Raw genomic sequence first — 57,671 nt, 5'->3', positions numbered from 1 at the left:
CCGCCCTGCGCGCACAGGGGTCCGGCACGATGATCGTCTTCTCCTCGGTCGCAGGGATCCGCGTGCGCCGGGCCAACTTCGTCTACGGCTCCACCAAGGCCGGGCTCGACGGCTTCGCCAGCGGTATGGCGGATTCGCTGCACGGCACCGGCGTCCGGCTGCTCCTCGCCCGACCCGGTTTCGTGATCGGCGCGATGACCAAGGAACTGATGGAGTCCGGGGTGAAACCCGCACCGTTCTCGAAGACTCCGGACCAGGTCGCCGATGCCGTCGCCCGCGCGTATCGCAAGGGGCGTGGTGAGGTGTGGATCCCGTCGGTGTTGCGCCCGATGTTCTTCGGCATGCGTCTGCTCCCTCGCGCGGTGTGGCGGAGACTGCCCCGATGAGTTCCACACCGTCGAATTCGGGTGTTCCGCCGCGCTTCGTGGTCGTCGGGATCGGCGCCGATGGTTGGCGCGGTCTCGGCGACGCCGCACGCGACGAACTGCGTGGTGCCCACGTGATCTACGGGGCGAGAAGGCAACTCGCACTCCTCGACGACGCCGGGCACGAGCTCACCGGCACGCGTGAGGTGTGGCGCTCGCCGATGTCGTCGCATCTCGCCGAAGTCCTCGAGAACGCCACCGGCCGTGTCCACATCCTCGCCAGCGGCGATCCGATGTTCCACGGCGTCGGCGCCAGCATCGTCGCGCGGGTCGGGCCCGATCAAGTGCGGGTCGTCCCCACGGTGTCCAGCGCGAGTCTGGCGTGCGCGCGTCTCGGCTGGGACCTTGCGACGACCAGGATCGTCAGTGCCGTCACCGCCGACCCCGAGGTGGTCCTCACCGAGGTCACCGGCGGCGGACGTCTCCTCGTTCTCAGTCGGAACGAGATGACACCCGCTTCCGTGGCAGAACTGCTCTCGCAGAACGGATTCGGCGATTCGGCGATGACTGTCCTCGAACAGCTCGGTGGACCGGACGAGCGCATCCGTTCCTCGACCGCGGAATCCTGGGCACCTTCACCCGTGGACCCGCTCAACATCGTGGCCGTCGACTGCGTCGGACCACGTCGCAGCCGGATGCCCGGCCGCGACGACGACACCTACGACCACGACGGCCAGATCACCAAGTCCACGATCCGCGCGATCACTGTCGCCGCTCTCGAACCGGCCGGGGCGCAGCTCCTCTGGGACATCGGCTCCGGATCCGGAAGTGTGGCCATCGAATGGTTGCGCGCCGACGACCGGGGACGGGCGGTCGCCTTCGAGCAGAACGCGGACCGGGCGGAGCGGCTCACCGCCAACGCTCGCCGGCACGGCGTCGGTCATCGCCTGACGCTGCGCGGCGCCGCGCCCGAAGCCCTTTCCGACGCACCGCCTCCCGACGCGGTGTTCATCGGCGGCGGCCTCGACGAGAAGGTCCTCACCTCCGCGTGGAACGCACTGCGACCGTCCGGACGGATCGTCGTCAACGCCGTCACCGTGGAGAACCAGGAGATCCTGGTCCGCTGGCATGCGGAACGCGGCGGCACCCTTCGGCGCCTGTCCGTGGAAACAGTCGCACCCCTGGGGACGATGAGCACCTGGCGGCCCGCGCTGCCGATCGTCCAGTGGGCCGCAACCAGAGACGACACAGCAGACAAGGCGGGATCGACGACATGACCGTCTATTTCATCGGCGCCGGGCCCGGCGCTCCCGACCTGATCACGCTGCGTGGCGCTCGGCTGCTGGGGGAGTGCCGCACCTGCCTGTATGCCGGGTCACTGGTACCCGGCGACATGCTCGAGTTGTGCCCCGACGACGCCGTCCTCGTCGACACGGCGCGAATGCCGTTGCCCGACATCGTCGATCACATCGTCGCCGCCCACGAACGCGGACACGACGTCGCCCGTCTCCACTCCGGTGACCTCTCGATCTACTCGGCATTGGCAGAGCAGCAACGCGAACTGCGTGCACGGGGCATTCCGTACGAGATCGTGCCCGGGGTACCCGCGTTCGCCGCCGCGGCCGCTGCTCTCGACACCGAACTCACCGTCCCCGGAGTGGGGCAGAGCCTGCTCATCACCCGGGTGTCGACGCTGTCGACCGACATGCCCCACGGCGAGGACCTGGCGAACCTCGCCGCAACCGGTGTGACACTCGCCCTCCATCTCGCCGCACACCGCGCCGGACAGATCGTCGAGGCGCTCGCACCGCACTACGGATCGGAATGTCCCACGGCGACCGTCGCTTTCGCGAGCCGACCGAACCAGCAGGTGGTGCGCTGTGCACTGAGCCGTCTACCGGAGACCCTGGACGCCGCCGACATCCGCAAGACCGCGATCATCTTCGTCGGTCGCGTGCTCGACGCCATGACGCATCCCGAGGTCACCGACAGTTACCTGTACTCCCACGCGCGAATGACGAAACTCCGCGAGACACCGCACCCATGACCGATGAACAGATCCTCATCCTCGGCGGCACCGGGGAGGCACGAGCACTGGCGGCGTCCCTGACCGAGACCGGGAGGTCGGTCATCAGTTCACTCGCGGGCCGCGTGGACAATCCGCGCCTCCCGGTGGGCCCGGTCCGCATCGGCGGCTTCGGAGGAGTCGACGGCCTGCGGGAGTGGCTGCTCAGCAACCGGATTCAGGCCGTCATCGACGCCACGCATCCGTTTGCGGCGACCATCACCCGGAACGCGGCGCAGGCCGCGTCGGAAGCGGGGGTGCCGCTGCTCCGGCTGCGTCGTGAACCCTGGGTCCCGTCCGACGCCGACCGCTGGATCCGCGTACCGGATCTCGCCACCGCTGCCGACGAGGTACGGCACCGCGGCAACCGGGTGTTGCTGACCACGGGTCGCCAGGACGTCGGCGAGTTCGCCGGCATCGACGACGTCTGGTTCCTGATCCGGGTCGTTGATCCGCCGACCGCGGAACTCCCTGCGCACCACGAAATTCTGCGGTCACGCGGGCCCTACGACTACGACTCCGAGCTTGCACTCCTGCGCGAGAATCGGATCGACCTGCTGGTCACCAAGAACAGCGGGGGATCGCTGACGAAGGCGAAACTCGACGCCGCCGCGACGATGGGGATCGACGTGATCGTCGTCGACCGTCCGATCGAGCCCGACGTCCCGGCGGTGTCAGAGGTTGCTGCCGCCCAGGCTTGGCTCGAGCGGCTGCTCGGCTGAGACCTGTTCCGGTTCCTCGGTGGGAGTGTGCCGGCGCGGGGTGAACACCAGCGGACCCCCGGCGCGGGACACCGCTCGGGTCGCCGACGAACCGATGATGAGCAACGTGCGCATGTCGACCACTTCGGGGTCGAGGCCGGCCACGGTCGTCGTGGTCAGTGACTGCTCCGGACCGCCCACATCGCGACCGAGGACGACGACCCGGTCGGATGAGACCGTCTGCAGCAGCGTGTGTTTGAGGGCCCCGACCTGCCACGACCGGCTGGCCGAACCCGGATTGTAGATCGCGATGACCAGGTCGGCGGCCAAGGCGGCACGGATGCGGCGCTCGATCACCGACCACGGCTTGAGCCGGTCGGACAGCGAGATCACCGCGAAGTCGTGACCGAGCGGCGCACCGACGGCCGCCGCGACGGCGGTCGCCGCCGTGATCCCCGGAACCACGCGCACCCGAACGTCATGCCACTGCGGTTCGGCGGCCACCTCGGTCACCGCGGCCGCCATCGCGAATACGCCCGGATCGCCCGACGACACGACCGCCACGCGCGCTCCGCGTCGGGCGAGATCGAGAGCGAACTCGGCACGCTCGGACTCGACCCGGTTGTCGCTCGCATGGACGCGCTGGCCCGGTCTCGGGGTCACCCGCTTGAGGTAGGTTGTGTACCCGACGAGGTCGGTCGCGGTGGCGAGTTCCGCGCGGACTTCGGGTGTCGTCCAGCTGTCGTGACCCGGTCCGAGACCGACGACCACCAGTTCGCCCGGTACCGGTTCCGGCTCGAAGCGCGGGTTGTTCCGTCGGCCGGGAACCACGAGGATCGAGAAGTACGGCACCTCAGCCGGATTCACCTCCGCCGCCGGCAGCACACGCTCGACGGTGGTCGACGCCCGTTCGACGTAGAAGGCCTCGTCGAGGCGGCCGGCCTCGCGCAACGCCTCCCGCACCCGTTCGAAGGTGCGGCCCAGTTTCATCACCACGATGGCGTCGGCCGAACGGAAGCGGAACAGCAGCTCTTCCGTCGATGCCGTACCCGGGACGACCGTCAAGGTCTCGTCGCCCTCCACCAGCGGAACACCGGTGGCCGCCGACGCCGCGCTCACCGACGTCACACCCGGCACGATCTCCGCATCGAAGTGCGGGGACAGCCGCTTGTGCATGTGCATGTAGGAGCTGTAGAAGAGCGGATCCCCCTCGGCGAGAAGGACGACGTCCCGGCCCGCGCGCAGGTGGACGGCGAGCCGTTCCGCGCTCTCGGCGTAGAAGTCGTCGAGTGCACCCTGATACCCGCCGGGATGGTCGGTGGTCTCGGTGGTGACCGGGTACATGAGACGCTCTTCGGTCTGGTCTTCGCGCAGATAGGGTTCGGCGACCGACCGCGCGATGCTGTTGCCGTGGCGCGCACAGTGATACGCGACCACGTCGGCGGTGCTGATCACCCGCGCGGCCTTGACCGTCATCAGTTCGCTGTCGCCGGGCCCGAGGCCGATTCCCCAGAGCTTGCCGGGCCGCTGATCATCGTTGACTGCAGGCACATTCACTCCTGAGGGGTGGCGAGCGCGTTGACGGCGGCGGCGGTGATCGCCGACCCACCACGACGACCGGTGACGGTGATGAACTCGAGATCGGTGCGGGCAGCGAGGGCCTCGCACGACTCCGCGGCGCCGACGAAACCGACGGGCGCGCCGACGATTGCGGCCGGGCGGGGTGCACCCTCGTCGATCATGTCGAGCAGGGCGAACAACGCGGTCGGGGCATTGCCGATCGCGACGACCGCGCCATCGAGGCGTGGCAACCAGAACTGCAGGGCAGCAGCGGTTCTCGTGGTGCCCATCTCCTCGGCCAGAGCGGGGAGACCCGGTTCGGAGAGATGGCACAGCACCTCGTTGTCGGCGGGCAGACGCTTGCGGGTGATGCCGGACGCCACCATCGACGCGTCGCAGAGGATCGGTGCTCCGGCCTCGAGTGCCCCGCGGGCCGCGCGTACGACGCCGGGCGTCGCGATGACGTCGCGTGTGAGATCGGTCTGTCCGCAGGCGTGGATCATCCGGACGACCACGGTCGACACGTCGGAGCCGAAGGCGGACAAGTCCGACTCGGCCCGAATCGTCGCAAAGGACTGGCGGTAGATCGCGGCGCCGTCGCGCAGGTACTCGGTCATGATGCGCACGAGCCTAGCGGCGACGGCGGTCGTACCCGCCGTCGGGCGTGGCCTGCACCGACAGGTGTGTGCCGGCGGGGGAGCCGCAGCGACGCTCACACCCCACCCAGTGTTCGCGATCGCCTACCGGGAGGCCGGCCTCGACATGGGCGAGCAGGTCCTTGCGCACCGGGGCGTTGGCCGATCCGCAGCCCGGGGCGCCCACACAACAGCTGAGCCGTGCCCACGGCGAGTTCGCGTCGAAGATCAGGCCCATCGGTGCGAGCACCCGCACCACGGTCTCGGCAACGCCTTCACCGAGGTCACAGATCAGGATCTCCCGGTCCGGGGTGAAGACCACCGGCGACTCCACCGCGCCGATGAACTCGGCGAGGCGCGCGGGCAGGCGGCCGAGTTCGACGACCGAGCCGAGCAGCACCGATCCGTCGTCCTGGTCGAACCAGCCCACGATCGGCTCCACCGGGGCCGCTACGTCGTCTTCGTCGGATTCGACGGTGGGGGCCAGGTTCTCGGCGACGAGCCGCTCCAGGCGGTGGCGGTCCTCGGCGCCGAGATCGCGGACGCGCCAGGCGCCGGGCGCCACCGCGTTCAGACCGGCGGCCACCGAGATGAGTGCCTCGACGATCCCGGGCACCCCTCCGACCGATCCGACCGCGACGCCGCCGACCAGGATGTCGGCGACCACAGGTTCGGCCGAGCGCGCCACGGCACACGCGTCGGCGCCTCGGCGCCGGATGTCGCCGCGACCGTCGTCGACCCCGAACAGGAAGCGTCCCGAGATCGAGGTGGCCGCGGGATCGGCGCGCAGCGCGTCGTCGAGTGCCGCTGTCAGCGGACCTGCGTCGATGACACCGCCGATGCGGCCGGTCAGCGGGCTGACCTCGATGTTCCGGACCTTGTCGTGCGACGAGCTGGGCGCGAGGCCGGCGCTCACCACGGCGTCGGCCACGGCCTCGACGTCGGTGATCCCGCGCAGTTGCAGGTTCCCGCGCGCGGTGAGCTCGAGGAAGCCGTCGGCGTGAGCAGCCGCAGCCTGGGCGAGGGTGGTGAGCTGATCAGCGCGGATCCGGCCTCCGGGAAGCCGGATCCGGGCCAGTGCGCCGTCCTTCGCCTCGTGCGTGCTGAACACGCCGGGGCAACGATCCGCGGATTCCCGGATCGCCGTGCCGGGAGCGGGTTCGGCCGCTTCAGTCATCCCACCAGCCTACGACCGGACCAGGTGACGACTCCGCCGACCGGTCGCCGTAGGCTGAGACCCAACCGCGAGCGGGCTGAAGCCGGTGAGATTCCGGCGCGGTCGCGCCACTGTGAAGGGTCCCGGTAGACGCCGGTGCCCCAGCCAGACCAGTCCCTCGCACACACCCGACACTCCGGGCGCGACAACCCGGCGAGGAGACACGATGATCCTGCTGTTCTCGACCTCGGACACCGATCTGCTGACCGCGGCGGCCGCCGGCGAGGCGAACCCGGAAGTGGGGTTCCGCGGCGCGAATCCCGCACGACTGCTCATCGACGAGATCCCGGCACTGGCCGCCGACGCCGACCTGATCGTCGTCCGCATCCTCGGTGGAACGCGTGCCTGGGAAGAGGGACTCGCCGCGGTCGAGGCGACCGGCAAACCGCTGGTGGTGTGTTCCGGCGAGCAGCAACCGGACCCGGACCTGATGGCCCATTCGACGGTGCCGGCCGGTGTGGCCGCCCAGGCCCACGACTACCTCGCCGCCGGCGGCGTCGCGAACATCGTCAACCTGCATCATTTCCTCTCCGACACCGTGCTGTTCACCGGATACGGCTTCGAGCCGCCGCAGCAGACCCCGGCGTGGGGAATCCTGGAGCGCGCGCAGCGGGAGAATTCCGATGCACCGACCATCGCGGTGCTCTACTACCGCGCCCAGCACCTCGCCGGGAACACCCGCTACATCGACGCGCTCTGCAGCGCCATCGAGGAGCGAGGCGCCCGGGCGCTGCCGATCTTCTGTGCGTCCCTGCGTACCGCTCCCGACGACCTGATCGAGCTGCTCGGCACGGTCGACGCTCTCGTGGTCACGGTCCTGGCGGCCGGCGGCGCGACCCCGGCGACCGCATCGGCCGGCGGCGACGACGAGGCGTGGAACATCGAACGGCTTGCCGCACTCGACATCCCGATCCTGCAGGGCCTGTGCCTCACGGGTTCCCGGGCGGACTGGGAGGCGAGCGACGACGGTCTCTCACCGCTCGATGTCGCAACGCAGGTGGCGGTGCCGGAGTTCGACGGCCGGATCATCACCGTCCCGTTCTCCTTCAAGGAATTCGACGACGACGGCCTTCCCTGGTATCGGCCGGATCCCGAGCGCTGCGCCCGCGTGGCGGGCATCGCGGTGTCGCATGCACAGCTGCGCCGAACTCCGGCCGCCGACAAGCGCATCGCCGTCATGCTGTCGGCGTATCCCACGAAGCACGCCCGCATCGGCAACGCCGTCGGCCTCGACACCCCTCGGAGTCTGCTGCGTCTGCTCTCGGCCCTGCGCGCGGCCGGTTACGACATCGGACCGGAATCCGGTCCCGGTGCGATACCCGGTTTGGCAGAAGACGATTCGGATGCGCTGATCCACGAGATCATCGCGACGGGCGGTCAGGACCCGGATTGGCTGACCGAGGAAACCCTCGCCGCCAACCCGATCCGCCTGCCCGCCGCGGAGTACCGCGACTGGTTCGAGACGCTGCCGGAAGAACTGCGCAACGGCGTCGTCGAACACTGGGGCGAGGCACCCGGCGAGCTGTTCGTCGACCGGTCGAACAATCCCGACGGCGACATCGTCATCGCTGCACTGACTTTCGGCAACATCGCGATCATGGTGCAGCCGCCGCGCGGGTTCGGCGAGAACCCGGTGGCGATCTACCACGACCCCGACCTGCCGCCGTCGCATCACTATCTGGCGTCCTACCGGTGGATCGCCGCCCGACACGCAACGGGGCAGGCCGGTTTCGGTGCGGACGCGATCGTGCACGTCGGAAAGCACGGCAACCTCGAATGGCTGCCGGGCAAGAACCTCGGCATGTCCGCCAACTGCGGAACCGACGCCGCCCTGGGCGATCTCCCGCTCATCTACCCGTTCCTCGTCAACGACCCGGGGGAGGGGACCCAGGCCAAGCGCCGGGCCCACGCGGTGCTCGTCGATCACCTGATCCCGCCGATGGCGCGCGCCGAGTCCTACGGCGACATCGCCCGCCTCGAGCAGCTGCTCGACGAACACGCGAACATCTCCGCCCTCGACCCGGCGAAGCTTCCGGCGATCCGCCAGCAGATCTGGACGCTGCTCACCGCGGCGAAGATGGACCACGACCTCGGACTGACCGAACGCCCGGACGAAGAGGTCTTCGACGACATGCTCCTGCACGTCGACGGCTGGCTGTGCGAGATCAAGGACGTCCAGATCCGCGACGGCCTCCACGTCCTCGGCGAGGCCCCCCGCGACGACGCCGAGGTCGACCTCGTCCTCGCGATGCTGCGCGCCCGTCAGCTGTGGGGCGGAACGTCGGCGTTGCCCGGACTCCGTGAGGCACTGGGCCTTGTCGAGGACGGCACCGCCGAACGCGGGACCGTCGACACCGTCGAGGCGCAGGCCCGTGAACTCGTCGCCGCATGTGCCAAGGACGACTGGTCGGAGGCTGCCGTCGCCGAGGCCACCGCCGGATTGCCCGACGCGGTCGCCGACGTCCTGCGTTTCGCCGCCGGCGAAGTCGTCCCGCGTCTGCGGCAGACCACGGGGGAGGTGCCTCGCGTGCTGCACGCCCTCGACGGCGGCTTCATCCCCGCCGGCCCCAGTGGCTCTCCGCTGCGCGGACTGATCAACGTGCTGCCGACCGGCCGCAACTTCTACTCCGTCGACCCGAAGGCCGTGCCTTCGCGGCTGGCGTGGGAGACCGGACGCGCGATGGCCGACTCACTGCTGGAACGCTATGTCGCCGACCACGGCCACCACCCGGCGTCGGTCGGCCTGTCGGTGTGGGGGACCAGCGCGATGCGCACGTCCGGTGACGACGTCGCCGAGGTCCTCGCACTGCTCGGCGTCATGCCGGTGTGGGACGAGATGTCACGCCGCGTCGTCGATCTCGAACTCATCGACCTCGCCGAACTGGGCCGTCCGCGTATCGACGTCACGGTCCGGATCTCCGGGTTCTTCCGCGACGCCTTCCCCCACGTGGTGGCGATGCTCGACGACGCGGTCGCCCTCGCCGCCTCAGCCGACGAGCCCGACGACCAGAACTTCGTCGCCGCCCACGTCCGCTCCTCGATGGCCGATCACGGCGACCGTCGCCGCGCCGTCACCCGGGTCTTCGGTTCCAAGCCCGGAACCTACGGCGCAGGGATCCTGCAGCTCATCGACTCCCGCGACTGGCGCAGCGACGAGGACTTGGCTCGGGTCTACACCGAGTGGGGCGGCTACGCCTACGGGCGCGGACTCGACGGCGTGCCCGCGGTCGACGACATGCGCGCGGCCTACAAGCGGATCGCGGTGGCCGCGAAGAACACCGACACCCGCGAACACGACATCGCCGACTCCGACGACTACTTCCAGTACCACGGCGGCATGGTCGCGACCGTCCGCGCGCTCACCGGAACGGCACCCGAGGCGTACATCGGTGACAGCACCCGGCCCGACTCCGTTCGCACCCGGACGCTCTCGGAGGAGACCGCCCGCGTGTTCCGCGCAAGAGTCGTCAACCCGCGCTGGATCTCGGCGATGCAGCGCCACGGCTACAAGGGCGCCTTCGAGATGGCCGCGACCGTCGACTACCTCTTCGGTTACGACGCCACCACCGACGTCGTCGCCGACTGGATGTACGAGAAGCTCACCGAGTCCTACGTCCTCGACGAGACCAACCAGGAGTTCATGCAGCAGTCCAACCCGTGGGCACTGCACGGCATCGCCGAACGACTGTTGGAAGCCGTCGAACGTGACATGTGGCACGAACCGCCCGCCGACCTCCTCGATCAGCTGCGCAACGTCTACCTGCAGACCGAGGGCGACATCGAGGCCCGCGGCGAAGACTGAACCCCGGGAGAAAAATCGCCACCTCGTTCGTTGGTCCTGCAGACCCTGACGTCGAGGGTGCCCACAAGGCACCGAAAGACAGGTGAGACGACCATGGCACTCCGCTACTTCGCCGTGTACGCGCTGCTGGAGATCGCCGCCTTCGTGGCGATGGCGGTATGGCTCGGGTTCGGCTGGGCCGTGCTGATCAGCATCGCGGCCGGCGTCCTGGGGTTCCTGACGCTGCGCTGGCAGGGCCGCAAGGTGTTCGGCGAGTTGCGCCGCGCCGCCAACAACGAGGTCGACGCACGGGCGCCGCTGGCCGACACCGCGCTGGTCGCCGCCTCGACGATCCTGCTGGTCATCCCGGGTGTCGTCTCGACTCTCGCCGGCATCCTGCTGCTGTTCCCGCCGACCCGCAAGGTGTTGCGCCCGGTCGTGGTGGCCGTGGGCGCGAAGCGGATGGCGACCGCGATGGACCGCGCGGGCCTGTACGCAACCGGCGTCTACGGCAGCCGAATCCGCGGTGGCGGCGTCCCCGGTGGTGGGACCGTCGTCGACGGCGTGGTTGTGGAGTCCGACACCCCCGGAACCGGCTTCGGCCCAGGAACCACACCGATGACCACCCCGCAGCTGCCGCCCACGCGCTGACCTGGGCACGCCCCGCCCGACCCCTCCCGGCCACATTCACTCACGGCAAGGCAGACTGAACGATCGTGGCAACCCAACTGCTTCTCGGCGGTGCCGTGTACTCGGCGGCCGCCCCCGACGCGACCGCGATGGCCATCACCGATGGGGTGGTGGTGTGGGTCGGTACCGATGACATCGGCCGGGCTCTCCACCCGGATGCGGAGATCGTCGACCTGAACGGGCTCTTCGTCAGCCCGGGTTTCGTCGACTCGCACGTGCACCTCACGTCGACCGGTCTCTCGCTCGACGGTCTCACCCTCAACGAGGCGACGAGCCGGACGCACTGCCTGCGTCTCGTCGGGAAGGCGGTGGCCGACGACGCCGCCGCCGGCCACGACGAGGGCGACCTGCTCTGGGGTCTCGGCTGGGACGACTCGACCTGGGAGGGCCCCGAACCCGAGGACGGCCGGTTCCCGACGACCAGCGAACTCGACGCCGTGGTCGGTGGCCGCCCGGTGTACCTGGCCCGCGTCGACGAACACTCCGCGGTCGCCTCGACGGCACTCCGTCGTCTCGTCCCGGAACTCGCGGGCGCCGTCGGCTACCACCCGGAGGAGCCGCTTGTCGCCGAGGCGCATCATCTCGTCCGCGGTGCGGCCCGCCTCCTCGTCACCGCCGCACATCGTGAACGGGCGCAGCGTCGTGCGCTCGACGTGGCCGCCGCGCACGGTGTCGTCGCAGTCCACGAGAACGGCGGCCCCGACATCAGCGGTATGGACGACTTCCTGGCCATCGCCGACCTCGACCACCCCGTCGAGATCCGCCGCTACTGGGGACAGACCGTCACCGACGCCGACCACGCGGCCGAGCTCATGACCATCACCCGCGCCCACGCCCTCGGCGGCGACCTCTTCATCGACGGCGCGATCGGGTCGCACACCGCGTGGCTCAACGAGCCGTACACCGACGCCCCGGACACCCGCGGCATCAGCTACCTCGACATGGAGACGGTCCGCGATCATCTCCGCGGCTGCACACTGGCCGGTATCCAGTCCGGTTTCCACGTCATCGGTGATGCCGCCACCGGTGCCGTCGTCGCCGCGCTCACCGAACTCGCCGACGAGCTGGGCACCCCGGCGATCGCCCGCTGCGCACACCGGCTCGAGCACGCCGAGATGGTCACCGCCCGCGACGCGGAGGTCCTGGCGCGCTGCGGCGTCATCGCCAGCATGCAACCGCACTTCGACGCCGAATGGGGCGGCGAAGGCGACCTCTACGACGCCCGACTCGGCAAGGCCCGCGCCGCAACGCTCAACGACTTCGCGATGCTCGCGAAAACCGGTGTGGCACTCTCGTTCTCGTCTGACGCTCCGGTCACGCCGATCGATCCCTGGTCGACGATCCGGGCCGCCGTGCACCATCATCAGCCGACCAACGCGATCTCCGCACGCGGCGCCTTCGCAGCGGCAACCCGCGGCGGCTGGCGCGCCGGCGGCATCAACGACGGTCTCACCGGCACCCTGACACCCGGCGCACCAGCGAGCTACGCCGTCTGGGAGGTCGACGACCTCGTCGTCGCCGGCTCCCACGACAAGGTGCAGCGCTGGTCCACCGACCCGCGTTCCCGTGTGCCCGCCCTGCCGGACGTCTCCCCGGGAGCCGAACTGCCGCGGTGCGTCCGGACCGTGCACCGCGGACAGGTCCTGTACGACCGGGCCGTCGGGTGAACGCCACCGACACGATGACGTCCGCCGAGGAGACCGAGGCGCGTTCGCGTCGCTTCACCCTGACCTGGGACTGGAGTCTCCGCACCCTGGCCGCGATCGTCGCCGGTCTGGCGATGTGGGCGGCCTTCCCGCCCCGCAACTGGTGGTTCCTCGCGGTCTTCGGGCTCGGCGTGCTGTTCACCGCCCTGTACGTGCGGCGCCCGCGGGTGCGCACGGGTGCATGGGTCGGCTTCGTCTTCGGGCTCGCCTTCTTCATCCCGCTGCTGCCGTGGATCGGCGTCTATGTCGGGCCGCTGCCGTGGCTCGCATTGTCGGTGCTGCTGTCCGGGTACCTCGCCCTGTTCGGCGCGATTGCCACCCTGACCATGCGACTCCCGGTCCCGCCGGTCTGGTTCATGGTCTCCTGGGTGCTCGTCGAGGCCCTGCGATCGGCGTTCCCGTTCGGCGGGTTCCCTTGGGGGAGAGCCGCTTTCAGTCAAGTCGACGGCCCACTGCTACCACTGGCCTCCGTGCTGGGCGCCCCCGGGCTGTCCGCCGGCGTGGCGTTGTTCGGCGCGTCGGTCGCCTGGATGCTGATCATCCTGGTCTCCGCCTATCGCCGATCCGCCCGATCGGCGGCGGCGCTCAACGGTGACCAGCCCTCGGGTTTCGTGCGGGTCGCGACCCTCGCCGTCGCCATCGCGCTGCTCGCACCCGTGGCGGCGATCGCCCTCACACCGGCCACCATCGACCGCACCATCTCGTCGGAGTCGGTGCACATCGGGGCGGTCCAGGGCAACGTGCCCCGACTCGGCCTGGACTTCAACGCACAGCGTCGTGCCGTGCTCGACAACCATGTGCGCACCACCATCGGCTACGCCCAGGCGATCGACGCCGGCCTCGCCGCCCCGCCCGATTTCGTGCTGTGGCCGGAGAACGCCTCGGACATCTCGCCGCTGGACAACGCCGACGCCGCCGCGGAGATCACCGCCGCCTCCGAGGCGGTCGGCGCCCCGATCCTCGTCGGCACCCTGATCCGCAACTCCGACGGCCGCCCCACGAACTCGGTGCTCGTCTGGGACGGCGCGAAGGGACCTGTCGACCGCTACGACAAACACATCGTGCAGCCGTTCGGCGAATACCTGCCCTGGCGCCCGTTCTTCCGTCTCTTCTCGTCGTATGCGGACATGGCCGGCAACTTCAAGCCGGGCACCGGTCCCACCGTCGTGGACGTGCCCGGCCGCTCGGGTGAGGTCACGGTGGGAGTCGCGACCTGCTGGGAGGTCGCCTTCGACCGTGCGGCGCGCCAGTCGATCCGCGACGGGGCGCAGATGCTTTTCGTCCCCACCAACAACGCGACCTTCGGCCGCACCGAGATGACATACCAGCAGCTGGCGATGTCGCAGGTGCGCGCCGTCGAACACGGACGTGCTGTGGTCGTCGCCGCGACCAGCGGTGTGAGCGCGATCATCGACGCCGACGGCTCGATCACCGAACAATCCGGCGTCTTCTCCTCGGACGTGCTGACCAGCACCCTCCCGCTGCACAACGGAACGACCCTCGCGACCCGCCTCGGGATGTGGCCCGAGGCCCTCGCGATCGTCGTGGCGGTGGGTGGTCTTTTGTTTGCGCTGGCCTCGCGTACTAGGTTCACACTCAAGCCACGCAGGGACGCCGCACGGGCGTCCGGTGACATTTAAGGAGCTCGATGGCATCGGGGATTGACGCCTCGGCAGGACAGCGGCAGTCAGGCGACGCGCCGCAGCCGGTGGTCGGCGCCGACGGAGCGGGCGCACTGGTCGTCGTGCCGACGTTCAACGAGCGCGACAACCTGCCGGTGATCGTCGAACGCCTCCAGGCCGCCCTGCCCGGCGTGCACCTGCTGGTGGTCGACGACTCCAGTCCGGACGGCACCGGCGAGGTCGCCGAGAAGCTGGCCCGCCAGGACGCCGAGGCACACGCCGAGAAGGGCGAGGAGTCGGGTCGCATCCACGTGCTGCACCGCGAGGAGAAGGACGGCCTCGGCAAGGCCTACCTTGCCGGTTTCGCGTGGGGCCTGAGCCGCGACTACCCGGTCATCGTCGAGATGGACGCCGACGGCAGTCACGCCCCCGAACAGCTGCACCGCCTGTTCGACGCCATCAACGACGGCGCCGACCTCGTGATCGGATCCCGGTACGTTCCCGGCGGCAAGCTGGTGAACTGGCCCAAGCACCGTGAGTTCCTCTCGCGCGGCGCCAACACCTACGCCCGCGTCGCTCTCGGCGCCAAGGTGCACGACATCACCGCCGGCTTCCGCGCCTACCGGCGCAGCGTGCTGGAGAAGATCCAGCTCGACACGGTCGAGTCGGCCGGTTACTGCTTCCAGATCGACCTGGCCTGGCGGACCGTGCGGGCCGGGTTCGATGTCCGCGAGGTGCCGATCACGTTCACCGAACGTGAGCTGGGCGTGTCCAAGATGAGTGGTGGCGTCATGTCGGAGGCCTTCACGATGGTCGCGCGCTGGGGCATCCAGAGCCGCCTCGAGCGCCTGGGCCTCGTCAAGAACTCCTAGCTCGGCATACACATACAGACCGGCCCGGCAGGTGTTCCTGCCGCGGTCTGTATGTCAAGCGGTCGGGCTCAGTGCGAGATGCCCTTGCGACGTTGTTTCAGGAGGTCGAGGCGCTCGTTGAGAAGCACCTCGAGCTCTTCCTCGCTGCGACGCTCGAGCAGCATGTCCCAGTGGGTGCGCGGCGGCTTCGTCTTCTTCTCCTCGGGCTCTGCGCCCTCGAGGATCGTGCCTTCCATACCGTTCTTGCACGGCCACTTCGACGGCACCTCGGCGTCGTCGGCGAAAGGCACGTCGAAGATCTCACCGTTGTCGGTGCGGTACTGGACGATGCGACGTGGCGCGAGGTCGTGGTCGCGATCGGTCTCGTAGCTCACCGCGCCGAGGCGGCTACCCCGAAGTACTCGATCTGCCATGAAGGGTTCCTCTCAAAGCTTCGTCAGATTCTCAGTTTGCCGGATCTATCAGCTGTGTTCACGCGGCGTTCACCATCGAACGCAGCCAACTGAGTCGTCAACAGGAACATTCTACGCGCATTCCTCCCGGTGGCTCGCCACCGCCGACGACCCGTGTTGCCGGTGGCGGCTGCCGGACGTGCCGTGCCGGTCTCCGGGCGTCCGATCGGGGTACCGTCTCCGATGTGGAACAGGTCTCCCATCACCGGCGCCGCCCGTACAACTGTGCCTGGTGCGGCTCGATGATGGTCGACTCCGAACTCGGCCGGCGCCGCAAGTACTGCAAGCGTTCGTGCAGGCAGCGCGCCTATGAGCAGAGAACGCTCCTCGAGGGCACGTCCATTCCCGCCGACGCCGTGATCCTGTCCGCGGCCGAGGCCGCGGACTTCGGGGACCGGATGTTCGCCCTCCGCTGCGCCGCGGAGGACCTCGGCACCGCGGTCGCCGAACGCGCCGACCACGATGTCCTGGCAGAGCTGACCGACACCCTGCTCGAACTCGCGAAGGAAGCCGAGAAGCTGCGGTGATCACGCGCATCTTCGGCCTGTCCGCCGTCGTCTCGGTGGCGGCGCTGATCGTCGCCTATCTCTACCTCGGCTGGACCGGGCTCGCGCTGTGCGCCATCCTCGGCGTGCTCGAGGTGTCGCTGTCGTTCGACAACGCCGTCATCAACGCGACCATCCTCGAGCGGATGTCGGAGTTCTGGCAGCGCATGTTCCTGACCGTGGGCGTGCTCATCGCGGTCTTCGGGATGCGTCTGCTGTTCCCGCTGTTGATCGTCTGGATCACCGGCGGCCTGAATCCGGCCGAGGCGCTGCGGTTGGCCACCAACCCACCGCCGGAGGGGCAGACCCACTTCGCCGACGGCCAACCCAGCTACGAGACGATCCTCACCGAGGCGCATCCGCAGATCGCCGCGTTCGGTGGCATGTTCCTGTTGCTGCTGTTCCTGAACTTCGTGCTGACCGAGCGGGAGCGCACCTGGCTGACGTGGCTCGAGCGCCCACTGGCCAAGATCGGCAAGCTCGACCAGCTACCGGTCGTGCTCGCGTCGACCGGCCTCGTGCTCTGCGCGGAGTACCTCGCGTCCGACGACATCAGGGCCACCGTCCTGATCGCCGGGATCCTCGGCATGGTCACCTACATCACCGTCGACGGACTCAGTTCGCTGTTCATGTCCGACGGTCCGGAACACGACGAGCCGGGTCCGACCCGAGCGACCAGGGCGACCGGCAAGGCCGCGTTCTTCCTCTTCCTCTACCTCGAGGTGCTCGACGCGTCCTTCTCCTTCGACGGCGTGATCGGCGCGTTCGCGATCACCTCTGACCCGATCATCATCGCGCTCGGCCTCGGTTTCATCGGCGCGATGTTCGTCCGGTCCATCACGATCTACCTCGTGCGTACAGGCACGCTGGGGGAGTACCGGTATCTCGAGCACGGAGCGCACTGGGCGATCGGCGCGCTCGCCGTCATCCTCCTTCTGGGCGTGGAATTCCATATCGACGAGATCGTCACCGGCCTCGTCGGAGTGGCGTTCATCGGTGCCTCGCTCGCGAGCAGCATCCGGGCGAATCGACGCGACTCACGACGCCCGAAAACCCCGTCTTCGGTGAACGCCTGATGCCCCGATCGGAAGCGTTCGACGGGAATTCATGACCTTCCGGTGAACGTTCTGAGACACATTCGAATCACCCTGGGTCACTTGCTCCCGACTGTCGGTCGACAGGTGTACAAAGGACTCCGTCGGTGACGTGCGTCACGCACGATCCCGGGATTGCGCGACCGGGGCGAGGTGCCCCGGCACTACTTCGCAAACAGCACGCAGTTGGAGGTGGAATGAACGACAGGCAGCAGCAGATGATCCAGTTCGAGAAGTACTGGTACCCGCTGGGCGGTGGGTCGTCGAAGCAGATCATCGAGGAATTCGGGCTGTCTGATCGAGATTTTTTCACCGAGCTCAACCGGATCGTCGACGCCGATCCGCCGGAGGCCCTGAGCGCCGCCGAGCTACGCCGTATGCGTGAGGTCATCCGCCGTCGTCTGTGGATGGCCCGCTAGTCACGCGCCGGGCGCGGTTCTGCCGACGATCCGCGGTGAGGGGATAATCGATCCGTGCCCTTCTCCGACGACGATCTCGAATCGTTTTACCGCGAGATCGAGGCGCGGACGGCTTTCCACGAGCTGATGCACCGGCGCCCCGCGGCGCGAGCGGAGCGTCGGATCGAGACAGCCGAGTGTCCGACACCGGACAAGCTTCCCTTCTCGTCGCCGGCCGATGCGCTCGACGGCATCGACCGCATCAAGCGGCGAGCGCTGGGCACCCTGTCACTCCGCTACTACGAGTGCATGTGCGGTGCCTGGCACATCACCAGCTCGGCGCGGCTGACGTACCGACCCACCCCGCCGGCACCCCGTAGGCGGAAGGGTAAGAAGAAGCGGTGATCCCGCCGAACCCGTTCCCGACCGCGATCGTCGAACTCGCCTGCGCCGACCCCGCACTCGCCGCCCGTACTCACGCGAGCCTTCTCGGTCTCTCCGGTACGCCCGATGCCGATTCGCCGGCAGTGGTTCTCGGGAACACCGAGCTCCGGTTGCGTCAGGCACCCGCCGGGGATGCTGATGCCGAAGCCGATCACCGGGTGTATTTCACGGCCGACGACCTCCCGGCGATGCACCGGCTGCTGGTCCGACGCGGCTTCCCCGTGGTCGAGTCGACGCTCGGGGTGTTCGGCGAGACGGCCCCGCTCGGTGTCGCCGCCCGTGAGGCCGTGGGGGAGTCGACACATGCCGGGGACGTGACGGGGATGGACCACCTCGTTTTCACCTGCGACAACCGCGATCGGGCGGTCGCGCTGTTCGGCGGCGTGTTCGGCCTGGACTTCCGGCTCGACCAGCCGATCGGCGACAACGCCCGGCAGCTGTTCTTCCGCGCCGGCGACCTCATCGTCGAGGTTGTCACCGCCGTGACCTCGACCGAGCCGCCGACCCCCGCTGCGACCTCGCTGTGGGGTGTCGCCTGGCGGTCCACCGACGTCGAGGCGACCCACGCGCGCCTGTCGTCTTCAGGCATGGCTCTCAGTGAGATCCGCAAGGGCCGTAAGCGGAGTACGCGTATCTTTACGATCCGCGAACGAGTTCTCGGTACCCGCACTGTCGTCATCGGACCGGACGCCTGATGACGCTTCGTTCATACCTGGCGAGGGTGGTCGTTCAAACTGCGACCGACATCATTCAACCCACAGTTTCCAACCTGGAGGAGGTGTAGGCCACGCGGGATCCGGCTGCCAGTCGGGGCCCGGAGTCCAGCCCGTGGGGGGAGATGGCCAGGTTGGTGGAGGGTTGAACTTCAAAGCTCTTAACGGGGGAGTGCACTCCGTACGGACCTCTGGTGTACTTCCGGAGTGCGCAAGTAGCCGGGACGGTGCATCGGCGGGAGCGTGATCCTGGCCTGTGCCGAAGGACGAGTAGCCAGGAATGTCGACCGTTGTGAACTCAAACTTTTTCGGAACGGGCAGCTGCTGGAGTTCACGCAGAGACTGAAGTTGCCGCACTGTCGAGGGCTCCTTCGGGGTCGTCGAGGCCAATTGATACGCAGCTATCCGTTGGACCAAAATCGTCGCCAGGGAAGCAGCTTTCTCCCGTTTGTCGAAGATCATCTCGAATACTTTGAGGCCCTCGTGGTCTTCGTAGAACACGCGCAGTATCTCGTAGGTGAGCCAGTTTTGCTTCGTGGTGAACTCGAGCATGCAGACCCATGGAAACCGAATGTGGCCAGCCGTAGCGGTGCGTGGCGGTCCGCCTTCTGTCTGAAGGTCCGGGCACGCGTAGGCCAGACGAGCTTCGGTGACGAAGACGGCGATGTTGTCGTCGGACATCCAGCCGGTGCGCTCTTCGGACGGCTTACCACCGTGGTTGTAGATCTTGTAGTCGGTCACATCGGTGGCGAGAAGTGGGCCGATGACTTCGCCGTCAAGATGGTCGAACCGGATCGCCAGGTTCGTGTCGACTGCGGGCCAAGACCAGTCCTCGGGATCGTTCGGTGCGTGTGTGCCGACGGTTCCGTGCTCTGTCTTCGGTGGATCGGCCACCTCTGGCGGCTCCGTGCAATCAGACGGGGGGACGTCTACCGGAACGTTCAGTCCTGAAGACGGCACATACAGGGGGCGAACTCCTCTCCGGCCCCAGCAACAAAACTGTCGCAAGGGATGTCGCAGTCGGTGAACTGGCCCGGGTCCGCGATCTCGGCGGGCCCGGAGGCGAGAAAATCGGTCAATCCTGTACGACCGGGTTCGTCTTTGGGTTCGCGGTCACTCAGCCGGTATCGGGCGATGTTCTGGGCCAGAGAGAAGGCGATGGCGGACGCGTCTTCGCCCTTGTCGAAGATGAACTCGGCGTAGCGGCCCGGACCGTCCGGATCGGTGTAGTAGATCCGGATCGCTTCGTCAGAGGCCCTACCGGTCTTTCGCTTGAACTGGACGCACCAGGCCCACGGATGGCGTAGCTGTCCGACTAGTGCTGTGCCCCGCGAGCGACTTGCTGCTCTCCGTCTGCTCACTGCATTGGCCACAGCGGCGGTGGTGACGCCGACGATGATCCCCGCAGCGTCCAAACCGCCACCGGACCATCCGCCACCCTTGTCGTACTTCCGACACACGAAAACGAACCGAGACTCGGTTGTGTAGCAGTAGATCTGGGTGTCCTTGAGTTCGCATTCCTTTACGTACTTGTTCTTGCGCGGGTCACGGATCATCTCCGAGACGGCGGTGGCGAGGTGAGGCCCTGCGACTTGCCCATCGATCTCTTCCCACCGCAGCGTCAAGTCGTCGTCCAATGCAGGGTATGACCATGTATCAGGCAGACCAGGTTCTTCGACGACGAACAAGTCGTAGCCCATTTTCTGTGCTCCCTCGGGGTTGCAGTACTCGCTGTTCGAGGCTGCGGTGACGGCCGACCACCACTGCCTCCCCCCGACATTCCTTGTTGATCGCGGACGGTAAAATGCCGCACGATCGGTAATCCGACGTCGTCGTTGTCAGAATCGCGTGATTCGGTAGATCAACGCTCCCTCCCGGTCGTAGACGCTAGCCGAGTCGGCATCGATGAATTCGACGGAGTAAGTCGCCTTGTTGGAGGCCTGTCGGACGATCAATCGGTACCGGCCGGCGGAGTCGGGGGCGGTCGACAGAGCGCAGTACATCGGCCCGCCTATGTCGAAAGGTTCCCCGTTGACGTAGTACGCGTTATCGCAGCGCCCATCGCTACCGAAGGAAATGGTCTGACCATCGGAAGCCGTCCAAGTGCCTGTCAGGGTTCGGGGATCGGTGGGAGTCGTGGGGGTGGCAGCCTGTTCCGTCTCGGTCGGGATCGCATCCGCCGTTTCGATCGGTTCGACTGCTGGAGTGGTGGCCGGTATCCCGGCGTCCTCGGAATCGCCTGATGAGCAGGCCGTCGGAACTACGACGAGGATTGCTGCGATGCCGACCGCGATAATGCCTGGGGTGAGTGGTCTCGGCATGCTCCGGTCCCTCCGTGTGGCGAGAGAAGACGATTGCGAAGTCTACGGGGAACCGCGCGGGCTGACGTCGGATCTTGCCTGGTGATGCAATTTTAATACCCGGACTGCACGAGGCGCCTCGACGTCGCGACCTGCTCGCACCCGATGAGAGGGAAGAATCAAGTTCTGAGGGTTGATCCTCCTCGGTCTCCGACTCGTCGACTGCGAGGGCGGCGAGTCGGTCGGCTCGTACCGGAACACGAGTGTTCCGGACAACACTCCTGTCCGGGTGGGATTCCAGACGCGGCTGGGTTAATCTGACTACGAATGTTGTCGAAAGACACGCTGTCGAAAACGACGTTGGGGGCACCATGACCGCGGTACACGACGAACCGACGACCGCCGCACTCGAGGACACCGATCGGCTGATCAACCACCGTGACGACGAGATCGAGCTGATCCCGCCGGATTCGCTGACCGCGCAGCTCACCGGGCTCTACACGTTCCTGCCGATCAACGGCGCGGCGTTCGTGATGCAGGTGATGCACCCGGTGATCGGTGACGTTGTCGACAAGTTCTCGGTGTTCCGCACGGACCCGGTCGGGCGGGCGATCCGGTCCGCCGACTCGGTGCTGCGCTGGACCTACGGCGGTCAGGAAGCCATCGCCGAGGGGCACCGACTGCGGAAGCTGCACCAGCCGCTGCAGATGCGCAACGCCGAGGGCAAGCACATCAGTGCGCTCAACCCGGAGGCCTACGCGTGGGTCATCGCAACCGCGCTCCCGACGATGACCACGGCTGCGCCGCTCGTCCTCGGTCGTGAGTTCACCCTCGAGGAGCGCAAGGAACTGCTCCGCGACAACCGACGCATCGCGAAGATCGTCCAGGTCCCGATGAAGGGTTACCCGGAGACCCTCGAGGAGTTCGAGGAGTACTTCGACGACTTCGTCGAGAACAAGCTGGTCCGTCACCCGGTGGCGATCGAACTCATCGAGCAGATGCGTGCCGCCCCGCCGGTGCCGAAGACCGTTCCCAAGGCGCTGCGCCCGGCCGTGAAGAAGGTTGCCGCCACCGCATCGGTCCTATTCCAGGACTTCAACTACCTCACGACCGTCGGCGTCATGGATCCGCGCGTGCGTGAGATCCTCGGGCTGACCTGGACCACCGAGGAGCAGCGCCACCTCGAGAAGATCCACCGTCGCCTGCGGTTCGCCTACCGCACCCTGCCCGAGCGTGCGACCTACTTCCCGCTGGCCTACCACGCCCGTCGCCACCACGACGCGATCCAGGCCATGAAGAAGCGTGAGAAGCAGAGCGCCGCTTACCAATACGCCGCCAAGTAGCTCCGCTCACCGGTCGCTCACGATCTCCGTTCCCGCTCACGCGGACATCGTGAGCCGGTACGGAGATGATGAGCGATCCGGCTCACAGATCAAGGACCCCGACGACGTACTCGCCGATCGCCAGGCACGAGGTGATGCCCGGCGACTCGATGCCAAACAGGTTGACCAGCCCGGCGTGCCCGTGTGTGGCCGGCCCGTGGATGGTGAAGTCCGCGGTCGCCTCGCCGGGGCCGCTGGTCTTGGGTCGGATGCCTGCGTACGCGGGAGTCAGTGCGCCCGAGGGCAATCCGGGCCAGTATCGGCGGATCGATCCCTCGAAATCGGCCACGCGTGTCTCGTCGACCGAGTAGTCGAGCTCGCCGTCGAGGTCCCCGTCCACCCACTCCACGTCCGGGCCGAAGCGCGCCGCACCGGCGAGGTCCATGGTGAAGTGCACACCCAGTCCGCCGTCGACCGGCACGGGATAGACCAGGTGCTCGAAAGGCGCTCGTGCACCGGACAATCCGAAGTAGTTGCCCTTCGCCAGGTGGCGCGGCGGGATCGGACCGTCGAACCCGTCCAGGGAGTGGGCAAGGTCCCACGCACCCAGCCCGGCACAGTTCACGAGCATCTTCGCCGACGCCGAGCCGGCCTCCGCAGTGTCGACGGTGACTCCGCCGCTGTCGACGTGCCCGCCGATCACCCTGCTGCGCAACGCCACTGCGCCGCCTGCGGACTCGAGGTCCCGTCGCAGAGCCCGGACCGTGCCGTCGACGTCGACGATCCCGGTCGACGGCGACAGCAGCGCGGCCACACCGTGCACATCTGGTTCCAGTTCGTGCAGTTCGGCACCGTCGATCCGTCGCAGATCGGCGACACCGTTCGTCAGTCCGTGCCGGAGCAGTACGTCGAGCCGGTCGGTCTGGGCGTCGTCGGTGGCCACGATCAGCTTGCCCGGGCGACGCCAGGAGACGCCGTGCTCGTCGCAGTACCGGGTGAGGAGTTCACGACCCCGCACGCACAACCGCGCCTTCAGACTGCCCTCGGGATAGTAGATCCCTGCGTGGATGACCTCCGAACTCCGCGAGGTCGTCTGCGTACCGACCGAGTCGGCCGCCTCGACGACGATCACCTCGCGCCCGGTCGAAGCCAGCGCATGAGCCACGGCCAGACCCACGATGCCGCCGCCCACCACCAGGCAATCGGTCCGTTCCACCGGGTTCTCCCTTTTCCTCGCCCATCCGATCATCCCGGTACAGATCGAGGTCTCGGGCACACTGGGCTGATGCGGCACTCTGATGTTCTCGCGATCGTGCAGGCCGGTGGGCGTGGTTCCCGGATGGAGGTGTTGACCGATCGACGGGCCAAACCGGCCCTGCCGTTCGCGGGGAACTATCAACTCATCGACTTCCCGCTGTCGAACCTGCACCACAGTCACGTCGACGACGTCTGGCTGTGCGTCCAGTACGAGGCGGAGACGCTGACCCAACTGGTCGCCGGCGGGCGCCCCTGGGACCTCGACCGCACGAGCGGCGGACTGCGGATCGTCATTCCCGAGCAGACCGACGCCCCGGAGACCGAGGACGGCTTCGCCACCGGCAACGCCGACCTTCTCTACCGGATCCGCGACCGCATTGCCGAACACGGACCGGCCGAGGTGATCGTCATGAGCGCCGACCACGTCTACGATTTCGACTTCCGCGACGCCCTCGACACCCACCGCAGCCGCGGCGCCGAATGCACCATCGTCACCACGACCTGTTCGCTGGAGGAGGCGTCCCAGCACGCCACGGTCACCTCCCGCCGCGACGGCACCGTCCGCGAGTTCCGCTACAAGCCCGACCGTGCGACGACCCGCACGATCGCCACCGAGATCTTCATCTACGACCCGCAGGTGCTCATCGAAGGACTCGAAGGCCTGGTGCGCGAGACGACGGTGGGTTCGGCCGAGGACGACACCGGGCTCGGCGACTTCGGCGAACACCTCGTGCCGTGGTTCGTCGACCGCGGAAAGACGGTTGCGCACGCGATGTCGGGGTACTGGATCGACGCCGGCCGGCCGGAGACCTACCTGCAGGCACATCGGGATCTGATCGACGGCAGGATCGACGTCTTCCGCGCCGAGCGACCGGTCCTGACGAACCAGCCGCAGCGCGCCGCGGCCCGGATAGAAACCGGGGCGGTCGTCGAGGACAGCCTCGTCAGCAGCGGCGCCCACGTGTGCGGAACCGTGCGACGCAGCGTCCTCGGACCGGGCGTGGTGGTGGAGAAGGGGGCCACCGTCGTCGACTCGGTTGTCTTCGCGGACTCCGTGATCGGCACCGGGGCGTCCGTGTCGTGGTCGATCCTCGACGAACGGGTCCGGGTGGGGCCGCGGGCGACGATCGGTGGCCATCCCCGAACCCGGCCGGTGCCGACCGAGAAGATCACGCTCGTGGGGATGGACACTCAGATCCTCCGGGGAGCGAAGGTCGCTCTCGGCGACCGCGTCGAATGTCACCGCCGGATCCGCTGACTGATAGCGTCGCGCGGGTGATCGAGACCGCGCGTACCTGGCGAGACCACGACCCGGATCCGGCGACCCGCGCCGAACTCGCCGGCCTCATCGAGGCAGCCGAATCCGGAGACGCCGCGGCCGCCGCCGATCTCGACTCCCGATTCCGCGGCCCGCTGACCTTCGGTACCGCAGGGCTGCGAGGCGAGGTCGGGGCGGGGGAGACCCGCATGAACGTCGCGGTGGTCACCCGCGCCACGTACGGCCTCGGCCGCCACCTCATCGAGACCGTCGGGCCCGATGCGCGCGCCGTCATCGGTTGCGATGCCCGGTACGGTTCCGATGCTTTCCTTGACGCCGCCGCCGAAGTCCTTGCCGCACAGGGCGTCACCGTGATGACGCTCCCTCGTCGGCTACCGACGCCGGTGACCGCGTACGCCACCCGCGCGCTCGACTGCGATGCCGGGGTGATGATCACCGCGTCGCACAATCCGCCTGCCGACAATGGCTACAAGGTGTACCTCGGTGGCCGCGCCACCGACTCTGCCGGTCGTGGCGTCCAGATCGTCCCGCCCGCCGACGAGCAGATCGCCGCCTTCATCGACTCCGCGCCGCCGGCTGACGAGATCACCCGCGACGCCGCCTCGGTCGTCGCCCTCGACGGTACGACTCTCGAGGCGTACATCGCCCGGGCCGCCGCACTCCGGCCCGGCACCGGCCCCAGCCCGGTGCGCGTCGTCCTGACCCCGATGCACGGCGTCGGCGGTTCGACGGCACTCGCCGTGTTGAGCGCTGCAGGCGTCACCGACGTCCACGTCGTCGGCGACCAGTTCTCTCCCGACCCCGATTTCCCGACCGTCCCCTTCCCGAACCCGGAAGAACCCGGAGCCCTCGACCGTGCTCTCGATCTCGCCCGCCACGTCGACGCACATGTGGTGATCGCCCTGGACCCAGACGCCGACCGCTGCTCGGTCGCCACCCCCACCGACGACGACTGGCGCCAGCTCACCGGCGACGAGATCGGTTGGCTGCTGGGCGAACAGGCCGCCCGCGACGCCGGTCGCAACGGGAACACGCTCGCCTGCTCGATCGTGTCGAGCCGGCTGCTGGGGAAGATCGCCGGCCATCACGGACTTCGGTTCGCGGCGACCCTCACCGGCTTCAAATGGATCGCCCGGACACCGGATCTGCGATTCGGCTACGAGGAGGCCATCGGGTACTGCACCGACCCGGAGGCCGTGCGCGACAAGGACGGGATCTCTGCAATGGTCCGGGTCATCGGTCTCGTCGAAGAACTCGCCGCCGACGGCCGCACACTCGTCGACCTCCTCGATGACCTCGCCCGACGCCACGGCCTCCACGCGACTGCCCCGCTGACGATTCGCGTCGACGACGTCGCCGAGATCGGACAGATGATGGACCGGTTACGCACCACGACGATCGACGCACTCGCCGGCTCCCAGGTCGTCGAGGTCCTCGACCTCGCCACGGGTTCCGGCGACCTTCCGCCCACCGATGCACTCGTCCTCCGCACGGCCACCGACGACCGGGTCATCGTGCGGCCGTCGGGGACCGAACCGAAGCTGAAGTGCTACCTCGAGGTCGTCCTCGATTGTGCGGACACCGAGGTCCCGCACCTCCGCGCCGCCGAACGGCTCCAGGAGCTCAGCGCCGACATCGCCGCAGTTCTGCGCGGCTGAGTGGGCCCCGCGCGCCGGTTGACGATCTACGATCGACGGGTGCCCCGATCCGATTCCGACCAGCGGTTGCGTGACCTGACCCTGCTCCGCCAGGTCCGTGACCGGATCGACCGTGAGTACGCGCAGCCGCTCGACGTCGAGGCGCTGGCGCGGGGCGTCAACATGTCGGCCGGGCATCTGAGCCGCAAGTTCCGTCAGACCTATGGTGAGTCGCCGTACTCCTACCTGATGACCCGCCGCATCGAGCGGGCGATGACGCTGCTGCGCCGGGGCGATCTCAGCGTCACCGAGGTCTGTTTCGAGGTCGGCTGTTCGTCCCTCGGGACGTTCAGCACGCGGTTCACCGAGCTCGTCGGGGTACCGCCGAAGGTGTATCGCGAGCAGTCCGCCGATGCCACCGACGGAATCCCTGCATGCATGGCCAAGAACATCACCAGACCGATCAGGAATCGAGAAGCGCAGCGGGGGTGAGGATGCCTAGCCTGACATCCATGAACATCAGCATCCAGTACGCATTCCTCCCACACACCGATGGCGAAGCAGCTCTCGGCTTCTACCGCGACATCCTCGGCTTCGAGGTCCGCAAGGACGTCGGATACGAGGGCATGCGTTGGCTGACGGTCGGCCCGCCGAATCAGCCGGGCACGTCGATCGTGCTGTACCCGCCGGCCGCCGAACCGGGCATCACGGACGCCGAAAGGCAGACCATCCTCGAGTTGATCGCCAAGGGCAGCTACGGCGCGCTCACCCTCGCCACCGAGGACCTCGACGGACTGTTCGAGAAGCTGCAGGCCAGTGGCGTCGACATCGTGCAGGAGCCGATGGACCAGCCTACGGCGTCCGCGACGCCGCGGTGCGGGACCCTTCCGGCAACCTGATCCGTATCGACCAGGCGGCCTGAAAGGTGTGCGGCGCCGGTCGATTGCCGCCACGTGAAGCGCTCGCCGGGGGAGTTGCCGAATCACCGATGACTCTCCTGGTTGGATCGAGTCAGACCAGTACGACAACGGAAATCCTGCCCGATCACGACGATGGCTGCGCACCGAGACGCGCCGCCGCGATGGAGACACGATGAGCCCTGCCTCGCGCACGAAGTCGACGCCCCGATCCGCCCCGGTCGACGAGTACGACACCCATCCCGCCGACACTCACGACCGCATCCGGGTGCACGGGGCCCGCGAGAACAACCTCAAGAACGTCGACGTCGAGCTGCTCAAACGGCGGCTGACCGTGTTCACGGGTGTGTCGGGGTCCGGCAAGAGCTCTCTGGTCTTCAGCACGATCGCCGCCGAATCGCAGCGTCTGATCAATGAGACGTACAGCGCCTTCGTGCAGGGCTTCATGCCGTCGATGGCCCGGCCCGATGTCGACGTCCTCGAAGGACTCACCACGGCGATCATCGTCGACCAGGAACGCATGGGCGCGAACGTGCGGTCGACGGTCGGCACCGCTACCGACGCGAACGCGATGCTGCGAATCCTGTTCAGCCGCTTGGGGAAACCTCACATCGGTTCGCCGCAGGCGTTCTCGTTCAACGTCGCGTCGATCAGCGGCGCGGGTGCGGTCACCATTGAGAAGGGCGGCCAGAAGGTCAAGGAGCGCCGCAGCTTCTCGGTCACCGGCGGCATGTGTCCGCGCTGTGAGGGCCGCGGCGATGTCTCCGACTTCGATCTGACCGCGCTCTACGACTCGTCGAAGTCACTCAACGAGGGCGCCCTGACGATCCCCGGTTACACGATGGACGGCTGGTACGGGCGGATCTACCGGGGCTGCGGCTACTTCGACCCCGACAAGCCGATCGCCAAGTACACCAAGAAGCAGCTCAACGACCTGCTCTACAAGGAACCGACGCGAATCAAGGTCGACGGCATCAACGTCACCTTCGAGGGTCTGATCCCCAAGATCCAGAAGTCGATGCTGAGCAAGGACCGCGAGGCGATGCAGCCGCACATCCGCGCCTTCGTCGACCGCGCCATCACCTTCCAGACCTGCCCGGACTGTGAGGGCACCCGACTCACCGCCGAGGCCCGGTCGTCGAAGATCAATGGCATCTCCATCGCCGACGCCTGCTCGATGCAGATCAGCGATCTGGCGCAATGGGTCGCCGAACTCGACGAACCGTCGGCGGCGCCCCTGATCAAGTCGCTCCGCGAACATCTCGACGCATTCGTGGACATCGGCCTGGGCTATCTGTCCCTCGACCGCCCGGCGGGAACGCTGTCGGGCGGTGAAGCCCAGCGCACCAAGCTGATCCGTCACCTCGGATCGTCGCTCACCGACGTCACCTACGTCTTCGACGAGCCGTCGATCGGATTGCACCCTCATGACATCCAGCGCATGAACGACCTCCTCCGCGCGCTGCGGGACAAGGGCAACACGGTGCTGGTCGTCGAACACAAGCCCGAGGTCATCGCCATCGCCGATCGCGTCGTCGACCTCGGTCCGCGGGCCGGCACCGACGGCGGCGAGATCGTCTTCGAGGGCACGGTGGAGCAACTGCGCTCCGCCGACACCCTCACCGGGCGTCACCTGGACGACCGTGCATCGGTCAAACCCAACGTCCGCACACCCAGCGGTGCTTTCGAGGTCCGCGGCGCGAACATGCACAACCTGCAGAACGTCGACGTCGACATCCCGCTCGGTGTCCTGGTCGTGCTGACCGGCGTCGCGGGGTCGGGCAAGAGTTCGCTGATCACCTCGTCGGTCGCCGGCGCCGACGGCGTGGTCTCGATCGATCAGACGGCGATCAAGGGTTCGCGACGCTCCAACCCGGCCACCTACACCGGACTGCTCGAACCGATCCGCAAGGCGTTCGCCAAGGCCAACGGCGTCAAACCGGCTCTGTTCAGCGCCAATTCGGAGGGCGCCTGCCCGAACTGCAACGGCGCGGGTGTCGTGTACTCCGACCTCGCCATGATGGCCGGCGTCGCGGCCCCGTGTGAGGTGTGCGAGGGCAGGCGTTTCCAGGCCGAGGTCCTCGAATACACCCTCGGCGGCCGCAACATCAGTGAGGTCCTCGAGATGTCGGTGGCGCAGGCCGAGGAATTCTTCGCCGATGGTGACGCCAAACTGATTGCAGCGCACAAGATCCTGCGTCGCATGGTCGACGTCGGCCTTGGCTACATCAAGGTCGGTCAGCCGCTGACGACCCTGTCCGGCGGCGAACGCCAGCGTCTGAAGCTGGCGACGCACATGGGGGAGAAGGGGGACGTCTACATCCTCGACGAGCCGACAACCGGTTTGCACCTCGCCGACGTCGAACAGCTCCTCGGGCTGCTCGACCGGCTCGTCGACTCGGGTAAGTCGGTGATCGTCATCGAGCATCACCAGGCGGTGATGGCGCACGCGGACTGGATCATCGATCTGGGCCCCGGTGCCGGCCACGACGGCGGTCAGATCGTTTTCGAGGGGACTCCGGCGGACATCGTCGCCGATCGATCCACCCTGACCGGACAGCATCTGGCCGAGTACGTCGGAGCCTGATTGCCCGGCGTTCCGTCCTGCCCAGCGCCACTGCCGGGCAGGACGGAGCCCGTGGGCTCGCAGTGTTCACACTGTGTACTTGTCAAAGATCGAATGCGGTCCCGGCTCTGTGCTCGTATGCCGGGTGCGAGAAGGTGCTACGCGAAAGCTGGCGTCATGCGGCGTCGTCGAGGCGCATGGTGCGGCGGTTGTAGGCGGGGCAGGGCCGACGCTGCGGGTCGATCTCGACGGGCGGGACGAGCCACGGGTGTCGATCGAATCCCATGACGACGTCCCATCCGTGGTGATGAACCTGGGTATGGCAGCGCTGACACAGCAGGCAGCCATTGTCGAGATCGGTGTTTCCGCCGTCGCTCCAGTGCTCGACGTGGTGCACCTGCGTATGAGACGGCGGTGCACCGCATTTGATGCAGAACTCATCGCGGATGATGATCGCTCGTCGCAGGTGGGCCGGGAACAGGCGCTGCTCACGGCCCATCTGCAGCGGCACGGTCTCGGCGTCGATGACGATCTCGGAAACCGAGCCGTCGCAGGACAACTGTCGCGCGGTCGCGTGCGTGACCGAACCCGTCCACGGCAGCGCGGCGGGATCTTCACCGTCCGCCGGGATCGTCAGCACGATCTGGGTATGTGGCGACCCCGCGCTGTCGACGGATGCGCCGAGAGCTGCCTGGTCCAGTAGTAGTTCGAAAGCGTCGGCCCGGCGTTGTTCGGCCGATCGTCGATCGTCCGCGCCGTCCGGCTCTGGGCGAGGTGCCGCACGCTCGTCGATCATCGCTGCGAACTTCTCACCGATCACCTGCGTGACATTGGCGCGGATGTCGATCCGAGCGTCATCCGTCACGCTGTGATTGAGCGTGTTCAATGAGCGATCGTCGGATGCGGGAACGCCCGTGTCCACTGACTCGGCGACGTCGTTGCCGATCCGCCGGGCGAAGGTCTGGACCTCGGCGGGCGTCGCTCCCGACAGGGCTTGGCTGACGAGCTGGGACTCGAATTCGGCCCGATCACCGTCGGAGAGGCCGTCAGGCGAGCGTTTCTCGATGAGTGCGACCCCGCTGACGACGGCATCGACGACCTCGACCGACAGTCGCCCATCCGCAGCGTGTCCGACCACCTTGCCGAGGCCGTACAGGCCAGCGAGGATGCGCATGAGCCGGGAAGCTGCGGATGGTGGGAATCCCATCTCGATCAGCAGTCGCTTGGTGGTGGAACCGGATCTTTCCGCCAACTGACTCTGGCCGAGTTGCGCTGTGTGACAGACGATCTTGTGGTCGACGACGTTGCGCATCTGTCGCAATGAATCGATTTCTTCGAATGTTGCTCTCCCAGAGGGGTCGTCAACCGGAGGGGTGATCGCGATGAGCTGGTCGAGGAGGGAGTCGAGCTTTGCCATGACCCCAATGTACTCGAACATACGTTCGGGTACCAGGTTTCTCCACAGCCGTTCGGAACGTCAGAAACGCGGAGTTGCAATATCTTTCACATTCGTTAACTGCATCGTCGTCTCTGGTGATCAACAGTCACAGGCGTTACGCAATGCGGACGAAGAGGGGTGGGTTTGTCTTTCTTCTTGGCTCATTCTCTTCTGGCTGCTCGGTGACGAGGTGGACTCGCGGAACTATCCGGTCGACCGAGGCGACCGCCCGGCGTTCATCTCACACGCACCCAAGGCGGTTGTGAGATCACCGTTACGCAGCCCTTGCGGCGCGACATTCTGGACGCAACGCCGTGGCCGGAGAGTCTTCGCATGGACAAACAACTATTGGAAGAAAGCCTGACCCTCGTCGATCTACCCGATTCCGGTCTCACCGTCCGGTTCTACGAGATCCTCTTCGAGCGCTATCCCGGTGTGAAACCGATGTTCCAGCGGGACACCCGCGTCCAGGCTGAGATGCTGCGCACCGCCGTCGTCTCGGTCCTCGACCATCTCGAGGACGCGGCGTGGCTGACGACCAACCTGCACGCCCTCGGCAAGCGGCATGCGAGCCTCGGCGTCACCAGGCCGATGTACAGCGCGGTCGCCGAATGCATGATCGCCGCCATGGGTGAAATCGGCGGTGAGTCGTGGACGCCGGCGATGACCTCGGCGTGGGAGGAAGCGTTGGGCGCGGTCGCCACGATCATGCTCGACGGCTATCCCGACGAAGCCACGTCGGAGACCGCTGAAGAATCCGGCGCTGCCTGAGCCCTGCACACACGACCACCTCAGCGGGGTCACCGCCGCCCCCGCTGACTCTCAGCTCCACCGCGATACGATCCCGCTCGGAAGAGAGGGCTCGTGACAGTTGTGGACATTCCCCGGTCGGTTATCGATCGCTATCTCCGTTCGGCGTGGGCGCGAAGGCTGACGCTCGTCGTCTTCCTCGTCAGTGCGGCGATCGCGATCTTCGTACTCCCGAACCATCCGCCGGTGCCCTATCGCATCGATTTCGACGTCTATCGCATGGGCGGCCGCGTCTTCCTCGACGGCGGTGACCTCTACGGCACCCTTCCGACGCTCGGCGGCGGCTCCTATCTGCCGTTCACCTATCCACCCCTGGCGGCGGCCTTGTTCTCCGTGTTCACCGTCGTCCCGTTGGGACTGGGTCAAGCGCTGTTCACCGCTGCGACCATCGCCTGCCTGCTGGTGGTCTGCCGGATCGTGGTGGCCCACCTGACCGGCCGCTCGTCGTCGGATCTCTGGTGGCTGGCGACCGCCGCGACCACCATCGGCCTGTGGCTCGAACCGGTCCGCGACACTCTGAACTTCGGGCAGATCAACATCGTCTTGATGACCCTCGTCATCGTCGACGCCCTGCTCGGGCGAGGGCGTTGGTGGCGCGGCCTGCTGGTCGGTCTGGCCATCTCGATCAAGCTCACCCCGGCGGTCTTCCTGCTGCTGTTCTTCCTCCGACGCGACTGGCGAGCACTCGTCGTCGGCGCGGTGTCGGCCGTCGCCTATGCCGGCATCGGGTATCTGCTGGCGGCCGACGACTCCGTCACCTACTGGACATCCACCCTGTTCGACACCGAGCGCATCGGTAGCCCGCAATTCGCCAACAACCAGTCGGTGAAGGGCGAGGTGGCCCGACTCGGCTTCGAGTCGGAGCGCATCTGGTTCGGCGCGGCTCTCGTCGTCGGACTGCTCATCGCGTGGTCGGCGTGGCGCCTGCTGTCCGCGTCGGAGGCCTCTGCGAATGGGCGCGACGAGACGCTCGAGGTCGCGGCCGTGATGACCGTCGCCTTCGCCTGGCTGTTCTGCTCACCGGTCGCCTGGGACCACAGCTGGGTCTGGATCGTGCCGCTGCTCCTGGTGCTGATCGCACTGGCCGCACGCCTGGAGGCGTCGAGAATCTGGTGGTGGATGGTCGGCACCGGGCTGATCATCTTCGCCTACGCCCCGCATCAGCACGTCCCGCAGCGCTACGACGCCGAGCTGTCGTGGGCCTGGTGGCAGCACGTCATCGGGTCGTCGTACCTGGTCTGGGGACTGGTCGTGATCGTCTCCTGCGGCGTGCTCGCACCACGCCTGGCCTCGAACTCTGTCAGTGAAATCGTGAATAGCCGAGGGAACTGAGCGGCTGACACAGACTCGCCTCTTGAAACAACTGTCAAAATCCGTTCCAATGGTGCATAGTGACCTAAGGCACAACGGATCAACGGGGAGTGGCAAGGACATGGCTAGTCGGAAGAAGCAGATGCAGACCGCGCTCGGCAAGCTGAGCAGCATGTACCCGAGCAAAGAGCGCCCGCTGGCCGAGCCACCTGCGGGTTCAGGCCTCAAGCCGGTCATGGGTGATCCCGGTATCCCGTACCTGGGCAACACCCTTCAGGCCCTCGCGGACCCGCTGCAGTCGGCGATGGACCGCTTCGAGCGGTACGGCCAGGTGTCCTGGTCGGGTGCCCTCGGCATGAACATGGTGACCCTCGTCGGCCCCGACGCCATCGAGGCCGTGTGGATGAACCGCAACAAGGCGTTCTCCAGCGAGCTCGGCTGGGAGCCGATGATCGGTCCGTTCTTCCGCCGTGGCGTCATGCTCATGGACTTCGACGAGCACATGCAGCACCGCCGCATCATGCAGCAGGCCTTCAGTCGCCCGCGCCTGAACGGCTACCTGGACATCATGACCCCGCACATCGAGAAGACCCTCGCCAACTGGCAGGTGGGCAAGGGCTTCCACATGTACTCCAACACCAAGGACCTGACGCTTTCCCTTGCCACCGAGGTCTTCATGGGTGCGCACGTGAGCGAAGCCGAGGCACATCGCCTCGAGAAGGCCTTCGAGGCCGCGGTCCGTGGCGGTCAGGCCATGGTCCGCAAGGACGTCGGCAACTGGACCTGGGCGCAGGGACTCCGCGGCCGCGAGGTCCTGCAGGAGTACTTCCGCTCCGAGATCCCGCTGCGCCGCGGCAGCGACGCCGACGACCTGTTCACCGTCCTCTGCAACAGCGAGAGCGACGAGGGTGAGACCTTCACCGACGAGGACATCGTCAACCACATGATCTTCGTGATGATGGCCGCGCACGACACGTCCACCATCGCGCTGTCGATGCTGACCTACTTCCTGGGTCGCCATCCGGAGTGGCAGCAGCGTCTGCGCGAGGAGTCGCTGGCGCTCAACAAGCCGACGATCGACTACGACGACGTCGACAAGCTCCCCAGCATGGAACTCGCCTTCAAGGAGACCCTGCGCCTCAACGCCCCCGTCGGCATGCTGTTCCGGATGGCGATCGAGGACACCGAGATCTGCGGCCACTACATCCCCAAGGGCACCCTGCTGGCCATCCACCCGTGGGCGACCATGCTGCGCAAGGAATGGTGGCCGAACCCCACCCATTTCGACCCCGAGCGCTTCTCGGCCGAGCGTCGCGAGGACAAGGTCCACCGCTTCGCCTGGGCCCCGTTCGGCGGCGGCGCACACAAGTGCATCGGCCTGTACTTCGGTGGCATGGAGGTGAAGTCGATCCTGCACCAGATGCTGCAGCGCTTCGAGTGGACCGTCCCGGCCGGCTACAAGCCCGAACTCACCTACGGCACCGGACCCACCCCGGCCGACGGTCTGCCGATCGACATCCGGCACCGCGCGCTGTAACGAGCGAGTTCTTCCGTCCAGCACGAGGCTCCGCAAGCCGGTCGACTTCAACCCGACCTGCAGACTTCGATCGACGTCTGCCGGTCGAGTTGAGGTTCGGCAGTCGGAAACGAGGAGCGGTCGACGCCACCACTCGCTCCCTGAGGTGCGAGGAGCGGTCGACGCCACCACTCGCTCCCTGAGGTGCGAGGAGCGATAGCGACGAGCCACGAAGGCTGGTGACCAAACGGCCACCAGCCCTTCGTATTTCGTTCTAGATCCCTATGACGCCGCGAGAATTCCGATCTCGAAGATGAGCGTGTCGCCGGGCTCGATCCCGGCGCTCGGCTGTCCCTGGGCGTAACCGTCGGCCGACGTCATCGCGACGCCTACCTTGGAACCGACCTTCTGCCCGGCGATCGCCTTGCTGAAGCCGGGGATCACGCCGTTCAGCGGGAAGTCGACGGGAGTGCCGCTCTGGTAGGCGCTGTCGAACTCCTCGCCGTTGCGTCCGTTGACGCCGACGTAGCAGACGGTGACCGATGCGGTCTCGGCGACGACGGGCCCGTCGCCCTCGACGAGGGTTTCGACCACGGTCTGATCGACGCTGAACGGCGACTGGACGGTGATCTTCGGCGCCTCGTTCTCGGTGGCGGCGACCATCTCCATCTCGCCGGTGGCGCCCTTCAAGGTCCACTGCGGCTCGGCGCCGTCCTTGGCCGACGCGGTGGGGCAGCTGGTCGGAGCCGAACCGGTGTCGGTGCTGCCGGCTGCGGCGGTACCGGTGGCTTCGGTTGTGCCGGAATCGGAATCGGAGTCGGAGCTACAGCCGGCCACCGCGAGGACGAGGGCCGCGCCGAGCGCGAGCGTCGCATTCTTCATGTTCACCCTGGTCACGCTACCCGAGCGGCCGGTGATCACCGACCATCATGCTCGGCGACGAGCCGGGCCGCACGAGCGAGGTCGGCGCGGATCGCCCGCGCCGCCGGCCACCGGTTCACCGCCAGCAGGGGCACGCCGATGGCAGGCACCGTCAACGTCGCCACGGCGTGGACATCCGTGCCGCCGTCGGATCGTTCCTCGAAGCCCAACGTCAGTACTGCGTCGACCGATCGCCATCCACCGACTTCCCGCCACAACCGATGCGGCTCGCAGTCGGTGACCTCCATCCGCGGACCGACCCCGGGCACGATGGTGACGTCGGTCCAGCTCGTGCCGACGTCACCCGCCCGGTCGCCGACCACCTGCAGGTCGTCGATACGGCGCAGACTCGACTGCCACGCAGGCCGATTGCTCGGGTCGGTGAGGTAGTCGAACGTATCCGCGACGGGTGTCGGGAACGCCACGACGTCGTCGATGATCGTGAACCGGGCGGGCGACAGCATCAGCTGATGAGCCCGGCGAGCTGGTCGATCTCCTCTATGGTGCGCGGTGAGACCAGCATCGTGGTGACACCGCAGGACTCCCACACCTTGATCTGCTCGCGCACGTGATCGAGGTCGCCGACGATCGCCGAGTCCTCGACGACCGCATCGGGGATGATCTGCGCCGCTTCCTCTTTGCGATTCGAGCGGAACAGCCTGGTCACCTCGTCGACGACGTCGGAGTACCCCATGCGGCGGTACACCTCGGCGTGGAAGTTGGTGTCCTCACTGCCCATCCCGCCCATGTACAGCGCGAGGAACGGCTTGATGGCGGCGTAGGTCGTGGCCTTGTCGTCGGTGATGACGATCTGGGCCGTGGCGATGACCTCGAAGTCCTCGCGACTCCGCCGGGCTCCCGGCTTGGCGAAACCTTCGTCGAGCCACGCGTTGTACGTGTCGGCCATGCGCGGCGTGTAGAACAGCGGCAACCAGCCGTCGGCGATCTCGGCCGCGAGCGCGACGTTCTTGGGCCCCTCGGCGCCGAGCATGACCGGGATGTCCGGTCGCAGCGGATGGGTGATCGGCTTGAGCGGCTTGCCCAGTCCCGATGCGCCGTCGCCGTTGTACGGCAGGGGATAGTGCGGTCCGGCGCTGGTGACCGGCGCCTCCCGCGCCCATACCTGACGCATGATGTCGACGTACTCGCGTGTGCGCCCGAGCGGCTTGGCGAACTTCTGCCCGTACCAACCCTCGACGACCTGCGGACCGGACACACCGAGGCCGACGATGTGGCGTCCGCCGGACAGGTGGTCGAGCGTCAACGCGGCCATGGCGCAGGCGGTTGGCGTGCGCGCCGACAGTTGCAGGACCGAGGTGCCCAGCCGCACGCGGTTCGTCGACGACCCGAGCCACGCCAGGGGGGTGTAGGCGTCCGAACCCCACGCCTCGGCGGTGAAGATCGAGTCGAAACCGGCCTTCTCCGCGACGTCCACGAGGTCGGCGTGACCGGCCGGCGGCTGCGCGGCCCAATACCCCAGTTGCAGTCCGAGTTTCATTCGTTCGCCCCGTTCGCGGTCTCGGCTGCGGCTTCGGCTGCGATCTGGTCGAACTGCGCCCCCATCGCTTCGGCGAGGGCCTGCGCACCCGAGAGCGGCCGGACCATCACCATGAAGTCGTCGATCTTGCCGTCGTCGTTGATGTGGATGAAGTCGCAGCCGGTGACCGCCTTGCCGTTGACGGTCGCCTCGAACACCAGCGCCGAATCCCGACCCCCGGCGTCGTTGATCTCCCTGACGTAGCGGAAGTCCTCGAAGACGCGCAGCACGCCCCGCAGAATGGCCGAGGTGATCGCCTTACCCGGGTACGGCTTGAATGCGACCGGGCTGGTGAAGACGACGTCGTCGGCGAGCAGGTCCTGCATCGCCTGCGCGTCACGTGCCTCGACGGCCTCTCGGAACTGCCTCATGCATGTCCTCCTCGTCCACGGCAGGGGTGCCGCTGTGCGAACTTCTCTGCTCGACGCTAACCGATCTCCGACGCCGCGCGGGAGCCATCAACACGACGAGCGCCACCGCCAGCACGCCGATGCCCATCCAGCCGACCGCGGTGATCGATTCGGACAGCACGACGACCGCCAGAACGGTCGCGACGGCCGGTTCGATGAGAGTGATGGTGGTGGCGGTCGAACTGTCGATCCGTCGTAGCCCGCGGCTGAACAAGACGTATCCGAGGAACTGTGGCACGATGACCAGGTAGGCGAGGACGACAAGGCTTTCCGGATGCTCGATCACCGACGGCACGCACACCGCCACCACCGGTAACAGCAGAACTCCGCCCAGTCCCATGACGCCACCGGCCGACGCCCCGCGGGCCAGTCCCTCGTTCATCAGGCGACGCATCGCCCACGAGAAGCCCGCATATGTCGCACCCGCGCCGAGCCCGAGTACGACACCCCAGGCCGACGCGGTGCTGCCCGAGACGCTGTCGCCGTGCGAGGACTCGCTGCGCGACAACGCCAGTGCGACACTGCCGGCGATACCCAGCGCACACGCGACGCTCCACCGCGTCGTCAACGCCCGCCCCTCGGCGACCCGTTCGATGACCGCCGAGAACAACGGCGCCGACGCCAGTGACACCACGGTTCCCAGTGCAACGCCGCCGACGCGCATCGACCCGTAGAAGCACAGTGGGTAGATCGCCACGCAGACGCCGCCCGCCAGCACTGTCGGCCATCGCTGCATCAACGACGGCCAGGCAGCACGCACCGCACGCGCGTTGATCGCACCCTGCAGCAACCCGCCGCCCGACATCGCGATGGCACCGATCGTGACCGCGCTGAGCGCCGGCGCCAACGCGGCGACCGTGCCCGACGTCCCCCACAGGAACGCGGTGAGCGTCACGGCGAGGATCCCGGCGCGCTCCGCGGCGCGCGGATGGGTCATGTGCGCGTGGGCATCGGATGGCGGGCATAGAACTCGAGATGACGACGGGCCGCGTCCGCCCACGTCAGTGACGCCGCCAGCGATCGCCCGGCGTCGACGCGCTCCGGGTCGGGTGTCAGCGCGTCCGCCAGGGCGTCGGCGAGTTCGGGCACCGTCGACGCGTAGGCGACCCTGTCGCCGAACACCTCCCGGAGGATGGGCAGCTCGCGGGTCACGACCGGCCGTCCGGCGGACAGCGCCTCCATCGCGGCCAGCCCGAAGCCTTCCTTGACCGACGGGAAAGCGAACACCCGGCCGGCGGCGACCAGCGACGGCAGCTCGTCGTCGGGTACGTTACCGAGGACGATCGGTTCGACGTCGAGTTCGGCTCGGCGACGGTCGAATTCGGCGCGATAGTCCCGATAGTCGAACAGCGTTTCCCCGCCCGCGAAGACGAGCGACAACTCCGGATGACGCTCCCGCAGCAAGCCATATGCGTTCAGCAGGTCGATGCTGCCCTTACGGGGTTCGATCCCGCCGACGGCCAGCACGTACTCGCCGAGCTTCGAGGTCCATCGGCCGCGTGCCTCCACCGCCGCCGAGGCGTCCGACGCCGCGTCGGCAAAACGTTGATAGGCAACACCATTGGGTATGACTTCCGGCGCCAGCCCCCACCCGTGCCGCACCTCGTCGGCGACCGCCCGTGAGACACAGATCCGCGCATACGGATTCACGACGGCCTTCTCGTGGCATTCGACGAGGATCGGCGTCGTGAACTGGTCGAGGTGATGGATCGTCCGGATACAGGTGCCAACGGCGTTGGCGCTGATGCAGTCCTGGGCGTGCACGATGTCGTAGGCACTCGCGTCGAAGGCGCCGCGCAGGGTGTCGATGGATCGCACGATGCGGTCGGTGATCGTCTCGTTCTCCCGATCGGCGAACGGCACCAGCCGCAACTTCACCGCCGGATCCACCGCGCGGAAGAAACCCTCGTCACCGCCGCGCGCCAGCGACCAGACCGACACGTCGACGCCGAGTCGCGCCATCGCCTCGGCCAGGTTCAACGTGTGGACCACGCCGCCACGCGGTTTCGTCGAATAGGTCAGCAGGGCGACTCGCGGGGAGGGGGAATCCACACCGGTCATGATAGGTCCGCGCCAGTCCCGGACTGGTGGCTCGCACTGCGGTAGGAGTCCGGGCGCAACTCGGCGAGGTGATTGAGCACGCGGCGGGCGCGGTCGATCTCCGCGTCGACGTCGACCGTGACGCTGGCCAGCCCACCCTTCGACCTTGTGGTGGCGAGGATGTCGCCGCCGGGTCCGACGATCTTGGCCTGCCCGAGGAACCGCAGCGAGCCCATCACGCCGGTCTGGTTCGACGACACGACGAACACCTGGTTCTCGGCGGCGCGGGCGCAGTCGTACAGGTCGAACAGCCGTGATTGCCGGTCGGCGGGGAGTCGGGCGGCGCGGTCGGTCACGCTCGCCGGCCATGCGGACAGCGCGGCGATGATTCGCGCGCCGTCGAGGGCAAGGGTCCGGGCCGACTCCGGGAAGGTCTTGTCGTAGTCGATGAGCATGCCGATCCGGCCGGCCGGGGTGTCGAACGAGCGGAACTCGTCACCGGCCGCGTAGGCGAGGGACTCACCGGCGGGCTGATGGACCTTGCGGTGGGTGCCGAGGATTCCGTCCCCGGAGACGCAGACCGCGGTGTTGAAGTGCCTGTCGCCGTCGGCCTCGGTGTAGCCGATGCAGACCGTCGTGTCGCCCGCGGCGGCAATGATCGCGGCCAGTTCGGGTCCGTCGGGATCCAGCGCCGGGGGCAGCTCGTCGGGGTCGGGATTGCGCAGGTCGCCGAGGTAACCGCCGAGGGTGGCGTCCGGAAAGACGAGCAGTTCGACGCCATCGCGCGCGGCTGCTTCGACGATGCCGACGGCCTTGGACACACCGCGCTCCACGTCGCGGCCGAAATGCGCGGCGAGAGCACCGAGGGTGACAGTGCTCATGGTCGAACAGTACCGGCCGAGAACCGGCGAGAAGGTCCGATCACGCGGCCCCCAGCCCGGTGACCGTCGACGCCACCACCACTGTCACCGCACCGTCGGGCCATCGCAGGCGCACGCCCGGTTCCGCGGTGAGACGACCGCAGTCCGCGATGGTCAGGGTGCTCGGGGCAGGTACCTCGGCACGACGCCCCGGCCGGTCCGCGCTGAGCATCGCGTACCCGGGAAAGCACGTCAGCCACGCGCCCATCGACGCGTCGTTCGGTCGTGGCACGGCGATCACGTCCAGTTCGGCGCCGGTGCCCGACGCCTCGGCGAGCATGCCGAGCGTCCCGGCGATCCCGGCCATGCTCACGTCCTTCGCCGACGCCGGTCCAACCCGCGCCAGATGACCTGCCATTGAGCACAATTCGTTGCTGCTCCGCGAGCTCGTCGAATCCCACTGCCGGTCGTGGTAGCCCGGCCGCCACGATCCGCCGAGGTCCGCGTGCAGGGTCACGGTGTCGCCGACCGCGCCGCCGCCGGCCCGCAGCGGACTGCTGGTGGTCCCCAACGCCGTCACCGACAGCGCCGACGGCACCCCGACCTGGGTGTGACCGCCGAGAACCGGGGTCTGCCAGGCGCGTGCAGCTGCGGAGATGCCGCGGACGATGCGGGTCAGATGCGATGTCGTGGGTGCGCCGACGGCGTCGAGGAGTCCGATCGGTCGTGCGCCCATCGCGGACAGGTCGTTGATGTTGACCAGCACCGAACACCATCCGGCCCATTCCGGATCGCGTTCGATCATCGACGGGATGATCGCATCGCAGGCCGCGATCACGTCGGTCCCGGGCAGCGGGACACCGTCGTCACCGCGGAAACCGGTCGCTCCGAGTCCGCCGTCCTGGTCGGCGAACGGTGCAAGCGCCTCGGCGAGAACGGCTTTGGTGCCGTCGACGGTCCGCTGGATGCGGTGGATCGGCCAGCGCATCTCCCGGTGCGCCTGACCTGCGATCACTGGACCGGCCCCGCAGTCGTCCCAGCCGAGGCGGCGGAACATCCGCGCGTAGCGGTCCTGCACGGTGGCGTCGAAACGCAGTGCACCCTGCTGTTCGATGTGCGCACACGCGGCGCGCACGAGTGCCGGACCGATGCCGGCGGCGTGCCCGGGGTCGGCGACCACGAGCCGGCTGCCAAACCACCAGCCGATGTCCTCCATGTCCGACGTTCCGTCCCACCGCACGGGGGCCACACGAACGCCACCGGCGATCGTGCCGTCCGGCAGCGTCGCGACGAGGACCACGGTGCGTAGATCGTCGTCCGTGGCGTCGAGGTCGGTATGCGCGAAAAGTCCCTGTCGATCGACGAACTCGTGGTGCCGCATCGCACGGTAGGTGGCATGCTCGACGGCGGTGTCGGCGACGGTGATCAGGAAGTCCGGGCGTGGGGCGACGCGGCGTCGACCGGCAAGGATCGAGAGTTCGCCGGCCACTGCGTCTTTGGTGGTTGTTCTCATTCAGCCACCCACCGTCGGCAGGATGCTGCACGCGCCGCACGCCGCGCATCCGGCCCGCTGATCGGCGCCCGCCATCCCGATCAGAGTGAGATGGCGCGCGACCTCGCGGCTGATCTTCTCCACGATGGCCGGATCCGGTGCGGGTGCATCGTCGACGTCCACGGCGAGCGTTCCCGCATGACGCCGGAACGGCACGATGAACGGGTAGACACCCAGGTCGGCGAGTTCCTTGGCACCGGCGATCATCTCGTCGGCGTCCTCGCCCAGCCCGACGAGTAGATACGTCGATACCTGGTTGCGTCCGAACACCCGCACAGCTTCCGTCCAGGCCGCGCGGTACTCGTCCATCGGCACCGAGGACTTGCCCGGCATCCACCGTCGTCGCACCTCGTCGTCGAGGGATTCGACGTGGATGCCGATCGCATCCGCGCCGGCCTCCCGCAGCTCGGTGAGGACCGCGAGGTCGGCGGGTGGTTCGCACTGCACCTGGATCGGCAGGTGGGGGACCGCGGCCTTGATCGCGCGGACGCACCGCGCGAGGTGGCGGGCCCCGCGGTCGCGACCCCCGGTGGTGCCGGTGGTCATCACCATCTGGGTGATGCCGTCGAGTTCGACTGCCGCGCGGGCGACCTCGGCCAGCTGATCCGGCTTCTTCACCGCGATCGTCGACCCCGACCGCAGTGACTCCTCGATCGAGCAGAACCGGCACCGCTCCGATTCGTCGTAGCGGATGCACGTCTGGACCACCGTCGTCGCCAAGACGTTACGACCGTGTAGACGGGCGATCTTCTCGTAGCTGACCCCGTCGGCGGTCTGCAGGTCGTAGAACCGGGGCCGTCCGATGGCCTCGACCTCGATGCCGACATCCACTCCGTCGTACAGGACACGTTCGCCGTCGAAGACGAACGGACTCTGCGGGTTCCGCGGGATCGCAGCGTGCAGGCCGTCGACCATCAGGTGGCCGTCGTCGCTCGGCCCGGCACCGCCGGTCCGCTGCACCGGCGGCTCGCCCCGAATCCCGAGCAGTGCCAGGTCAACTCGTGTGGTTACCGTCATGGGTACTTCCCCTGTTCCCTGAGTAACAAGCTCTTGCTGCTCCCTGAGGTGCGAGCTCCATTGCCCCGTGAGGTGCGAGTTGCGTCTTCGCGTGCGTCGCGACGCAATCTGCCAAAAGACTCGTCCCCGTGAGCACCGCCGGAGGGCAGATTGCCCTCGGAGGACGCTGAGGGGGACGAGTTTTTCGAGCGCACGGCCCGCTTGTAGCGTTCACCTCGAGGTCCGGACCCAACTCCTCCGTTTCGCCCGGCCATCTACTGCGCCGCCGCCAATCGCGGGCGCCCCTGGTCCAGAACACCGACGATGTGCTCCGCCACGTACCTCGCGTCCCGATCGATCCCGAGGAACCGTCCCGATCCCCAGGTGTGCATCCACGGCAACCCGACGAAGCTGAGCCCGGGGACCTCGGTGATCCCGCGCGTCTGCATCGGGCGACCCCCACCGTCGAAGGCGCTGGCCTCGATCCACCGGTAGTCGGGTCGGTACCCGATGGCCCAGATGATCGACGTCACCCCGGCTGCTGCGAGATCGAGTTCGGCAGGGTCTTCTTCGGGAGCCCACACAGGTTCGTACCGCGAGGGTTCCGGCGCCTCGATCCCCAGCGAGTCGATGTGCCGGTCGATGTCGGAGCAGATGGAGTTGTAGGTTGCGTCGGCCTTGTCCAGTGCATCGCTGAGCGTCGGCGCGAACCGCAGCGTCGAGTCCTTGCCGTCGGTCAGCATGCCGTAGAGCTGCATGCCCTCGACAGCGAAGCGTCGGAGGTCGATGTCGCGGCCACCGTCGCGGCCGGTGACGTAGTGGTTGGTCTTCTCCTGCGCGGCACGGCCACCCGGATACTCCTGGGTGGGAGTGTCGTAGAGCCCCATGTCCGACAGCCACGTCATGCAGTCGCGTCCGCGATAGAACCGTGCGACCCGCGGCGCGTTGCCGACCGCCAGATGCACCTGCCGCCCGGCCAGGTGCAGGTCTTCGGCGATCTGCGTGCCCGACTGCCCGGTTCCGACGACCAACACCGCACCCTCGGGCAACTGGTCCGGGTTGAAGTACTCCTCGGAGTGGATCTGATGGACGGCCGGATCGAGCGCCGACGCGAACGCCGGGATCACCGGCAGCGGATAACCACCGGTCGCGATCACCGCCTGGTCGCACGTCACGGAGGTGACGCCGTCCGGACCGTCGAGGGTCACCTCGAACCGGTCAACACCGAGCCGCTGCAGACGGGTCACCCGCGTGTGTTCGACGAGCGGCGGCTCGAAGGTCTGCAGCCACCCCTCCAGCCAGGCCACCACCTCGTCGCGGGTCATGAACCCGTCGGGGTCCGGACCCTCGTAGGCATACCCGGGTAGACGGCAATGCCAGTTGGGTGTCACGAGAGTGAAGTTGTCCCAACGCTTGTCGGCCCACGCGTGGACCGCGGTCTCGGCGTCGACGACGATGTGCTCGACTCCGGCCTCTCCGAGATACCAGCTGACCGAGAGGCCGGCCTGCCCGCCGCCGATGACGACGACCGGAACGTGTGTGTTCATGAGCGCTCCCGTAGGTCGGTGGTGTGCGCGGGTAGCGGCGGGTACATCGAGACCACTTCGACCTCCGCCGAGTCCAGATGCCGCGCAGCATCCTTGGTGATCTCCGCAGCGGACGCGGCGGCCGAGGTGCACGCGAACCCGTACTTGGCCCGCACCCGTGCGCTGGCTTCGTCGAGCGCGGTGGTGGCTCGTTTCCGGAAGTCGTCGACGCGGTACGAACCCGGCGCGAGGTGGTCGTGCAGGACGAGGCTGGGGGAGTAGTACTGGCGGAACAGCCCGTCGGGCCAGCGCACCTGGACGGTCATCTCAGGCATGAGCGAGGTCCCGCCAGGCGAGGTCGTCGGCGGTCTCTGGTTCGGTGAGCAGGCCGTACTTCTCTGGGCGGCGGTCCCGCAGGTGGAACATGCCGGCGCGCATCGCGGTGAAGCTCTCGCAGATGTCCACCTCGGCGACCGCGAGACCGCTGCCGAGGAGAGTGGTGGCGAGAATGTTGCCGCCCGGGTCGACGATCTTGGCGTTACCGACATACCGCAACGACCCGAACGTCCCGCTCTGGTTCGACGCCACCCAGAACACCTGGTTTTCCAGGGCGCGCGCGGCGTCGAAGAGGTTGAACCGGTAGGTCCAGCGGTCCTCTTGAAGGTTCTCGGCGGTCGCGGTGCGTGCCGCCGGCCACGCCGAGAGGCTGGCGATGATCTCGGCACCCTTGAGAGCCATGATGCGGGCGGCCTCGGGAAACGCCTTGTCGTAACAGATTTGGAGTCCGACCCGTCCGACCGGGGTGTCGAAGACGCCGTATCCCTCGCCGGACGAGTACGACATGTTCTCGCCGAGCGGCTGGTGGACCTTCCGATAGCTGCCGTAGATCCGGTGGCCGTCGAGGACTGTGGCCGCGTTGTAGCGGGTCTCGCCGTCCTCGCCGAGTTCGCAGAACCCGATCGCCACCACCAGGTCTCCGACGATGGACTGCACCCGCGCGATCTCGGGTCCGTCGAGGGAGATCGCCGGTGGCAGCGACCGTGCACTGTTCTTCCGGGTGTCGCCGTGGTTGCCCAGCGACGACAAGTATCCGCCGATCGCCGCCTCGGGGAAGACCAGGAAGTCGACGCCGCGGGCCCGCGCCTGGGCGACATACTCTTCGATCGTCGCGTAGTTCTGTTCGAGATCGCGGGTGAAGTTCGCCGCGACGGTTCCGATGGTGGTCATAGGAATGTCCCAGGGTCGGTGGTGCGGAAAGGGTCATCTCGCTGGTTGAGTAGGCGAGGAGCGTAGCGACGAGCCGTATCGAAATCCTCAGACCATGTACGTCGAGTTGATGATCGCGCCCTTGCGTGCGTAGTGGATGATCGCGTCCTGGACGTCGAGCGGGTGCGCCGGGATGACGCCCTCGATCAAGTCCTCCTCGCGACCGCCATGGAGCGCGAGCCCGAAGCGGCAACAGAACACGGTGCCGCCCTCGGAGATGAAGGTCTCGAGTGCATTGTTGATGTTCTGTTCACCGGGGAAGCCGGAGTCGCCTGTCGTCGGAAAGCCGCGCGTGGCAAGGCAATTGATGGCTCCGGGGCCGTAGAAGTACATGGCCGACTCGAAGCCCTTGCGCAGTGCGCGGGTTGCCTGCAGGACGGCGACGAACGACACCGACGACTCGTGGGCGATGCCGTGCACCAGCGTGAAGTAGGTTTCGCCGTCCTCGGCCTGATAGTCCGGGAAGATCTTGGTGCCGCCGTAGATGTTGGAGCCCTTCGGCAGCGACGGGTGCGGGATCTCCGCGAGCGATGCGGCGATGTTCTCGGTGATGGATTCGTCGAAAGAGGGCACAAGGACTCCTGGAATGGCGAGACGACGGCGCCTGGCGGCTCGGCGTGTGAGAAGGGCGGATCGGGCATCATTGCCCCAGAGCGGCAGATCGGTAAGACTTCGATCTCATCGAGTAGCTGAACGCTACGAGAACCAGTTCACCGGTTATCGATTACCGGGTGGTTACCGCAGGAATAAATGGCGGCGGGGTCGGCGTAACACGTCGCTCGACGCGCGCCCGTCCCTCAACCGCTCGTCAGGACAGCAGGATGGTCCGGCAACAAAAATGTCCGACGAACCGGTCGGGTCGGGGGTCTGACCGGTTCATCGGACGTAAGTCAGCATATCGTCTGTGTCTCCGCAGGTCGAGCGAGGGATCCGCAATTCTGTGACCTGTTTCTCACGGATTCCGGACGAACCCGACCTCTACGGCACCGTAACCCGCTGTGACGTCGTACGACCGGACTACGCCGTTGCTGAACGGGCCTCCCGACGATCACATACAAACGAGGCGCCCGCGCCGCGCGCTTACCGAGCTGCCCGCGTGGCTCCACCACGGCCGCGTCGCGAGGCGCAAGCTGGACTCATGCTCACCGCGATTCTCTACGGTCTCATCACCGCGGTACCCATCGCGATCGGTGCCGCGATCGGTCTCCGGTGTGATCTCCCGGCGCGCGTCCTGGCGACCCTGATGGCGTTCGGCGCGGGCACGATGATCGCCGCGGTGTCCACCGAACTGTTCCAGCCGGCGTTCAAACAGGCCGGGATCGGCCTCGCCGGGGCCGCGCTGTTCCTCGGCACCGCGGTGTACGTGGTCGCCGATCATGTCGTCGAGACCAAACTCGGCTCCCGCGCCATCGGTCCGGCGCTCATGCTGGGTGTCTTCCTCGACGGCGTGCCCGAGAACAGCGCGCTGGGCGTCTCACTCACCGCGGGCGGCTCGCTGGTGCTGGTGGTGGCGATCGCCGTCGGCAACGTCCCCGAGGCGGTCAGCGGGGCGTCGTTGATGAGACGCGAACACGACATGTCGCTGCGCTACGCGCTGGTGATGTGGGTGGCCACCGCCGCGATCCTCATCGCGGTGACCGTGGGCGGTTACGCAGTCTCCGATGCCATCTCGCCGACCGCGGTCAGCATCGTCCAGGCCTTCGCGGGCGGCGCGACCCTCGGCGTCCTCGCGAACGGTCTGATGCCAGAGGCATACCGCGAAGGCGGCTGGTGGGTGGGCCTCGCCACTGCAGCGGGCTTCCTCCTCGCGTTCGTCCTGGCCTGACGGCGAACTCAGTGCGTCTGTGTGGCGTCCGGGTCGCTGGCCACGTGGCCCTGGGCGAGCTCTTGGAGTTCTCGGAAGACCCGCTTCGACGCCTCGGCCCAGGGCATCAGGATCGGGAACACGTGGAACATCCCCGGTTCCTCGAGCGCGCGCGTGGGCACCTCGGAGTCCTCCAGCCGCGCTGCGAATTCCCTGATGCCGTCGCGGAACATCTCGTCCTTGCCCCAGCACACGAACGTCGGCGGGAACCAGTCCGGCTCCGGATCGGCGTGGATGATCGAGACGCGAGCATCGTTCGGCTGCACGCCGTGCAGGTAGGGCGTGACGGGGATATTCCACGGCAGCACGTCGTACTGGGCGTTCTCGGTGATCGACGGGTGATCGAGGTCGAGATCGATCTCGGGGGAGAACAACGCCATCGCACCGGGCTTGGGTAGACCCTGCTCGTGCAGGTGCGCCACCAACGACGCTGCGAGGCCACCACCACCGGAGTCGCCGGCGATGATGATGTGCTCGGGTGTCACGCCGCGTCCCAGCAGCGCCCGGTAGACGTCGGCGGCGTCGAGAACACCTGCGGGAAAGGGGAACTCGGGGGCCATCCGATAGTCGGCGATGAAGACCTCGAACCCGGTGATCCGCACCAGCGACGACGCGAACGCCGAGTACATGATCGGCGACGTCCCGATGTAGCCGCCGCCGTGCAGGTACAGGATGGTCGCGCCGATCTCCTGCTTCTCCTCGTCCTCGTCGACGTAGGCGTCGGTACTCGCCTTCGCGCGACACCACAGGCCGGGGACGCCGCCAATGGTGTCGTCGGTCAGTTCGACTCCGTCGGTCAATTCGACGAACGGCGGCATCACCACGCGACAGATGTCGTCGAGGATCTTCTCCATCGACCGGAACTCCTCGATCGGCAGACCCATCGAGTAGCCCATGAACGTACGGATGGACTGCCGGGTGACGGCCTGGCCGACGTTGTCGAGCAACCCCGACGGTCCCGACCACGGCTTCTTGAACGGCACCCGGGCGAGTCCACCGAGCATGCTCGACGCCAGGCCGGCGACGGCCAGCGCCGTCAACGGTCCGGATGCGGTCTCGACCTCGGGACGATCAGCCATCACCATGTCGCACAGAGTAGCGATGCCCGTGACCGACGGCTGGACGCGCGACCCACCGGACTGGGGTCCCGTCGGCCGGACGTGGCAGACTGTCGCGGGTCCTGTAGTCCCCGAGATCCCTGTGAGGCGGCGATGGAGAGTTCTGCCTTCCCGGCTCAGCGCGAGGCCGGGCGACCCGCCGTGCCGTCGGAATCGGTGCAGGTCACGCTGGGTGACGCCCTGGAGGCCAACCGTGCGCTGCAGAAGTCGGCGGCGGTCAAGCTGTTCGCCGCCAACAACTCGGCTCTCTACGTCACCTTGATGGAGCGGCACCTCGACTACGGCACCAAGATGTCCGAGGTCGAGTTGACGATGCGGCTCGAACGCGACCTCGCCGAACTCGACCTCACCGACGATCAGCCCACCGGCCTGGAACTGGTCAAACTGTGGGCCCGTCAGGGGTGGCTGCACCGCGTCACCGACACCACCGACCCCGACGCCCCCAACCTCTGCCACCTGACCAGCGAAGCCCGCTCGGTCCTCGACTTCATGCGCCGCCAGCGCCGCGAGGACTCCATCGCCACCGGCGGCTCGATCACCGGCATCGCCGCCGAACTCCGCCGCGTCGCCGGCCAGGTCAGCAACGACCCCGAGACCATCCGCCTCGAGCTCGAGGCGCAGATGTCCGACCTCGACGCCGAGCTCGCCGACCTCGAAGCCGGCCGCCGCCCGCCGGTCGACCTCCGCGTCGCCGAGGACTCCGCCCGCGCCATCGGCTACCAGATGGAACAGATCATCTCCGACATCGGCCAGTACGGCACGATGCTCGACCGCATCACCACCGCGCTGCTCGACGACCCGGGGGACTCCGACCTCGCCTACCGCGACCGTCAGCGCCAGCTCTTCGACGACTACGAGGCCCTGCTGCAGTCGTCGCAGTCGGCGTCGTACCAGGCGTTTTCCCAGATGATCCAGGATCCGGAGCGTCGCGCCCGCCTCAAGGTCGACATCGATACCATCATCGAGAACTTCCCCGGCATGGACGCCGGCCTGCGGTCGGTGATGGACAACTTCTTCGGGCTGGTCACCCAGCAGATGGCCGAGGTCGGCCGCACCCGCCAGCGCTGTGCCCGTCGTATTCGACGCTTCGTCGCATCCGGCACCCTCGAGCAGAGCCGCGGCCTGGCGCGTCAGCTCAACGACGCCCTCGCCACCGCGAACGACCTACTCAAGTCGTCGCTCGCGGACCGCCGCCTCGGCTACGAGCTGCCCCTCGCCGCGCCGACGCTCAACTCGATCGGCCGGCTGGCCTTCGAGATCCGCGAACACGTCCCGCCCGCCCCGGCACTACCCGCCGGCGGCGCCGACGCCGACCTGACCGCCTTCGCCTCGATGACCGGCCAGGTCGACACCGTCGAACTGACCGAGACCGTGAACAACGCCGTCGCCGCCGGCCCGGTCGCGCTCACCGACGTCATCGAGGGCATCGACGAGGCGTACCTCGCGCACGTCATCGTGCTGTGGTCCTGGGCCCAAAAGCAGGCCGCGGCGGGGGAGAAGGTGCCGATGACCACCGTGCGCTTCCGGTCCCTCCTCGGGGAGGACCACGCCATCGAAGTCCCCGACCTCACCTTCACCGAACCGATTCCGACTGCGGAGGTCGACGCCGAATGACATCTTTGCCCCCTGAGACGGATCCTTCGCTGCCTGAGGCGGACCCTTCGCTCCCTGAGGTGCGAGCGCAGCGAGCCACGAAGGGCAACCCCTCGCTTCCTGAGGTGAACGCGGAGGCCAACCCCTCGCTCCCTGAGGTGCGAGCGGAGCGAGCCTCGAAGGGCCCCGACCTCCCCGACGAGTTCGCCGGCTTCGACGATCTCCCCACCGTCGCCAACCGCGCTGCCTCGCATACCCCGAGCGCACCCCGCTTCGACGGCGACGTCAGCGAAATGCCCGACCGCGCCTGCTGGGCATTGCAGAACCTTCTCGCTCGCCGCTACGTCAGCGGCGACCGGCAGCCGCAGTTGTGGTCGTGGGTGTCGGAGTACCAGGACGTCCTGCGCATCCGCCTGTCCGAACTCGACCTGCGTCTCCGCCTCGTCGACGAACTGCAGGTCGCCTTCGTCGAGCAGGCCGGTTACGACTCCCGTTGGGGCCGACGCATTCTCAAGCGCGAGACCGTCCATACCTACGACGCGATCCTGGCGCTGCACCTCGCCAAATACATCCGCGCCGCCCGGGACGACGATGCGCTGATCACCCGCGAGGAGATCCACGAGCTCTTCGCCGGCGTCACCAACACCATCGACCGCGACCTCGCGCTCTTCGACAAGCGCATCGAGCGTGCCATCGACAAGATGGAGGAGCTCGAGTTCCTGCGCAAGCAGCGCGACGATGCCGACACCTTCACCGTCAGCCCGGTGATCTCCGCGGTGATGACGGCGTCGGTCATCACCGACCTGCAGCGACAGTTCGAGCAGTTCATCGGCGCCGGCGACACGGGGGAGGAGCCGCCCGAGGCTGCCGCCGACGAACCCGCCCGGCCCGACGACGCCGAGGACGGCTTCGGCGACGACGAAGGAGACGACTGGTGAGCGTCGACCAGTACCACTTGTCCCGGTTGCAGCTGATCAACTGGGGCGTGTTCGACGGGTATCACTCGATCCCGTTCAGCTCCAACGGTTCTCTGATCACCGGGTCGTCGGGTTCGGGTAAGTCGTCGTTGCTCGACGCCATCTCGCTGGCGTTCCTGCCCGACCACCGCCGCAACTTCAACGCCTCGGGCGACGCCACCGCCGCCGGCTCGTCGAGCGGTAAGCGCACCGTCGGCAAGTACGTGCGCGGCGCGTGGGGTGAGCGGCGCGACGGCACCAACGCGCACCGCGAGATCATGTACCTGCGCGGCACCGGCCCGGCGTGGGCGGCCATCGCGGTCACCTACACCTCCACCTCGGGCACCGCCATCACCGGTCTGGTCCTCAAGTGGTTGGCCGCGGGCAAGATGACCGACGCGCACAGCTCGTACTTCATTTACGACGGCGACGCCGACATCGTCGAGGCCTGCAACGAGTGGGCCGCGGCCAACTACAACTCGGCCAAGTTCCGCGACCACGGCTGGCGCGGCGGACCCGGTGAGGGCAAGTACCTCTCGACGCTGTACTCGCTCATCGGCATCCGCGGCTCCGACGCCGCACAGCAGCTCCTCGGAAAAGCCAAGTCGCTCAAGAGCGTCGGCGGTCTCGCGCAGTTCGTGCGGGAGTTCATGCTTGACGCCCCGACGTCCATCGTCGGTATCGCCGACGCCCTCGAGCAGATCGACCCGCTCGTCGAGGCCCGAGAGCTGCTCGACGTCGCGCGCCGCAAGCGCACCATCCTCGGCAACATCGAGGAGGTCCACGAGCGATACGCGACCGAGTCGGCCACCTTCTCCGTCCTCGACACCATCGACAGCACCACCATCCGCAGCTACGTCAACAACCTGCGGATTCGCAACGCACAGCCCGAGGTCGCCGACCTCGACGACCAGATCACCCGCCTCGACGGTGATCTCGCCGCGCTGACCACCCAGCACGACCAGCTACGCCAGGACCACAGCCTGCTGCTGGCCCGCATCGCCACCTCCACCGGCGATCTCGCCCCGCTGCGCGAACAGCTCGGCGGAGCTCAGAAACTCAGCACCGAAGTCACCGCACGACGGAACGCGTACGAGGACAAGGTCTCCGCACTCGGCTTTTCCCCGCCGACCAACGCCGAAGGCTTTTGGTCGCTGCGCGAGGAGCTCATCGAGGAGGCCACCAAGATCGACGGCCAGCTCGAGGCCGGTCGTGCTCACTATGCCGAGGCACTGGCCCGTGAGGTCGCCGCCCGCAGCCGCCGCGACACCGCACAGGAAGAACTCGGCCGCGTCGAGCAGGCCGGATCCGCGCTGCCGCGTACCGAACACGAGATGCGCCGCGTGATCGCGCACGCGCTGCAGATCGACGAGTCCGAGCTCAAGTACGTCGCCGAACTCGTCGAACTCGACCCCGACGAGGAACGTTGGCGGCTCGCCGTCGAGAAGGTCCTGCGCAACGCTGGCCTGCGGCTGCTGGTGCCGGACAAGCACTTCCGCTCCGCGCTTCGGTTCGTCAACTCGCACGACATGCGTGGCCGGATTCAGCTGCACCAGGCCGAGACCCGCCCGATGCCCGACGTCGAGCCGGGCACCCTGGCGTCCAAGCTGCGTTCCGTCGACCCCGGCCATCCCTGTGCGGCCGAGGCGATGACCGTGCTCGCGAAGCTCGGCAACCACATGTGCGTCGACAACCCGGGGGAGTTCTCCCAGTATGCCAAGGCCGTCACCGACCAGGGTCTGCGCAAGGATTCGGCGAAGCTGGCCGTCAAGGACGACCGCCAGCAGCTGCGCCGGTCGCAGTACATCTTCGTCGGCGACGTCGAATCCAAGATCTCCGCGCTGCGTGACGAACTCGCCTACGAGGAACGCGCTTTCGACGACGCCCGCGAGGACTGCGCCGAACTCGACCGCGAACGTTCCGCCAAAGAACGACGACGCGACGCGTATCGCCGTGTGTGCGAGCAGTTCACGCAGTGGAACGAGATCGACGTCGACTCCGTCGATGACCGCGTCGACCAGCTCACCGACCAGTACGACCTCCTCATGGAGGAACACCCCGACGTCGAAGCCCTGCAGCGCAAGGCCGAGGACCTCTGGGAGCAGGTCCGCAACGCGATCTCGCAGGCCGCGCTGGTCAAGGACAAGATCGCCCGCCAGGACGAGCGCCGCACCCAGCTGCTCGACCTCATCGACCGGCTGAAGCCCGAAGACGTTCCCGCACAGGCGGAAAAGACCCTCGACGGCTTCCGCGAAGACCTCTCGGCGACCCTCGACGTGCTCAACCCTGAGCCGTACCGCCAGGAGATTGTCAAAGCCGCCGGCCGTGAGCGCGACCGCATGCGGTCCGACGCCCGACGCTCTCGCGACGAGCTGGCCCGGATCCTCGACACCTACGACGAGGAGTTCCCCGACGCGATCCCCAACGACAGCGACGACTTCGACGAACGCATACACGACTACGTCGCCGTCTGCCGCCGCATCGACGAACGCGAGCTGCCGTCGGCCTACGAGCGGATGCGTCGCCTGATCACCGAGCAGGCGCCGGGCGCGATCCTGGGTCTGCACATGGCTGCCGACGCCGAGGAACGACGCATCGTCGAACAGATCGAGCGCGTCAACACCGGCCTCGGCGCCGTGGCGTTCAACCGCGGCACCCGGCTGCGGCTGGTCCCCGGCCGGAAGAAGCTCGCCGCGGTCGAGGAGCTGACCGAGAAGGCCCGTCAGATCTCCAACCGCGCAACGGCGGTCAGCTTCGGCGACGAACAGGCCATCCTCGAGCAGTACTCCGACATCCTGCTGCTGCGCGAACGCCTCGCCGGCAACACCCCGGAGGACCGCCAGTGGACGCGCGACGCCCTCGACGTGCGCAACCGCTTCGACTTCTACTGCGAGGAGCACGACGCCGAGAGCGGCGAGACCATCCGCACCTACTCCAATGCCGGCGACAACTCCGGCGGCGAGCAGGAGAAGCTGATGGCCTTCTGTCTCGCGGGTGCGCTGAGCTTCAACCTGGCCAGCCCGCACGGCAACGACAACCGGCCAATCTTCGCCCAGCTGATGCTCGACGAGGCGTTCTCCAAGTCCGACCCGCAGTTCGCCCAGCAAGCGCTCTCGGCGTTCCGCAAGTTCGGGTTCCAGCTGATCATCGTCGCCACGGTGCAGAACACCAGCACGATCCAGCCGTACGTGGACAACGTGGTGATGGTGTCGAAGGTCGAGGCAGGTCCGGAGTTGCGGCCGGTCGCCACGGCGACGTCGACGACGATCAAGGCGTTCTCCGAATTGCGGCGGTCGGGGAGTCAGCTTCGCGTTTAGGGGGATTACATTGCCTCAGAAAGTGACTCCTGCCGAGTGGTCGGCCTTCATCAGTCGCCGTGGGGTGCCGACCGATGGCAGGGGTATCGCGATAACAAGGGATCCTGTAATGGACGAGGGTTGGTAACCGCTGTAAGCGGTAGCAAGGAACACGACAACAGGACGCAATTTCTAGCTATTGTGGTCCAGACAGGGCAGTTGCGGCGTCGTGGTTTGAGCTAGCCACCAAATCAAATAGCGCATCTAACGCCATTTCGTTCACCAAGATCCGCCAGAGTTCGCGAGTGGAGAAACTGGCATTGAATATCGCGCCGGAGTTCTTTACAAGGTACTGTGCCTTCCTCAGGGCAGCGTCGGTCGCTAATGGCTGTATCTGCCGAAGTTGTGGGTAATCTGAAAGTAACATGTGGATCACAGACGCGAGTTCAAAACAGGCGCAGGCTCGCTCGTACAGACCATTGCTCCCAGATTTGGGATCGGTCTTGTTGCGGCGGATTACCAATAATCCTTGTTTAGATGCGAGTAGGTATTCGTGCACCGATTTCTTGTTGAGTTCGGCGCATGCGTCAAAAATGTGATCGGGGATGTCTGGGTGCATTGATCCATAGTCGGCATTCCCGATTAATAGTCCTACCAACTCTTCGCGATTGAAGCGAACAAAACTTGCAGGGACGTCTGCAGTGGGTTCCAATTCCAGTAGATGGAGGGGGCGGGCCCTGTATTCTGGTTTCGTTTGCGACGAAAGGAACTGTTGAATTAGATGGTAGGTCTCCTTGGTGACCTTTGCTGCTGTGCCCATTTTGTTTAATGCGCGCATGCTGATCAGGCTATCGACCGGAAAGCCTTCCGCGGACGTTGCAAGCGTCAGTCTATTACCCACGACTGCGATACCTGGGTCGTAAACTCTGCTTGTCGGAATGTCCAACCTGGTGTCCGTAACGGCGGATGACAAATCACCGCTTACTTCGAAATAGCTCTTATCCTGCGGTGATCTATTGACCTTCCGGTTGATTCGCTGGAAATATGTGCTGTTGGGAGTTAGGTTCGCTGCTTGTAGTTGAAATTGCTCGGCAATGCCAAGAAGTTTGAAAGTCTTAGAGTGTTGGGATTTGTTGAAGGCGTGACTGGTTCCCTGTTGTTCCTGATGTTGAGGTAATCGAGCTACGTTCCGCCAGGATATTGTTACGCGCATCATCGTGTCCTAGATCATGGCGTGGTGGGGGGATCGAACCCCGCGCTGTAGTTACCTATCTGCGCCCGAACCATCCCGGCACCACGCGTGAAGCGTCGAGTTTAGCAGACCTCAGCCCGGTCATAGAGAGGCACGCCACCTATGCAGATTGCGAACCTTGCCGGTTTGTAGGTCTCTTTCCCAGGCTAATCCGTCGGCTGACATGAACTGAACGTAGAAGCGGCACTTTTCTGACTGCTTAACCTTGCGTGAAATTGATTGCTTGCTATGTAACTCGTTGGGTTGCGTCACGGGGGCCATGCGGCCCTCCTCCGCCTTTATGAACCAGAACAAGAATCTTCTCTTCTTTTTGATATACACAGGTTGAAATATTGGCATCTCGGAGGTGTTCCTCATGTAGATAAGAGTCTCGTTCGCATGTTTCTCCATCCATGCCACCGTCAAGCTGGCCTGCATTCCCAGCCTTAGGTCCCTGTCTCGGTGTAGAATGTAGAAAGCGAGAAGCACTGAGGCTCCAGATAGGATACTCCCAATCCAGGCCGGCACTGTTCCCCAATCCATTTCAATTGGCTCCGTTCCTAGGTGCGGCGATTGATTCTATTTTCTAGCTCGAAACTTTGCGGAACACTGGTGTTCTTGGATGTCTCTAGCTGCGGGTGGCAGGTCCCCGATAACCGGTCCAGGCAGTTCTAGAGCCAGTTCCTACTTGCAGTCTGTCAGTCGATCTCGCAGTCCACGGGGTGATGCCGGTGGGTGCATCCGGCAGCGTACTCGGCAGGGGTCTTGTAGCCCAGCGCCGAATGACGGTGTCGGTGGTTGTGGTCGTCCTTGAAGTCCTCGATGACCACGCGAGCCTCGAGCAGGAGTAGTGCCCCATAGAGTGGTGTAACTCGGTGGCCGAGTTCGTTATCGACGTCGTGTCGTTAACGGATGCAGAGCGGCCACCGCGTGATCCTTCGAGTCAACCTTCCACAGAATCCTCGAGGAGTCATCGCGATGACCGCACCCCACATTGTCGACCCTGCAGGCCTTCTTGGCCAAGCCCTCGCAGACGCGTCACCAGATCTGATGCGTGAACTGCTGCAAACCATGATCAACGGCTGCTATCGGCCGATGCCGACGCGGTCTGCGGAGCCGAATGGAACCAACGCACACCAGAGCGCACCAACCGCCGCAACGGCTACTGAACCACCCCTGGTTTGATGCCGCTTCCTTCTGAGTCAGGAAGGATGAGCTCATGCCTAAGAAAATCGATCCGGAGGTCCGTTCGAGGGCCTTGCGGTTGCTGGAGGTGCACGGCGGCGAGTACAC

Annotated in this window: 51 protein-coding genes, 2 pseudogenes and 1 riboswitch (1 of these 54 running past the window's edge); of the genes and pseudogenes, 28 read left to right on the top strand and 25 right to left on the bottom strand. The window is 67.0% G+C overall.

The features are described 5' to 3' along the window. The 4 genes in view from BJF87_RS12155 to BJF87_RS12140 are tightly spaced (each overlapping or abutting the next) and all read left to right on the top strand, a layout consistent with a single transcriptional unit that may run on beyond the window. Window positions 1-386, top strand: partial view of an SDR family NAD(P)-dependent oxidoreductase gene (locus BJF87_RS12155; RefSeq protein WP_006360385.1) — the 3' portion only. The gene continues 382 nt to the left of window position 1, outside the view; 386 of the gene's 768 nt are visible here — the last part of the coding sequence; the start codon falls outside the window, past its left edge; it ends in the stop codon at window positions 384-386. Further along, window positions 383-1,642, top strand: coding sequence for a precorrin-6y C5,15-methyltransferase (decarboxylating) subunit CbiE (cbiE, locus tag BJF87_RS12150; protein ID WP_075863331.1), 1,260 nt, complete (start codon window positions 383-385; stop codon window positions 1,640-1,642). Before BJF87_RS12155 ends, cbiE begins: the two co-directional genes overlap by 4 nt. Further along, on the top strand, window positions 1,639-2,412 hold the full coding sequence (cobM, locus tag BJF87_RS12145) for a precorrin-4 C(11)-methyltransferase (protein ID WP_075863257.1): 774 nt from the start codon (window positions 1,639-1,641) through the stop codon (window positions 2,410-2,412). The genes cbiE and cobM overlap by 4 nt, the downstream gene beginning before the upstream one ends. Beyond that, window positions 2,409-3,152 carry a cobalt-precorrin-6A reductase gene (locus BJF87_RS12140; protein ID WP_006360382.1) on the top strand — a complete coding sequence of 248 codons (744 nt, stop codon included), beginning with the start codon at window positions 2,409-2,411 and terminating at the stop codon, window positions 3,150-3,152. The genes cobM and BJF87_RS12140 overlap by 4 nt, the downstream gene beginning before the upstream one ends. Here the strand turns inward: BJF87_RS12140 and BJF87_RS12135 are convergent. Genes BJF87_RS12135 through BJF87_RS12125 form a run of 3 tightly spaced genes read right to left on the bottom strand, consistent with a single transcriptional unit; the run spans window position 3,105 to window position 6,503 of the window. Further along, complete coding sequence (locus tag BJF87_RS12135; RefSeq protein ID WP_035751601.1) at window positions 3,105-4,682, bottom strand: precorrin-2 C(20)-methyltransferase; 1,578 nt, start codon at window positions 4,680-4,682, stop codon at window positions 3,105-3,107. The two genes, BJF87_RS12140 and BJF87_RS12135, sit on opposite strands and share 48 nt — an antisense overlap. A gap of 2 nt (window positions 4,683-4,684) precedes the next feature. Then, entirely contained in the window at window positions 4,685-5,308 is a 624-nt protein-coding gene (locus tag BJF87_RS12130; protein WP_075863330.1) for a precorrin-8X methylmutase, read from the bottom strand. A 13-nt stretch (window positions 5,309-5,321) separates the two neighbouring features. Continuing rightward, entirely contained in the window at window positions 5,322-6,503 is a 1,182-nt protein-coding gene (locus BJF87_RS12125; protein WP_075863256.1) for a precorrin-3B synthase, read from the bottom strand. Between the two features lie 24 nt (window positions 6,504-6,527). After that, window positions 6,528-6,655: riboswitch (cobalamin riboswitch) on the top strand. Between BJF87_RS12125 and cobN the strand changes: the two genes are divergently transcribed. From cobN to BJF87_RS12100, 5 genes are all read left to right on the top strand, one after another. After that, window positions 6,616-10,344: a cobaltochelatase subunit CobN gene (cobN, locus tag BJF87_RS12120; protein WP_262338956.1), complete on the top strand. Its 3,729-nt coding sequence runs from the start codon at window positions 6,616-6,618 to the stop codon at window positions 10,342-10,344. (Overlaps the previous riboswitch by 40 nt.) Window positions 10,345-10,437: 93 nt before the next feature. Further along, complete coding sequence (locus BJF87_RS12115) at window positions 10,438-10,974, top strand: FxsA family protein (RefSeq protein ID WP_006360377.1); 537 nt, start codon at window positions 10,438-10,440, stop codon at window positions 10,972-10,974. Window positions 10,975-11,039: 65 nt separating this feature from the next. Next, window positions 11,040-12,680, top strand: coding sequence for an amidohydrolase (locus tag BJF87_RS12110; RefSeq protein ID WP_075863254.1), 1,641 nt, complete (start codon window positions 11,040-11,042; stop codon window positions 12,678-12,680). Beyond that, the gene (gene lnt, locus BJF87_RS12105; protein ID WP_035751606.1) at window positions 12,677-14,359 is read left to right on the top strand and encodes an apolipoprotein N-acyltransferase; all 1,683 of its coding nucleotides are present in this window, start codon (window positions 12,677-12,679) and stop codon (window positions 14,357-14,359) included. The genes BJF87_RS12110 and lnt overlap by 4 nt, the downstream gene beginning before the upstream one ends. An 8-nt stretch (window positions 14,360-14,367) precedes the next feature. Beyond that, complete coding sequence (locus BJF87_RS12100) at window positions 14,368-15,213, top strand: polyprenol monophosphomannose synthase (RefSeq protein ID WP_035751607.1); 846 nt, start codon at window positions 14,368-14,370, stop codon at window positions 15,211-15,213. Between the two features lie 68 nt (window positions 15,214-15,281). On the opposite strand, the gene BJF87_RS12095 is transcribed toward BJF87_RS12100, so the two are convergent. Then, a complete protein-coding gene (locus tag BJF87_RS12095) occupies window positions 15,282-15,626 on the bottom strand; it encodes an RNA polymerase-binding protein RbpA (protein WP_006360373.1) in 345 nt (114 codons plus the stop codon). Window positions 15,627-15,907: 281 nt separating this feature from the next. Between BJF87_RS12095 and BJF87_RS12090 the strand changes: the two genes are divergently transcribed. The 5 genes from BJF87_RS12090 (at window position 15,908) to BJF87_RS12070 (ending at window position 18,841) form a co-directional block, all read left to right on the top strand. After that, window positions 15,908-16,192: a hypothetical protein gene (locus tag BJF87_RS12090; RefSeq protein WP_005199987.1), complete on the top strand. Its 285-nt coding sequence runs from the start codon at window positions 15,908-15,910 to the stop codon at window positions 16,190-16,192. Then, window positions 16,189-17,286 carry a DUF475 domain-containing protein gene (locus BJF87_RS12085; protein ID WP_035751608.1) on the top strand — a complete coding sequence of 366 codons (1,098 nt, stop codon included), beginning with the start codon at window positions 16,189-16,191 and terminating at the stop codon, window positions 17,284-17,286. Before BJF87_RS12090 ends, BJF87_RS12085 begins: the two co-directional genes overlap by 4 nt. A gap of 215 nt (window positions 17,287-17,501) precedes the next feature. Next, complete coding sequence (locus BJF87_RS12080) at window positions 17,502-17,723, top strand: DUF3263 domain-containing protein (RefSeq protein ID WP_006360370.1); 222 nt, start codon at window positions 17,502-17,504, stop codon at window positions 17,721-17,723. Between the two features lie 54 nt (window positions 17,724-17,777). After that, the gene (locus tag BJF87_RS12075; protein WP_042376275.1) at window positions 17,778-18,107 is read left to right on the top strand and encodes a hypothetical protein; all 330 of its coding nucleotides are present in this window, start codon (window positions 17,778-17,780) and stop codon (window positions 18,105-18,107) included. After that, window positions 18,104-18,841: a VOC family protein gene (locus tag BJF87_RS12070; RefSeq protein ID WP_075863253.1), complete on the top strand. Its 738-nt coding sequence runs from the start codon at window positions 18,104-18,106 to the stop codon at window positions 18,839-18,841. Before BJF87_RS12075 ends, BJF87_RS12070 begins: the two co-directional genes overlap by 4 nt. A 51-nt stretch (window positions 18,842-18,892) precedes the next feature. Here the strand turns inward: BJF87_RS12070 and BJF87_RS12065 are convergent, their stop codons facing one another. The 3 genes from BJF87_RS12065 to BJF87_RS25805 all read right to left on the bottom strand — a co-directional run bounded on the left by BJF87_RS12065 (window position 18,893) and on the right by BJF87_RS25805 (window position 21,180). Continuing rightward, on the bottom strand, window positions 18,893-19,753 hold the full coding sequence (locus BJF87_RS12065; protein ID WP_075863252.1) for a hypothetical protein: 861 nt from the start codon (window positions 19,751-19,753) through the stop codon (window positions 18,893-18,895). A 47-nt stretch (window positions 19,754-19,800) separates the two neighbouring features. After that, window positions 19,801-20,559, bottom strand: coding sequence for a hypothetical protein (locus tag BJF87_RS12060; RefSeq protein WP_075863251.1), 759 nt, complete (start codon window positions 20,557-20,559; stop codon window positions 19,801-19,803). Between the two features lie 138 nt (window positions 20,560-20,697). Then, the gene (locus BJF87_RS25805) at window positions 20,698-21,180 is read right to left on the bottom strand and encodes a hypothetical protein (RefSeq protein WP_139319492.1); all 483 of its coding nucleotides are present in this window, start codon (window positions 21,178-21,180) and stop codon (window positions 20,698-20,700) included. Between the two features lie 350 nt (window positions 21,181-21,530). Here BJF87_RS25805 and BJF87_RS12050 point away from each other — a divergent pair, with 350 nt between their 5' ends. Continuing rightward, entirely contained in the window at window positions 21,531-22,502 is a 972-nt protein-coding gene (locus BJF87_RS12050; protein ID WP_075863249.1) for an oxygenase MpaB family protein, read from the top strand. An 82-nt stretch (window positions 22,503-22,584) separates the two neighbouring features. Here the strand turns inward: BJF87_RS12050 and BJF87_RS12045 are convergent, their stop codons facing one another. Next, window positions 22,585-23,697, bottom strand: coding sequence for an NAD(P)/FAD-dependent oxidoreductase (locus BJF87_RS12045; RefSeq protein WP_187346497.1), 1,113 nt, complete (start codon window positions 23,695-23,697; stop codon window positions 22,585-22,587). Between the two features lie 69 nt (window positions 23,698-23,766). On the opposite strand from BJF87_RS12045, the gene BJF87_RS12040 reads away from it, so the two are divergent. The 5 genes and pseudogenes from BJF87_RS12040 to BJF87_RS12020 all read left to right on the top strand — a co-directional run bounded on the left by BJF87_RS12040 (window position 23,767) and on the right by BJF87_RS12020 (window position 30,158). Next, entirely contained in the window at window positions 23,767-24,996 is a 1,230-nt protein-coding gene (locus BJF87_RS12040) for a glucose-1-phosphate adenylyltransferase family protein (RefSeq protein WP_035751613.1), read from the top strand. Continuing rightward, window positions 24,975-26,675, top strand: a complete 1,701-nt coding sequence (locus tag BJF87_RS12035) for a phospho-sugar mutase (protein ID WP_075863248.1) — start codon at window positions 24,975-24,977, stop codon at window positions 26,673-26,675. Before BJF87_RS12040 ends, BJF87_RS12035 begins: the two co-directional genes overlap by 22 nt. A gap of 39 nt (window positions 26,676-26,714) precedes the next feature. Beyond that, complete coding sequence (locus BJF87_RS12030) at window positions 26,715-27,146, top strand: helix-turn-helix transcriptional regulator (protein WP_040004352.1); 432 nt, start codon at window positions 26,715-26,717, stop codon at window positions 27,144-27,146. Between the two features lie 20 nt (window positions 27,147-27,166). After that, window positions 27,167-27,576, top strand: a pseudogene (locus BJF87_RS12025) (VOC family protein). Between the two features lie 170 nt (window positions 27,577-27,746). Continuing rightward, window positions 27,747-30,158 carry an excinuclease ABC subunit UvrA gene (locus tag BJF87_RS12020; protein ID WP_075863247.1) on the top strand — a complete coding sequence of 804 codons (2,412 nt, stop codon included), beginning with the start codon at window positions 27,747-27,749 and terminating at the stop codon, window positions 30,156-30,158. A 154-nt stretch (window positions 30,159-30,312) separates the two neighbouring features. Here BJF87_RS12020 and BJF87_RS12015 read toward each other — a convergent pair whose 3' ends face one another. Continuing rightward, window positions 30,313-31,575, bottom strand: a complete 1,263-nt coding sequence (locus BJF87_RS12015; RefSeq protein WP_006360360.1) for an HNH endonuclease signature motif containing protein — start codon at window positions 31,573-31,575, stop codon at window positions 30,313-30,315. A 333-nt stretch (window positions 31,576-31,908) separates the two neighbouring features. Here BJF87_RS12015 and BJF87_RS12010 point away from each other — a divergent pair, with 333 nt between their 5' ends. The 3 genes from BJF87_RS12010 to BJF87_RS12000 all read left to right on the top strand — a co-directional run bounded on the left by BJF87_RS12010 (window position 31,909) and on the right by BJF87_RS12000 (window position 35,233). Then, the gene (locus tag BJF87_RS12010) at window positions 31,909-32,346 is read left to right on the top strand and encodes a globin domain-containing protein (protein ID WP_035751621.1); all 438 of its coding nucleotides are present in this window, start codon (window positions 31,909-31,911) and stop codon (window positions 32,344-32,346) included. Between the two features lie 93 nt (window positions 32,347-32,439). Then, window positions 32,440-33,717 carry a glycosyltransferase 87 family protein gene (locus BJF87_RS12005; RefSeq protein ID WP_075863246.1) on the top strand — a complete coding sequence of 426 codons (1,278 nt, stop codon included), beginning with the start codon at window positions 32,440-32,442 and terminating at the stop codon, window positions 33,715-33,717. 100 nt (window positions 33,718-33,817) lie between these two features. Beyond that, complete coding sequence (locus tag BJF87_RS12000) at window positions 33,818-35,233, top strand: cytochrome P450 (protein WP_187346496.1); 1,416 nt, start codon at window positions 33,818-33,820, stop codon at window positions 35,231-35,233. A gap of 261 nt (window positions 35,234-35,494) precedes the next feature. Here the strand turns inward: BJF87_RS12000 and BJF87_RS11995 are convergent, their stop codons facing one another. From BJF87_RS11995 to BJF87_RS11935, 13 genes are all read right to left on the bottom strand, one after another. After that, window positions 35,495-36,094: an FKBP-type peptidyl-prolyl cis-trans isomerase gene (locus BJF87_RS11995; RefSeq protein ID WP_035751723.1), complete on the bottom strand. Its 600-nt coding sequence runs from the start codon at window positions 36,092-36,094 to the stop codon at window positions 35,495-35,497. 35 nt (window positions 36,095-36,129) lie between these two features. Continuing rightward, complete coding sequence (locus BJF87_RS11990; RefSeq protein ID WP_035751625.1) at window positions 36,130-36,597, bottom strand: SRPBCC family protein; 468 nt, start codon at window positions 36,595-36,597, stop codon at window positions 36,130-36,132. Further along, a complete protein-coding gene (locus BJF87_RS11985) occupies window positions 36,597-37,631 on the bottom strand; it encodes an LLM class F420-dependent oxidoreductase (protein WP_075863245.1) in 1,035 nt (344 codons plus the stop codon). The genes BJF87_RS11990 and BJF87_RS11985 overlap by 1 nt, the downstream gene beginning before the upstream one ends. Then, the gene (locus tag BJF87_RS11980; protein ID WP_006360353.1) at window positions 37,628-38,041 is read right to left on the bottom strand and encodes a nuclear transport factor 2 family protein; all 414 of its coding nucleotides are present in this window, start codon (window positions 38,039-38,041) and stop codon (window positions 37,628-37,630) included. Before BJF87_RS11980 ends, BJF87_RS11985 begins: the two co-directional genes overlap by 4 nt. Then, window positions 38,007-39,017, bottom strand: coding sequence for a DMT family transporter (locus BJF87_RS11975; RefSeq protein ID WP_075863244.1), 1,011 nt, complete (start codon window positions 39,015-39,017; stop codon window positions 38,007-38,009). Before BJF87_RS11975 ends, BJF87_RS11980 begins: the two co-directional genes overlap by 35 nt. After that, a complete protein-coding gene (locus BJF87_RS11970) occupies window positions 39,014-40,141 on the bottom strand; it encodes an MSMEG_0565 family glycosyltransferase (protein ID WP_075863243.1) in 1,128 nt (375 codons plus the stop codon). Before BJF87_RS11970 ends, BJF87_RS11975 begins: the two co-directional genes overlap by 4 nt. Then, a complete protein-coding gene (locus BJF87_RS11965; protein ID WP_075863242.1) occupies window positions 40,138-41,001 on the bottom strand; it encodes a carbon-nitrogen hydrolase family protein in 864 nt (287 codons plus the stop codon). The genes BJF87_RS11970 and BJF87_RS11965 overlap by 4 nt, the downstream gene beginning before the upstream one ends. A gap of 40 nt (window positions 41,002-41,041) precedes the next feature. Then, complete coding sequence (locus BJF87_RS11960; RefSeq protein ID WP_075863241.1) at window positions 41,042-42,493, bottom strand: MSMEG_0567/sll0787 family protein; 1,452 nt, start codon at window positions 42,491-42,493, stop codon at window positions 41,042-41,044. Continuing rightward, entirely contained in the window at window positions 42,494-43,549 is a 1,056-nt protein-coding gene (locus BJF87_RS11955) for an MSMEG_0568 family radical SAM protein (RefSeq protein ID WP_075863240.1), read from the bottom strand. Between the two features lie 254 nt (window positions 43,550-43,803). Next, the gene (locus tag BJF87_RS11950) at window positions 43,804-45,075 is read right to left on the bottom strand and encodes an MSMEG_0569 family flavin-dependent oxidoreductase (RefSeq protein WP_075863239.1); all 1,272 of its coding nucleotides are present in this window, start codon (window positions 45,073-45,075) and stop codon (window positions 43,804-43,806) included. After that, the gene (locus BJF87_RS11945) at window positions 45,072-45,389 is read right to left on the bottom strand and encodes an MSMEG_0570 family nitrogen starvation response protein (protein WP_075863238.1); all 318 of its coding nucleotides are present in this window, start codon (window positions 45,387-45,389) and stop codon (window positions 45,072-45,074) included. The genes BJF87_RS11950 and BJF87_RS11945 overlap by 4 nt, the downstream gene beginning before the upstream one ends. Further along, a complete protein-coding gene (locus tag BJF87_RS11940) occupies window positions 45,382-46,281 on the bottom strand; it encodes a carbon-nitrogen hydrolase family protein (RefSeq protein WP_075863237.1) in 900 nt (299 codons plus the stop codon). Before BJF87_RS11940 ends, BJF87_RS11945 begins: the two co-directional genes overlap by 8 nt. Before the next feature lie 87 nt (window positions 46,282-46,368). After that, window positions 46,369-46,893: an MSMEG_0572/Sll0783 family nitrogen starvation response protein gene (locus BJF87_RS11935; RefSeq protein WP_074848887.1), complete on the bottom strand. Its 525-nt coding sequence runs from the start codon at window positions 46,891-46,893 to the stop codon at window positions 46,369-46,371. A gap of 565 nt (window positions 46,894-47,458) precedes the next feature. Between BJF87_RS11935 and BJF87_RS11930 the strand changes: the two genes are divergently transcribed. Beyond that, on the top strand, window positions 47,459-48,145 hold the full coding sequence (locus tag BJF87_RS11930; protein ID WP_075863236.1) for a ZIP family metal transporter: 687 nt from the start codon (window positions 47,459-47,461) through the stop codon (window positions 48,143-48,145). 8 nt (window positions 48,146-48,153) lie between these two features. Here BJF87_RS11930 and BJF87_RS11925 read toward each other — a convergent pair whose 3' ends face one another. Then, window positions 48,154-49,269 (bottom strand): alpha/beta hydrolase, encoded by a 1,116-nt coding sequence (locus tag BJF87_RS11925; protein ID WP_075863235.1) that lies wholly within the window; start codon window positions 49,267-49,269, stop codon window positions 48,154-48,156. Between the two features lie 126 nt (window positions 49,270-49,395). Here BJF87_RS11925 and BJF87_RS11920 point away from each other — a divergent pair, with 126 nt between their 5' ends. From BJF87_RS11920 to BJF87_RS11910, 3 genes are read left to right on the top strand one after another with little or no spacing between them, the layout of a single operon-like run. Further along, window positions 49,396-50,916 carry a DUF3375 domain-containing protein gene (locus tag BJF87_RS11920; RefSeq protein WP_075863234.1) on the top strand — a complete coding sequence of 507 codons (1,521 nt, stop codon included), beginning with the start codon at window positions 49,396-49,398 and terminating at the stop codon, window positions 50,914-50,916. Further along, entirely contained in the window at window positions 50,913-51,833 is a 921-nt protein-coding gene (locus BJF87_RS11915) for a DUF4194 domain-containing protein (protein WP_075863233.1), read from the top strand. The genes BJF87_RS11920 and BJF87_RS11915 overlap by 4 nt, the downstream gene beginning before the upstream one ends. Then, on the top strand, window positions 51,830-55,168 hold the full coding sequence (locus BJF87_RS11910) for an ATP-binding protein (protein ID WP_187346495.1): 3,339 nt from the start codon (window positions 51,830-51,832) through the stop codon (window positions 55,166-55,168). Before BJF87_RS11915 ends, BJF87_RS11910 begins: the two co-directional genes overlap by 4 nt. A gap of 175 nt (window positions 55,169-55,343) precedes the next feature. On the opposite strand, the gene BJF87_RS25800 is transcribed toward BJF87_RS11910, so the two are convergent. Both BJF87_RS25800 and BJF87_RS25795 read right to left on the bottom strand, forming a co-directional pair. Beyond that, on the bottom strand, window positions 55,344-56,363 hold the full coding sequence (locus BJF87_RS25800; RefSeq protein ID WP_139319491.1) for a hypothetical protein: 1,020 nt from the start codon (window positions 56,361-56,363) through the stop codon (window positions 55,344-55,346). Window positions 56,364-57,076: 713 nt separating this feature from the next. Continuing rightward, window positions 57,077-57,208 carry a hypothetical protein gene (locus BJF87_RS25795; protein ID WP_158037508.1) on the bottom strand — a complete coding sequence of 44 codons (132 nt, stop codon included), beginning with the start codon at window positions 57,206-57,208 and terminating at the stop codon, window positions 57,077-57,079. 148 nt (window positions 57,209-57,356) lie between these two features. On the opposite strand from BJF87_RS25795, the pseudogene BJF87_RS11895 reads away from it, so the two are divergent. Continuing rightward, window positions 57,357-57,544 (top strand): annotated as a pseudogene (locus tag BJF87_RS11895) (transposase); the annotation flags it as partial. Window positions 57,545-57,671 lie beyond the last annotated feature (127 nt).

Source organism: Gordonia sp. CNJ-863 (assembly GCF_001942325.1).
Lineage (GTDB): Bacteria > Actinomycetota > Actinomycetes > Mycobacteriales > Mycobacteriaceae > Gordonia > Gordonia alkanivorans.
The sequence above is the reverse complement of the archived record's forward strand: the minus strand, read 5'-3'. Positions and strand labels throughout refer to the sequence as shown.

Bases quoted from the DNA above. Each gene is read 5' to 3' on its own strand.
- cbiE (WP_075863331.1), top strand. From the start codon at position 383: ATGAGTTCCACACCGTCGAATTCGGGTGTTCCGCCGCGCTTCGTGGTC.
- cobM (WP_075863257.1), top strand. From the start codon at position 1,639: ATGACCGTCTATTTCATCGGCGCCGGGCCCGGCGCTCCCGACCTGATC.
- BJF87_RS12140 (WP_006360382.1), top strand. From the start codon at position 2,409: ATGACCGATGAACAGATCCTCATCCTCGGCGGCACCGGGGAGGCACGA.
- BJF87_RS12130 (WP_075863330.1), bottom strand. From the start codon at position 5,308: ATGACCGAGTACCTGCGCGACGGCGCCGCGATCTACCGCCAGTCCTTT.
- BJF87_RS12125 (WP_075863256.1), bottom strand. From the start codon at position 6,503: ATGACTGAAGCGGCCGAACCCGCTCCCGGCACGGCGATCCGGGAATCC.
- BJF87_RS12115 (WP_006360377.1), top strand. From the start codon at position 10,438: ATGGCACTCCGCTACTTCGCCGTGTACGCGCTGCTGGAGATCGCCGCC.
- BJF87_RS12100 (WP_035751607.1), top strand. From the start codon at position 14,368: ATGGCATCGGGGATTGACGCCTCGGCAGGACAGCGGCAGTCAGGCGAC.
- BJF87_RS12095 (WP_006360373.1), bottom strand. From the start codon at position 15,626: ATGGCAGATCGAGTACTTCGGGGTAGCCGCCTCGGCGCGGTGAGCTAC.
- BJF87_RS12090 (WP_005199987.1), top strand. From the start codon at position 15,908: ATGATGGTCGACTCCGAACTCGGCCGGCGCCGCAAGTACTGCAAGCGT.
- BJF87_RS12080 (WP_006360370.1), top strand. From the start codon at position 17,502: ATGAACGACAGGCAGCAGCAGATGATCCAGTTCGAGAAGTACTGGTAC.
- BJF87_RS12060 (WP_075863251.1), bottom strand. From the start codon at position 20,559: ATGGGCTACGACTTGTTCGTCGTCGAAGAACCTGGTCTGCCTGATACA.
- BJF87_RS25805 (WP_139319492.1), bottom strand. From the start codon at position 21,180: ATGCCGAGACCACTCACCCCAGGCATTATCGCGGTCGGCATCGCAGCA.
- BJF87_RS12050 (WP_075863249.1), top strand. From the start codon at position 21,531: ATGACCGCGGTACACGACGAACCGACGACCGCCGCACTCGAGGACACC.
- BJF87_RS12040 (WP_035751613.1), top strand. From the start codon at position 23,767: ATGCGGCACTCTGATGTTCTCGCGATCGTGCAGGCCGGTGGGCGTGGT.
- BJF87_RS12035 (WP_075863248.1), top strand. From the start codon at position 24,975: ATGTCACCGCCGGATCCGCTGACTGATAGCGTCGCGCGGGTGATCGAG.
- BJF87_RS12020 (WP_075863247.1), top strand. From the start codon at position 27,747: ATGAGCCCTGCCTCGCGCACGAAGTCGACGCCCCGATCCGCCCCGGTC.
- BJF87_RS12015 (WP_006360360.1), bottom strand. From the start codon at position 31,575: ATGTTCGAGTACATTGGGGTCATGGCAAAGCTCGACTCCCTCCTCGAC.
- BJF87_RS12010 (WP_035751621.1), top strand. From the start codon at position 31,909: ATGGACAAACAACTATTGGAAGAAAGCCTGACCCTCGTCGATCTACCC.
- BJF87_RS12000 (WP_187346496.1), top strand. From the start codon at position 33,818: ATGGCTAGTCGGAAGAAGCAGATGCAGACCGCGCTCGGCAAGCTGAGC.
- BJF87_RS11995 (WP_035751723.1), bottom strand. From the start codon at position 36,094: ATGAAGAATGCGACGCTCGCGCTCGGCGCGGCCCTCGTCCTCGCGGTG.
- BJF87_RS11990 (WP_035751625.1), bottom strand. From the start codon at position 36,597: ATGCTGTCGCCCGCCCGGTTCACGATCATCGACGACGTCGTGGCGTTC.
- BJF87_RS11985 (WP_075863245.1), bottom strand. From the start codon at position 37,631: ATGAAACTCGGACTGCAACTGGGGTATTGGGCCGCGCAGCCGCCGGCC.
- BJF87_RS11980 (WP_006360353.1), bottom strand. From the start codon at position 38,041: ATGAGGCAGTTCCGAGAGGCCGTCGAGGCACGTGACGCGCAGGCGATG.
- BJF87_RS11975 (WP_075863244.1), bottom strand. From the start codon at position 39,017: ATGACCCATCCGCGCGCCGCGGAGCGCGCCGGGATCCTCGCCGTGACG.
- BJF87_RS11970 (WP_075863243.1), bottom strand. From the start codon at position 40,141: ATGACCGGTGTGGATTCCCCCTCCCCGCGAGTCGCCCTGCTGACCTAT.
- BJF87_RS11965 (WP_075863242.1), bottom strand. From the start codon at position 41,001: ATGAGCACTGTCACCCTCGGTGCTCTCGCCGCGCATTTCGGCCGCGAC.
- BJF87_RS11960 (WP_075863241.1), bottom strand. From the start codon at position 42,493: ATGAGAACAACCACCAAAGACGCAGTGGCCGGCGAACTCTCGATCCTT.
- BJF87_RS11955 (WP_075863240.1), bottom strand. From the start codon at position 43,549: ATGACGGTAACCACACGAGTTGACCTGGCACTGCTCGGGATTCGGGGC.
- BJF87_RS11950 (WP_075863239.1), bottom strand. From the start codon at position 45,075: ATGAACACACACGTTCCGGTCGTCGTCATCGGCGGCGGGCAGGCCGGC.
- BJF87_RS11945 (WP_075863238.1), bottom strand. From the start codon at position 45,389: ATGCCTGAGATGACCGTCCAGGTGCGCTGGCCCGACGGGCTGTTCCGC.
- BJF87_RS11940 (WP_075863237.1), bottom strand. From the start codon at position 46,281: ATGACCACCATCGGAACCGTCGCGGCGAACTTCACCCGCGATCTCGAA.
- BJF87_RS11930 (WP_075863236.1), top strand. From the start codon at position 47,459: ATGCTCACCGCGATTCTCTACGGTCTCATCACCGCGGTACCCATCGCG.
- BJF87_RS11925 (WP_075863235.1), bottom strand. From the start codon at position 49,269: ATGGTGATGGCTGATCGTCCCGAGGTCGAGACCGCATCCGGACCGTTG.
- BJF87_RS11920 (WP_075863234.1), top strand. From the start codon at position 49,396: ATGGAGAGTTCTGCCTTCCCGGCTCAGCGCGAGGCCGGGCGACCCGCC.
- BJF87_RS11915 (WP_075863233.1), top strand. From the start codon at position 50,913: ATGACATCTTTGCCCCCTGAGACGGATCCTTCGCTGCCTGAGGCGGAC.
- BJF87_RS25800 (WP_139319491.1), bottom strand. From the start codon at position 56,363: ATGATGCGCGTAACAATATCCTGGCGGAACGTAGCTCGATTACCTCAA.